At 66.5% G+C, this 47,090-nt stretch carries 40 protein-coding genes and 1 pseudogene; 14 read left to right on the forward strand and 27 right to left on the reverse strand.

Features of this window, described 5'->3' with window-relative positions:
* From EBB59_RS12200 to EBB59_RS12215, 3 genes and pseudogenes are all read right to left on the reverse strand, one after another.
* Positions 1-495: pseudogene (locus EBB59_RS12200) on the reverse strand (XVIPCD domain-containing protein); the annotation flags it as partial.
* Positions 495-1,379, reverse strand: a complete 885-nt coding sequence (locus EBB59_RS12205) for a hypothetical protein (protein WP_158601801.1) — start codon at positions 1,377-1,379, stop codon at positions 495-497. The gene EBB59_RS12205 and the pseudogene EBB59_RS12200, both read right to left, overlap by 1 nt.
* A gap of 495 nt (positions 1,380-1,874) precedes the next feature.
* Positions 1,875-3,518 (reverse strand): site-specific DNA-methyltransferase, encoded by a 1,644-nt coding sequence (locus EBB59_RS12215; protein WP_147455589.1) that lies wholly within the window; start codon positions 3,516-3,518, stop codon positions 1,875-1,877.
* A gap of 209 nt (positions 3,519-3,727) precedes the next feature.
* Between EBB59_RS12215 and EBB59_RS12220 the strand changes: the two genes are divergently transcribed.
* The 4 genes from EBB59_RS12220 (at position 3,728) to EBB59_RS12240 (ending at position 7,945) form a co-directional block, all read left to right on the forward strand.
* The gene (locus tag EBB59_RS12220) at positions 3,728-4,117 is read left to right on the forward strand and encodes a transcriptional regulator (RefSeq protein ID WP_122102434.1); all 390 of its coding nucleotides are present in this window, start codon (positions 3,728-3,730) and stop codon (positions 4,115-4,117) included.
* Between the two features lie 41 nt (positions 4,118-4,158).
* Positions 4,159-4,914, forward strand: a complete 756-nt coding sequence (ubiE, locus tag EBB59_RS12225; protein ID WP_122102435.1) for a bifunctional demethylmenaquinone methyltransferase/2-methoxy-6-polyprenyl-1,4-benzoquinol methylase UbiE — start codon at positions 4,159-4,161, stop codon at positions 4,912-4,914.
* A 368-nt stretch (positions 4,915-5,282) separates the two neighbouring features.
* Positions 5,283-7,232 (forward strand): M1 family metallopeptidase, encoded by a 1,950-nt coding sequence (locus EBB59_RS12235; protein ID WP_122102437.1) that lies wholly within the window; start codon positions 5,283-5,285, stop codon positions 7,230-7,232.
* Entirely contained in the window at positions 7,229-7,945 is a 717-nt protein-coding gene (locus EBB59_RS12240; RefSeq protein ID WP_122102438.1) for a hypothetical protein, read from the forward strand. The genes EBB59_RS12235 and EBB59_RS12240 overlap by 4 nt, the downstream gene beginning before the upstream one ends.
* A 75-nt stretch (positions 7,946-8,020) precedes the next feature.
* Here the strand turns inward: EBB59_RS12240 and EBB59_RS12245 are convergent, their stop codons facing one another.
* Entirely contained in the window at positions 8,021-8,953 is a 933-nt protein-coding gene (locus EBB59_RS12245) for a carbohydrate kinase family protein (RefSeq protein ID WP_122102439.1), read from the reverse strand.
* A 158-nt stretch (positions 8,954-9,111) separates the two neighbouring features.
* Here EBB59_RS12245 and EBB59_RS12250 point away from each other — a divergent pair, with 158 nt between their 5' ends.
* The 5 genes from EBB59_RS12250 to rodA are packed head-to-tail and all read left to right on the forward strand — an operon-like array spanning position 9,112 to position 14,839.
* Positions 9,112-10,158, forward strand: coding sequence for a rod shape-determining protein (locus EBB59_RS12250; protein ID WP_122102440.1), 1,047 nt, complete (start codon positions 9,112-9,114; stop codon positions 10,156-10,158).
* A gap of 36 nt (positions 10,159-10,194) precedes the next feature.
* Entirely contained in the window at positions 10,195-11,271 is a 1,077-nt protein-coding gene (gene mreC / locus EBB59_RS12255) for a rod shape-determining protein MreC (protein WP_122102441.1), read from the forward strand.
* A complete protein-coding gene (gene mreD / locus EBB59_RS12260; RefSeq protein ID WP_122102442.1) occupies positions 11,268-11,753 on the forward strand; it encodes a rod shape-determining protein MreD in 486 nt (161 codons plus the stop codon). Before mreC ends, mreD begins: the two co-directional genes overlap by 4 nt.
* Before the next feature lie 3 nt (positions 11,754-11,756).
* The gene (gene mrdA / locus EBB59_RS12265) at positions 11,757-13,709 is read left to right on the forward strand and encodes a penicillin-binding protein 2 (protein WP_122102443.1); all 1,953 of its coding nucleotides are present in this window, start codon (positions 11,757-11,759) and stop codon (positions 13,707-13,709) included.
* The gene (rodA, locus tag EBB59_RS12270; protein ID WP_122102444.1) at positions 13,706-14,839 is read left to right on the forward strand and encodes a rod shape-determining protein RodA; all 1,134 of its coding nucleotides are present in this window, start codon (positions 13,706-13,708) and stop codon (positions 14,837-14,839) included. Before mrdA ends, rodA begins: the two co-directional genes overlap by 4 nt.
* Positions 14,840-14,922: 83 nt before the next feature.
* Here rodA and EBB59_RS12275 read toward each other — a convergent pair whose 3' ends face one another.
* Entirely contained in the window at positions 14,923-16,605 is a 1,683-nt protein-coding gene (locus EBB59_RS12275) for an XVIPCD domain-containing protein (protein ID WP_122102445.1), read from the reverse strand.
* Positions 16,605-17,486: a hypothetical protein gene (locus tag EBB59_RS12280; protein ID WP_122102446.1), complete on the reverse strand. Its 882-nt coding sequence runs from the start codon at positions 17,484-17,486 to the stop codon at positions 16,605-16,607. Before EBB59_RS12280 ends, EBB59_RS12275 begins: the two co-directional genes overlap by 1 nt.
* Positions 17,487-17,823: 337 nt before the next feature.
* On the opposite strand from EBB59_RS12280, the gene EBB59_RS12285 reads away from it, so the two are divergent.
* Positions 17,824-19,170 (forward strand): FAD/NAD(P)-binding protein, encoded by a 1,347-nt coding sequence (locus EBB59_RS12285; RefSeq protein ID WP_122102464.1) that lies wholly within the window; start codon positions 17,824-17,826, stop codon positions 19,168-19,170.
* Positions 19,171-19,173: 3 nt separating this feature from the next.
* On the opposite strand, the gene EBB59_RS12290 is transcribed toward EBB59_RS12285, so the two are convergent.
* Together EBB59_RS12290 and EBB59_RS12295 are read right to left on the reverse strand one after the other, a co-directional pair.
* The gene (locus EBB59_RS12290) at positions 19,174-19,803 is read right to left on the reverse strand and encodes an exonuclease domain-containing protein (protein WP_122102447.1); all 630 of its coding nucleotides are present in this window, start codon (positions 19,801-19,803) and stop codon (positions 19,174-19,176) included.
* The gene (locus EBB59_RS12295; protein WP_158601803.1) at positions 19,800-21,623 is read right to left on the reverse strand and encodes a DUF294 nucleotidyltransferase-like domain-containing protein; all 1,824 of its coding nucleotides are present in this window, start codon (positions 21,621-21,623) and stop codon (positions 19,800-19,802) included. Before EBB59_RS12295 ends, EBB59_RS12290 begins: the two co-directional genes overlap by 4 nt.
* Positions 21,624-21,743: 120 nt before the next feature.
* On the opposite strand from EBB59_RS12295, the gene EBB59_RS12300 reads away from it, so the two are divergent.
* On the forward strand, positions 21,744-25,181 hold the full coding sequence (locus EBB59_RS12300) for a hybrid sensor histidine kinase/response regulator (RefSeq protein WP_122102449.1): 3,438 nt from the start codon (positions 21,744-21,746) through the stop codon (positions 25,179-25,181).
* Positions 25,182-25,685: 504 nt separating this feature from the next.
* On the opposite strand, the gene EBB59_RS12305 is transcribed toward EBB59_RS12300, so the two are convergent.
* From EBB59_RS12305 to ttcA, 3 genes are all read right to left on the reverse strand, one after another.
* Entirely contained in the window at positions 25,686-26,471 is a 786-nt protein-coding gene (locus EBB59_RS12305) for a M48 family metallopeptidase (RefSeq protein ID WP_122102450.1), read from the reverse strand.
* A gap of 47 nt (positions 26,472-26,518) precedes the next feature.
* A complete protein-coding gene (locus EBB59_RS12310) occupies positions 26,519-27,430 on the reverse strand; it encodes a recombination-associated protein RdgC (protein WP_122102451.1) in 912 nt (303 codons plus the stop codon).
* A 150-nt stretch (positions 27,431-27,580) separates the two neighbouring features.
* On the reverse strand, positions 27,581-28,510 hold the full coding sequence (gene ttcA / locus EBB59_RS12315; protein WP_122102452.1) for a tRNA 2-thiocytidine(32) synthetase TtcA: 930 nt from the start codon (positions 28,508-28,510) through the stop codon (positions 27,581-27,583).
* 66 nt (positions 28,511-28,576) lie between these two features.
* On the opposite strand from ttcA, the gene EBB59_RS12320 reads away from it, so the two are divergent.
* Positions 28,577-28,783, forward strand: a complete 207-nt coding sequence (locus EBB59_RS12320; RefSeq protein ID WP_122102453.1) for a YdcH family protein — start codon at positions 28,577-28,579, stop codon at positions 28,781-28,783.
* A gap of 823 nt (positions 28,784-29,606) precedes the next feature.
* Here EBB59_RS12320 and plsB read toward each other — a convergent pair.
* The 4 genes from plsB to EBB59_RS12340 all read right to left on the reverse strand — a co-directional run bounded on the left by plsB (position 29,607) and on the right by EBB59_RS12340 (position 36,639).
* Complete coding sequence (gene plsB / locus EBB59_RS12325; protein WP_211327747.1) at positions 29,607-32,543, reverse strand: glycerol-3-phosphate 1-O-acyltransferase PlsB; 2,937 nt, start codon at positions 32,541-32,543, stop codon at positions 29,607-29,609.
* Positions 32,544-32,551: 8 nt separating this feature from the next.
* A complete protein-coding gene (locus EBB59_RS12330; protein WP_158601804.1) occupies positions 32,552-33,475 on the reverse strand; it encodes a hypothetical protein in 924 nt (307 codons plus the stop codon).
* Between the two features lie 218 nt (positions 33,476-33,693).
* The gene (locus EBB59_RS12335) at positions 33,694-34,602 is read right to left on the reverse strand and encodes a 5'-nucleotidase, lipoprotein e(P4) family (protein ID WP_122102455.1); all 909 of its coding nucleotides are present in this window, start codon (positions 34,600-34,602) and stop codon (positions 33,694-33,696) included.
* Between the two features lie 60 nt (positions 34,603-34,662).
* Entirely contained in the window at positions 34,663-36,639 is a 1,977-nt protein-coding gene (locus EBB59_RS12340) for a UvrD-helicase domain-containing protein (RefSeq protein ID WP_122102456.1), read from the reverse strand.
* 308 nt (positions 36,640-36,947) lie between these two features.
* On the opposite strand from EBB59_RS12340, the gene EBB59_RS12345 reads away from it, so the two are divergent.
* Positions 36,948-37,562, forward strand: coding sequence for a thymidine kinase (locus tag EBB59_RS12345; protein WP_122102457.1), 615 nt, complete (start codon positions 36,948-36,950; stop codon positions 37,560-37,562).
* A 4-nt stretch (positions 37,563-37,566) separates the two neighbouring features.
* On the opposite strand, the gene EBB59_RS12350 is transcribed toward EBB59_RS12345, so the two are convergent.
* The 4 genes from EBB59_RS12350 to EBB59_RS14610 form a co-directional block, all read right to left on the reverse strand.
* The gene (locus tag EBB59_RS12350; RefSeq protein ID WP_122102458.1) at positions 37,567-40,383 is read right to left on the reverse strand and encodes a serine/threonine-protein kinase; all 2,817 of its coding nucleotides are present in this window, start codon (positions 40,381-40,383) and stop codon (positions 37,567-37,569) included.
* Positions 40,383-40,955, reverse strand: a complete 573-nt coding sequence (locus EBB59_RS12355; protein ID WP_122102459.1) for an ECF-type sigma factor — start codon at positions 40,953-40,955, stop codon at positions 40,383-40,385. The genes EBB59_RS12350 and EBB59_RS12355 overlap by 1 nt, the downstream gene beginning before the upstream one ends.
* Positions 40,956-41,177: 222 nt before the next feature.
* Positions 41,178-41,300 (reverse strand): hypothetical protein, encoded by a 123-nt coding sequence (locus tag EBB59_RS14435; protein ID WP_281273249.1) that lies wholly within the window; start codon positions 41,298-41,300, stop codon positions 41,178-41,180.
* Positions 41,300-41,593, reverse strand: a complete 294-nt coding sequence (locus EBB59_RS14610; RefSeq protein WP_484385937.1) for a YbbD-related protein — start codon at positions 41,591-41,593, stop codon at positions 41,300-41,302. The genes EBB59_RS14435 and EBB59_RS14610 overlap by 1 nt, the downstream gene beginning before the upstream one ends.
* 178 nt (positions 41,594-41,771) lie before the next feature.
* On the opposite strand from EBB59_RS14610, the gene EBB59_RS13560 reads away from it, so the two are divergent.
* Positions 41,772-42,149 (forward strand): hypothetical protein, encoded by a 378-nt coding sequence (locus EBB59_RS13560; RefSeq protein ID WP_147455590.1) that lies wholly within the window; start codon positions 41,772-41,774, stop codon positions 42,147-42,149.
* Positions 42,150-42,973: 824 nt separating this feature from the next.
* Here EBB59_RS13560 and EBB59_RS12360 read toward each other — a convergent pair.
* From EBB59_RS12360 to EBB59_RS12385, 8 genes are all read right to left on the reverse strand, one after another.
* Complete coding sequence (locus tag EBB59_RS12360) at positions 42,974-43,228, reverse strand: Txe/YoeB family addiction module toxin (RefSeq protein WP_122102460.1); 255 nt, start codon at positions 43,226-43,228, stop codon at positions 42,974-42,976.
* Positions 43,225-43,476 (reverse strand): type II toxin-antitoxin system Phd/YefM family antitoxin, encoded by a 252-nt coding sequence (locus EBB59_RS12365; protein ID WP_122102461.1) that lies wholly within the window; start codon positions 43,474-43,476, stop codon positions 43,225-43,227. The genes EBB59_RS12360 and EBB59_RS12365 overlap by 4 nt, the downstream gene beginning before the upstream one ends.
* A 55-nt stretch (positions 43,477-43,531) precedes the next feature.
* On the reverse strand, positions 43,532-44,200 hold the full coding sequence (locus EBB59_RS12370) for a tyrosine-type recombinase/integrase (protein WP_158601805.1): 669 nt from the start codon (positions 44,198-44,200) through the stop codon (positions 43,532-43,534).
* 154 nt (positions 44,201-44,354) lie between these two features.
* Positions 44,355-44,777: a tyrosine-type recombinase/integrase gene (locus tag EBB59_RS12375; RefSeq protein ID WP_245979309.1), complete on the reverse strand. Its 423-nt coding sequence runs from the start codon at positions 44,775-44,777 to the stop codon at positions 44,355-44,357.
* A gap of 479 nt (positions 44,778-45,256) precedes the next feature.
* Entirely contained in the window at positions 45,257-45,646 is a 390-nt protein-coding gene (locus EBB59_RS14495) for an RHS repeat-associated core domain-containing protein (protein WP_342769041.1), read from the reverse strand.
* A complete protein-coding gene (locus EBB59_RS14320; protein WP_342769042.1) occupies positions 45,643-45,861 on the reverse strand; it encodes an RHS repeat-associated core domain-containing protein in 219 nt (72 codons plus the stop codon). The genes EBB59_RS14495 and EBB59_RS14320 overlap by 4 nt, the downstream gene beginning before the upstream one ends.
* 161 nt (positions 45,862-46,022) lie before the next feature.
* Positions 46,023-46,406 carry a hypothetical protein gene (locus EBB59_RS13565; protein ID WP_147455591.1) on the reverse strand — a complete coding sequence of 128 codons (384 nt, stop codon included), beginning with the start codon at positions 46,404-46,406 and terminating at the stop codon, positions 46,023-46,025.
* On the reverse strand, positions 46,403-47,090 hold a 688-nt coding region (locus EBB59_RS12385), incomplete at its 5' end, for an RHS repeat-associated core domain-containing protein (protein WP_245979311.1). The genes EBB59_RS13565 and EBB59_RS12385, both read right to left, overlap by 4 nt.

The raw sequence follows: 47,090 nt of genomic DNA on the forward strand, positions 1-47,090 counted from the left end.
CGTGCTATTGGCCCGGTGCAGGCCCAATGCCGAGTTGTCCAGCATGTTCGACCAGATGCGCTCGGCGGCTTGTTCCCCGTCCTGGCGACGGGCGGCTTCGAGTAGTTGGCGCGGGGTCCAGGCGTTGCGGGAAAGCTCGTGGTCGTCGAAGGTGTCGTCGTGGGCTTCCTGGACATCCTTGACCGGCAGGTTCAGGGCGGCTTGTGGGTCATGGTTCCTTTCAAACTGAATCCAACGCCTTTCGTAATCCTCCCGGATCAACTGCTGGCCGAAGTGCTCCCACTCGCGTTCGGTGAGCGCGCGGCCACCGTGTTGTTGAGCATAGGTATTGGCGACCTTGCCGGGCATGTTGTCGTTGCGCACCACGCCCAACGCCAACAGGCCGTAGCCATCGTTGCCAGGCAGATGCGCAAGATAATTCCAGTAAAGCTCGCGGTTTCCCTCCTTCGCATAGTGCTCGAGGATGTTCAGATCTTTCTGGGTCAGACCACTCATCATTGCTCCCCTTTCGTATCAATGCCGATATGGAACTTTGCCATCAGTTCGCGGTAGCGTGCTTCGATCCGCGCCCAGTCGCGCATCAGCACGCGGGGATAGTGCATATCCACCGCAGCTCCATACTCCGGCATGGAAAAGGTGTGGGAGCATTGCGGGACACGCGGATTACCGTCCTTGACCAACCGCGCTCCCTGGATGATCAAGCCATCCGGCCTTGCTCGAGGCGGGCATCGGATGAAGGTGAGGACATGTCCCTGCGTATCCCGGCGCACGAACCAATCCTCGATACTCAAAGGATCGACCGGCCAGGCATAACGATCACGCTGCCCTTCGATCAACTTGAGATAGCGCGCCTTGTCCGCTTCGCTCACGTACCAGCGCTCCAGGCCCAGCACGTCCTCGCCACGAGTACGATGGGAAATATTGTCGGTCGGGTCCTGCCGCTGGATCGGGTCATCCCCGGACCGCTTGATCATGCTGTCCATCGCCTCCTGCAACGGCCGTCTGTCGATGTAATCGAAGTTAGCCTGGATCAGATGATTCTGCTCGCTCCGGTTCATCTCCCGGATGCGGCCCGGGGGCGCGGCTTCCAGTTTCGGCCAGACCAGTTCCATCAACATTCCACCCTGGAAATCCGGGCCGATCTGGTCGGTGAAGTAATTGGCCGGGATCATGAAACGATGCGGCCCGAGCCGGGCCAGTTTTGGCGCGTTGGTATAAGTGTAGTCACCCACCGTGGGGCCGATGACCAAGGGTTCCTTCAGCGTGGACATGTCGATCTTCCTCTCGATTTTCTTTTCGGCCGGCGGGGCGGGTTCGGCGGCGCAGGCGGCACCAAGCAGGCCGGCCAAGGCCAGCGCCAAGGCGAGCAGGCCGGGCATGGCCCGGGGGCGGCCTGGCGATATCGGGCGTGCGGGAGGGCTTCTCGTCATGCGGGTACCCAGTGCGGGGATGGGGGGACATCGGGATCAGGCCACGGGTCCCGAACAAGGTCAAATCCGCTCGCCCCACCCGGCCCGGTGGCGATGACGAACCCGGCAAGCATTGCGGCGCATCACGCCAGGGGCGGCTTCCGGCGCCAGCGCGACGAAACAACGGGGGACGACGCCGTTGGCCCGCGCTCACCGTAGCGCCTCCACGCCCCGCTTCGTTTCCGGCCAGCTCCGTGCCCCGCACTTCCCCGCCACGGCACACGGCCCGCCCGGCGGGCGGCGGGCGGCGGGCGGCAGGTGACGGGTGACGGGTGACGGGTGACGGGTGACGGGTGACGGGTGACGGGTGACGGGTGACGGGTGACGGGTGACGGGTGACGGGTGACGGGTGACGGACATGCAAGCACCTCCACGCTGTCAAACGCGACCCGTGCGGTCGCGCGCTCATGGCCCGGGTTTCAGTGCGTGGGGTGTCGGCTTGAACACGATACCGTCGCGCCGCAGCCGTGGGGCGTCGACCCGGCAGGCGGCGGCGTAGATCACGCGCGGGCCGTCGTGCGGCGGCAGTGCCTTCAGCACGGTGGGGGTCAGCACATCGCCATGCAGCAATGAACAGGCCCGGAAGCCATCACCGTGAAGCAAGTGGATGGCCCGCCCCCGGTGTACGCCGAGCAGCGCCGAGTCCGCCCGGCCATGGAAGCCGGTGCCGGTCTCGCGGAACCAGACGAACCCGGCGAGGTCGGCGAAGCGCGCCGCGCCGTGGATACGGCCATCGGCAACGAACAGCGGCGCGCGGCTCAAGCCGCAGAACTGGAAGCCGCCCCCCAACCCCGGCATCCCGCCGCCGGCATCGGCGTGGCCCCGCGCCACGCGCCTGACCCGTTCGGCGGTGACATGGCGGGCGATGTCCGCGCCCATTTCGACCAGGATAAAGCGGCGATTGCCGCCATCCACGGCATTCTGCCTCAAGACCGCGTGCGCGGTGGTGCCGGCGCCGGCAAAGGCGTCGAGGATGAGGTCATCCTTGCCGGCGACCATGTTGAACAGGTAGCGGATCAACGATTCCGGCTTCGAATAGCGGAAATCCACGCCCAGCCGCAGCAGCTCGCCGGTCGCCGATTCGTTCGACGCCACGTTCTCGCCCGCGCCAATGAGGTTGGAAGGCGTTTCCGGCGCGTACGCGCGCTTCTCGTAGGAAGGAATCATCCTCGCGGTCCTGATGCGCACCTCGGTGCCGCGTTCGAGCTCGGCTGCCAGGTTCTTCTGCGTCCAGACGAAACAGCCGCGCATCCTGACCGGGGAGACGAACACGCCGTCTTGGTATTCGGCCGCTTCGAGCAGCGTGACGCGGTTGACGGCGGTGCCGTATTCGCCCGCCGGCATCATGCCCCGCCCGGGGATGCCGGTCGACACCCGGCCAGCGGGAAAGACCAGTGTCTTCAGCCGATTCTGGTTCTTCAGCAGCGGGTTGTCGCTGCGGCTCATGCGCGGCCGGCCCCTGAAGCGCCCGTGGAATCCGCCGCGCTGGTAGCACAGGACATATTCCGCTTTTTTCCGGGTCTTTCGCGAGAGGTTCGCCGGGCAGCCGGTCTTGATCCAACTGAACGTCTCGACGTAGTTGTGGCGGCCAAAGATTTCATCCATCAGAAGTTTCAGATGGGCCAGTTCGTGGTCGTCGATCGAGACGAAGATCACCCCGTCATCGCGCAGCAGCTCGCGTAGCAGCGCCAGCCGGGGATACATCATGCACAGCCAGCGGTCGTGGCGATCCATCACGTCGCTCGCCTGACCCGCCACCTGCGCGAGCCAGCGGCGGATTTCCGGACCATCGACGTTGTCGTTATAGGCCCAGCCGGTGTGGCCGGTGTTGTAGGGCGGGTCGATGTAGACGCATTTCACCCGGCCGGCGTAGTGCGGCTGCAACGCCTTCAGCACAGCCAGATTGTCGCCTTGTACGATGAGGTTGCCGGTTTCGCCGCCGTCCCCGGGCGGGCAGGAGTATTCGGCGAGCGGCTCCAGCAGGTGGAACGGCACCGTCTCGTGGTGTTTCTTCACCGCGCGCTTGCCGAGCCAGTTCAGCACAGGCATCGTGCCGGCCTCTTCCCGGCCGTTTCCCGCCCACCCACGCGATCGGCGCCGCCGCCAGGCAGGCCAGCGGCGCCGCCGCGCACGTTGGGAAAAGATGGGGACATGGAACCGGACGAAAGTGCTACCGGCGTCAATCAAAGCAAATCTTTCATGAAGATGAAAGCCCGACTTTCGAAGTGAAAGCACCGCGTGCCTACCGTCTCTTTCCCATGGATAGGGAGAAAGCCGAATTCGCGGAAAGGCTGCGCGCCGCGTTGAAAGACGCCGGCATCGAGCCCAGCGCGTCGTTGCTGGAGAAGCGCTTCAACTCGCGCTACGAAGGCGCGCCAGTCACCGCGCAGGCGATCTCCGGCTGGCTGTCCGGCCGCTATCTGCCCAAACAGGACAAGATTCGCGTGCTGGCGGCGATCGTCGGCATGGAACCGCACGTCCTGCAATACGGCGGCGCGCTCCGCGTCGCCGAGCCGAAACTCGACTGGCAGGCCCTTTCGCCAGCCGATTCGGCCATGTTCGACACCTTCCTCAGCCTGCCCGCCACGCAACGCCGCCTGGTGCGGGAGCTGGTCGCGGAACTGGCGGCCAAAGATCCCGGCCGCTGACGGGACACACGCCGGTTTCGCCCCGGTGCGATAATCCCCGCATGAGCGAACACGACCAGCCCACCACCCACTTCGGTTTCCGCGACGTTCCCACCGGGCAGAAACAGAAGCTCGTCGGCGAGGTGTTCACCTCGGTGGCCGCCAACTACGACTTGATGAACGACCTGATGTCGCTCGGCATCCACCGGGTCTGGAAGCGTTATTTCGTCGCCACCGCCCAGGTCAAGCCGGGCGACCGCGTGCTGGACCTGGCCGGCGGCACCGGCGACATCGCCGCGCTGCTGAAAGGCCGCGTGGGCGAGCGGGGTGAACTGGTCCTGGGCGACATCAACGTATCGATGCTGAAAGTCGGCCGCGACCGCCTGACCGACCGCGGCCACGTGCGTGGCTTCGAATACGTGCAGTGCAATGCCGAGAAACTGCCCTTTCCCGATGCCAGCTTCGACTTGGTGACGATCGCCTTCGGTCTGCGCAACGTCACCGACAAGGCCGCGGCGCTGGCCGAGATGCACCGGGTGCTGAAGGTGGGCGGGCAGGCGCGGGTGCTGGAGTTCTCCGAAGTCACCGCCGACTGGTTCAAGCCGATCTACGATTTCCACTCCTTCAAAGTGCTGCCCCGGCTCGGCCAACTCTTCGCCAAGGATGCCGCCAGCTACCGGTACCTGGCCGAATCGATCCGCAAGCATCCGCCGCAGGAAGCATTGAAGGCGATGATGCAGGCGGCCGGCTTCGCCCACGTCGGCTATCGCAACCTGAGCGCCGGGATCGTCGCCATCCACACCGGCTACAAGGTGTAGCCCCCGGCACCGGGCCGGCGCGCACGGCGTCGCGCGCGAATTCCGCGGCATCTTCCGGCCGACGTTTGGCCCGGTGTTCCGCTTGGCGCGGGCGTCAATCATCGGTCCGTTTGACCTGTCTGGTTCGTCTGGTTCGTCTGGTTCGTCTGGTTCGTCTGGCCCGTCTGGCCCGTCTGGCCCGTCTGGCCCGTCTGGCCCGTCTGGCCCGTCTGGCCCGTCTGGCCCGTCTGGCCCGTCTGGCCCGTCTGGCCCGTCTGGCCCGTCTGGCCCGTCTGGTTCGTCTGGCCCGTCTGGTTCGTCTGACTCGCCACGGCCACCGTGACCGCGCGCGTTACACTCGCCGCTTTCCCGATCCGCAAGGTCCTCCGATGCGCCATTCCGTGCTGATGCTCTCGATCGCCACCGCCCTGCTCGCCGCGGGCTGCAAGAAGGAGGAAGCCACCGCGCCCGCCGCACCCGACACACCCGCCGCCCCGGCCAAGGCCGCGCCAGCCGCCGCCGTGGTCAAGATCGTCGATGAGCACTCCTACGCCGAGCCGGACAAAGTACGCACCCGGGATCTCGCGCTCGATCTCGCCATCGATTTCGACAAGAAACAATTGGCCGGCACCGCCACCTACACTCTGGAATGGCTGGACAAGACCGCCACCCGCGTGCTGCTCGACACACGCGAGCTGACCATCGAAAAAGCCGAGGGCGAAACCACCGGCGGCCAGTGGCAGCCGTTGAAATTCGCGCTGGCGCCCGAGGCCGACAAGGTGCTCGGCACCCGGCTGACCATCGAGACGCCGGAGCGCCCGGCCAAGGTGCGCGTGACCTACCGCACCTCGCCCGCCGCCTCCGGCCTGCAATGGCTGACCCCGGCGATGACCGAGGGCAAGAAGACGCCCTTCATGTTCAGCCAGTCGCAGCAGATCCACGCCCGCTCGTGGGTGCCGCTGCAAGACACGCCACAGGTGCGCTTCACCTATTCCGCCCGCGTCGCCAGCCCGAAGGACGTGATGGTGCTGATGAGCGCCGACAACGACCCCAAGGCCGCGCGCGACGGTGATTACACCTTCAAGATGCCGCAGCCGATCCCCTCCTACCTGCTCGCCATCGCCGCCGGCGACCTGGTGTTCAAGCCGATTTCGGCGCGCAGCGGCGTCTGGGCGGAACCGGCCATGGTGGACAAGGCCACCCAGGAATTCGAAGACACCGAGAAGATGATCGATGTCACCGAGAAACTCTACGGCCCCTACCGCTGGGACCGCTACGACATGCTGGTGCTGCCGCCCTCCTTCCCCTACGGCGGCATGGAAAACCCGCGACTGACCTTCGCCACGCCCACGGTGATCGTCGGCGACAAATCGCTGGTCTCGCTGATCGCCCACGAACTGGCGCACAGTTGGTCGGGCAATCTCGTCACGTTCGCCACCGACCGCGATGCCTGGCTGAACGAAGGCTTCACCACCTACGTGCAGGGCCGCATCACCGAGGCGATGTACGGCCAGGACATGGCCGACATGGAACACGTCATCGACCGCGACGAGCTGAAGAAGGAATACCGCACGCTCGATTCCAAATTGCAGGTGATGGCGCTCAAGCCCGGCGACTTGTCCGACCCCGACGGCGCCTCCTCCGTCACCGTCTACACCAAGGGCGCGTGGATGCTGCAATGGCTGGAGCAGGTCTACGGCCGCGAGGTGTTCGACCCGTTCCTGAAGGGCTATTTCGACCACTTCGCCTTCCAGTCGATCACCACCCAGCAATTCCTCGACTACCTCAAGACCCACCTGCTCGACAAACACCCGGGCAAGGCGACGATGGAACAGGTCGAACAGTGGATCTATCAGCCCGGCATCCCCGAATCCGCCCCGCGGGTGAACGCCAAGCCGTTCGGCGTGGTCGACACCGCGCGCATCGCCTTCAACAGCGCCGGCACCCTGCCCGCGCCCCAGCTGACCGGCGAATGGTCCACCCAGGAATGGGTGCACTTCCTCGAAGGCATGCCCGAAACGCTGCCGGCCGAGAAGCTCAAGCAGCTCGACGCCGCCTACCACTTCACCGGCACCGCCAATGGCGAAGTGGCCATGCGCTGGTATCCGCTCACCGCGCGCAGCGGCTACGCCGAGGCACGCCCGGAGATGGCGAAGTTCCTTGAACGCGTCGGCCGCCGCAAGCTGGTGATGCCGATCTACAACACGCTGGTGAAGACCCCCGACGGCCTGAAATTCGCCAAGGACGTGTTCGCCAAGGCCCGGCCCGCCTACCACCCGATCACCACCGCGTCGGTGGAGGAAGTCATCGCCAAGGCGGAAGCCGGCGCGGGTCAATGAGCCGCCGCGCGCCACTCGCGCTCGTCGCCCTGGCGCTGGCGCTGGCCGCCTGCGGCCAGGGCGAAGACCCAGCCGTGGCCGCCGCGCGCCTGGCCGAGGCCCGCGAAACCGCCGCCGCCCCGGCGAAAAAGACGCTGGACGAAGCCATCGGCGCGGAACGATGGGAGCTGGCCTACGCTCAGGCCGATCTTCTCAAACGCGACCACGCCGGCACCCGGGCCGCCACCGAGGCGGCGGCCCGCTTCGCCGAGATCGAAGGCAAGGCCAAGGCCGCGCGCGCCGAGCGCCGGCTGAAGGCGCTCTGGGATTACCAGGACAACTCCGCCGGCCAAGGCCGCCAGCTCACCGCCGCGATCGACGCCCGCGAGCGCATCGAGATCGACAATGGCCGCTCGCCGGTCAAGCTGATCTTCCGCGACCACCCCGAATGGGGCCGCTCAAGCTACCTCGTGCTGACGCGCGGCGATTTCGACTGCTACCGCGGCTGCGCGCTGAAGCTGACGGTCGATGGCCGGCCACGCACACTGCGCGGCACGCGCCCGCGGACCGACGAGGCCATCGCCATGTTCGTCACCGACCACCGCACGCTCTGGCGCCTGTTCAAATCCGCCAGGCAGGTGACGATCGAATTCCCGGTCAAACCCGGCGGCAGGCGCAGCGCCACCTTCGAAACCGGCGGCCTCGACCCGGCGCGGATGCCCGGGTGGAATTGAAAGGCCAGCGGCGGCCCTGACGAAAAGCGCCGGTCAATGCCGGCGCTTTCTTCCTTCACGGCACCGCGCGAGGGGTTACAGCGAATAGCCGAACTGCCGGGTGAACTCGGTGTTGAACTCGTCGAAACCGAAGCGCTGGTTCTGGGTGCCGTGGTGGCTCACCTTCAACGCGCCCATCAGGTTGCCGACGCGGCCGATGCTCGGCCAGTCCAGCCCGCGCTCCAGGCCAAAGAGGAGACCGGCGCGGAAGGCGTCGCCGCAGCCGGTCGGATCGACCACCGCCGTCTCCTGCGCCGGCGGCACGTTGACGCTGATGCCATCGTGGAAGATGTCGCAGCCCTTTGGCCCCCGGGTGACGATGAAGGCCCGGACCTGGCGGGCGATCTCGCGCTCGCTCCAGCCGGTGCGCTCCTGCAACACGCTGGATTCGTAATCGTTGGTGATGACGTAATCGGCCAACCGCACGAACTCGCGGAACTCCTCGCCATTGAACAGCGGCATCGCCTGGCCGGGGTCGAAGATGAAGGGAATGCCCGCCTCGTGGAACTCGCGCGCGTTCTGCAACATGCCCTCGCGCCCGTCCGGCGCGACGATGCCGAGCGTCACCCCCTCGGTATCGTGCACATGGTTCTCGGCGCTGTGCATCATCGCGCCGGGATGGAAGGCGGTGATCTGGTTGTTGTCGTGATCGGTGGTGATGAACGCCTGCGGGGTATAGCTGTCCGCCAGTTCCTTCACGTAGGTCAGCGGGATGCCCAGCGCCTCGAAGTGGGCGCGGTAGGGCGCGAAGTCCTGCCCGACGGTCGCCATCGGCAACGGCCGGCCGCCCAGGAGGTGCAGGTTGTAGGCGATGTTGCCGGCGCATCCGCCAAACTCCCGGCGCATGCGCGGCACCAGGAACGAAACGTTCAGGATGTGTACCTTGTCCGGCAGGATGTGGTTCTTGAACTGGTCGGGGAAGACCATGATGGTGTCGTAGGCCAGGGAGCCACAGATCAGGGCGGACATCGGCGATGCTCATGGAAAGAACCCGCATAGGGTAGCCGGAGCGCGCGGCCGGGGCCAGGAACGGGCCGACGCGTAACGAATACGGAACGCCGCTGGGCAAGGATTTCGCTAGACTGGCGCGTCTGTCCCGACCCTCCCGACACGAGCCCCCGACCCGAATGTTCAAGAAGCTGCGCGGCATGTTTTCCAACGACCTGTCCATCGACCTGGGCACGGCCAACACCCTGATCTACGTCCGCGGGCAGGGCATCGTGCTGAACGAGCCTTCGGTCGTGGCCGTGCGCCAGGACCGCATCTCCGGCGCGGCGCGCTCGGTGGCGGCGGTCGGCGCCGAAGCCAAGCAGATGCTGGGCCGCACCCCGGGCAACATCAACACCATCCGGCCGATGAAGGACGGCGTGATCGCCGACTTCACCTACACCGAGGAAATGCTCAAGTACTTCATCAAGAAGGTGCACAAGAGCCGCTTCCTGAAGCCCAGCCCGCGCGTGCTGATCTGCGTGCCGTCGGGTTCCACCCAGGTGGAACAGCGCGCGATTCGCGAATCGGCGCAGGAAGCCGGCGCGCGCGACGTCTCGCTGATCGAGGAGCCGATGGCCGCGGCGATCGGCGCCGGCATGCCCGTGACCGAAGCGACCGGCTCGATGGTCATCGACATCGGCGGCGGCACCACCGAGGTGGCGGTGATCGCGTTGAACGGCATCGTCTATTCACAGTCGGTGCGGGTGGGCGGCGACCGCTTCGACGAATCCATCATCAACTACGTGCGCCGCCACCACGGCATGCTGATCGGCGAGGCCACCGCCGAGCGGATCAAGCTGGAAATCGGCTGCGCCTTCCCGCAGCAGGAAGTACGCGAGATGGAAGTCTCCGGGCGCAACCTGGCCGAGGGCGTGCCCAAGGTGATCAAGATCAATTCCAACGAGGTGTTGGAAGCGCTGCGCGAGCCGCTTTCCACCATCGTCGCCGGGGTCAAGCAGGCGCTGGAGCAGACACCGCCCGAGTTGTGCGCGGACGTGGCCGAGCGCGGCATCGTGCTGACCGGCGGCGGCGCGCTGCTGCGCGACTTCGACCGCCTGCTCAGCGAGGAAACCGGCCTGCACGTGATGGTCGCCGACGACCCGCTGACCTGCGTCGCCCGTGGCGGCGGCAAGGCGCTCGACCTATTGGACAAGCACGGCAACGAATTCTTCTCCCACAACTGAGCGCCGCACCCGGCGCGCGGCGGGTGATCCGCACCGATGCCGGCACCCCCGCCACCGCCTCCGCAGACCTTATCGACCGTGTCGTCCCATGCCGGCTACTCCGCCCCCCGTCCGCGGGACATCGCCGGCAGCCTGCGCCTGCTGGCCTATCTGGCGGCATCGGTGGCGCTGGTGTTCGCCGACCACCGCGGCGACTGGCTGACCCGCATCCGCCACCACGCCAACCTGCTGGCGCAGCCGCTGTGGCAGGTGGCGGGCCTGCCGGCCAAGCTCGGCCAGACCATGCGCGATGACGCCGTCACCCGCGCCCAGTTGACCCGCGACAACACCGTACTGCGCAACGCCCTGCTGATCTCCGGCGCCCGGATGGCGCGGCTGGAATCGGCCGCGGCCGAGAACGCCCGCCTGCGCGCGATGCTCGGCGTGGTGCAGCAGGGCCGGATGGACGTGCAGCTCGCGCCGATCCTCAACATCGACCTCGATCCGACCCGGCAACGGCTGGTGCTCGATGCCGGCAGCCGCCAAGGCGTGCGCCCGGGCCAGGCGGTGATCGACGCCGGCGGCCTACTCGGCCAGGTGATCGAGGTGCAGCCGGGAACGGCCACCGTACTGCTGCTGACCGACCCCGATCACGCGGTGCCGGTGGAAGTGGCGCGCAACGGGGTACGCCTGGTGGCCTACGGTCATGGCGATCACATCTCGCTCGGCCACATCCCGCGCACCGCCGACGTCCGCGTCGGCGACGTGGTGCAGACCTCCGGCATCGGCGGGCGTTTCCCGCCGGGCTTTCCGGTGGGCAGCATCGAGAAGCTGCGCCCGGACGACAGCCGCGCCTTTCTGGTGGGCGACCTCAAGCCCGCCGCCGCGCTCGACCGGGGCCGCGAAGTACTGCTGCTGCGGGAGGTGCGCGGCCGCCTCGACCCGCCCCCGGCGGCCAACAGCGTGCCGATCGCCACCGGGCGGCGGGTCACGGCCGGCGCCGCCGATGCGGCCACGGGCACGGACGCGCCGTCATCGCCCGTCGCCGGCGCACCGACCACCGCCATGCCCGCGCGCAATGCCGCCGCCGACGCCCGCCCCGCCGACGCCCCGCCCACGAGGCCCGCCCGATGAGCCGCGAGCGTTCGCCCCGCGTGCCGATGCTCGCTTCGGCGCTGGCCGCGATCCTGCTGGCGCTGGTGCCGCTGCCGCCCGAGCTGGCCGGCCTCAGGCCGTACTGGCTGGCGCTGGTCGTCGCCTATTGGGTGCTGGAGGCGCCGGAACGCGCCGGGCTCGGCTTCGCCTTCCTCGCCGGGCTGGCGGCCGATCTCGCCCACGGCGCGCTGCTCGGCGAACAGGCGCTGCGGCTGGTGATCCTGGCCTTCATCCTCGACCGCTTCCGCTCCCGCCTGCGCTTCTTCCCGATCTGGCAGCAGGCGCTGGTGATCGGCGCCTTGCTGGTCAACGACCGCATCGTCGCCGCCGTCACCCATGCGCTGACCGGGGTGCCGCAATGGCCGGCCGGCTACTGGCTGTCGCCCTTGACCGGCGCGTTGCTGTGGGGGCCGCTGTTCCTGGTGCTGGACACGCTGCGGCACCGGCGCCGGCGGGATTGACCGATGTGGGACGAGGGCCGCCGGCTGGTGAAGAACCGCGCGCTCGAAGTGGAGCAGTTCCGCCGCCGCGCGCTGTTCGGCTTCGGGCTGGTGGCGCTGGCGCTGGCCGGGCTGCTGCTGTGGTATTTCCGCTTGCAGGTGGCGCAGCACGAGGCGTGGGCGGCGCAATCCGAGGCCAACCGGATCAAGCCGCGGCCGATCGTGCCGGGGCGCGGCATCATCTACGACCGCAAGGGCCGCATCCTGGCCGACAACATCCCCGCCTTCCGCCTGGACGTGATGCCCGACGAAGCCGGCGACCTCGATGCGATGCTCGCCGGCATCCAGCGCATCGTCGCGCTTACCCCGGAAGAGCTGGAAGCGTTCGCCGAGGCGCGGAAGACCACCCGCCGGCATCGCCCGGTCACGCTCAAGCTGCGTCTGTCCGAGGAGGAGATCGCCCGCTTCGCGGTGGACCGCTGGCGTTTTCCCGGCGTCGAGCTGGTGCCGTACTTCGGCCGCGTGTATCCGTATGGCGACCTGTTCGCACACGTCGTCGGCTACGTCGGGCGGATCGACGCCCGGGACCGCGAGCGGCTGCCGGAACGTGTCGCCGCCTTCAGCCACACCGGCAAGACCGGGCTGGAGCGCTATTACGAGGAACGGCTGCGCGGCGCGATCGGCCACGAGCGCATCGAGACCAGTTCCGACGGCCGGGCGATGCGCACGCTCGGCGTGGTACCGGCCACGCCCGGCACCGACCTTCGACTGTCGATCGACGTCGACCTGCAACGGGCGATGGTGGCCGCCTTCGGCGAGCTGGAGGGCACGGCGGTGGCGGTCGATCCGCGCAACGGCGAAATCCTGGCGATGGTCAGCCTGCCCAGCTACGACCCCAACCTGTTCGTCAACGGCATCTCGCACACCGACTACAAGGCGTTGAACGAAAACCCCTCGCGACCGCAATTCAACCGCGCGGTGCTGGGCGGCGTCGCCCCCGGCTCCACCATCAAGCCGATGATGGCGCTGGCCGGGCTCGACAGCGGCGCGCGCCGGCCCGGCGACAAGACGCTTTCCACCGGCATGTTCTATGTCGGCGGCCAGCGCCGCGGCTACGCCGATTCGCATCGCGGCGGCCACGGCTGGACCGACGTCTACAAATCGATCTACGCCTCGGTCAACACCTACTACTACAAGCTGGCGCTGGACATGGGGATCGACAAGGTCGATCACTACATGGCGCTCTACGGCTTCGGCAAGCCCACCGGGGTGGACCTGTCCGGCGAGATCGGCGGCATCCTGCCCTCGCCGGCATGGAAGGCGAAGAACGCGCCTAAACAAGGCCGCTGGTACCCCGGCGATACCGTCATCACCAGCATCGGCCAAGGCTTCTGGAAGGCGACCCCGCTGCAACTGGCGCAGGCCACCGCCGCGCTCGGCAACGGCGGCTGGCTGCGGCGGCCGCACCTGGCCAAGGAAACCCGGCACGGTTTCGACGGGCCGTGGATGAAGGTGGACGAAGGCGCGCCGGTGCGGATCAGCCCGAACCCGGCCCACCTGGAGGCGGTCCGCGAGGGCATGATCCTGACCGTGCACGGCCCCGGCACCGCCACCAACATCCGCTACGGGCTGGACTACGAGATCGCCAGCAAGACCGGCACCGCCCAGGTGGTGAGCCGGCGCGGCCACGCCGCGACCAACCCCAAGAACCTGCCGATGCACCTGCGCCACCGCGCGCTGTTCATCGCCTTCGCTCCGGCGCGTGCGCCCACCATCGCGGTGGCGGTGGCGGTGGAGGGCGGCGGCTACGGCGCGTCCACCGCGGCGCCGATCGCGCGCAAGATTCTCGACGCCTGGATTCGCGGCAAACTGCCGGAAGGCGTGACGCCGGAACCGGCCGGCGGTGCCGACACCATGAACACCGCGCCCCCGCCCGCCACCGGCGGAGCCACGCCCCCCGGGACGGCTTCGCCATGAATCCCCTGCTGCGCTGGCTTGGCGATGGCGTGCTGCGCGTACTGCGCAGCGTCGATCTGCCGCTGTTGGCCGCCTTGTGCGGGCTGATGGCGGCCAGCCTCGCGGTGCTCTCCAGCGCCGGCGGCGACAGCGCTCGGCTGGTGCTGTCGCAAGGCGTGCGCTTTTGCGTCGGCATCGGCGTGATGTGGGCGATCTCGCGGATTCGGCCGCAGACGCTGCGCGCGGCCTCGCCCTACGTCTACGCGGCCTCGCTGCTGCCCCTGGTGGCGGTGCTGTTCGTCGGCACCGGCCGCTACGGCGGCCACTGGCTCAATCTCGGCGTGTTCTATTTCCAGCCATCGGAATTGTTCAAGTTGTGCCTGCCGATGATGCTGGCCTGGCATCTCGACCGCTCGGTGCTGCCGCCACGGCTCGGCACGATGCTGGCCGCCGCCGCGATCATCGCCCTGCCGGTCGGCCTGATCCTGCTCCAGCGCGACCTGGGCACCGCGGTGCTGGTGGCGGCCAGCGGCGTGTTCGGGCTGTACCTGGGCGGCCTGGCCTGGGGCTGGTTCGCGGTGGCGGGCGCCGGCGCGGTGATCGGCTACGCGCTGGCGATGTTCGCCCCGATCCAGTGGTTCGAACCGTTCCTGCGGCCGTATCAGGTCGGCCGCATCCAGGCGTTCCGCGACCCCGGCACCGACCCGCTCGGCGAGGGCTGGAACATCATCCAATCGCAGATCGCCATCGGCTCCGGCGGCTGGTTCGGCAAGGGCTGGGGCGAAAGCAGCCAATCACAGCTCAACTACCTGCCCGAATACACCACCGACTTCGCCTTCTCGGTGCTGAGCGAGGAATTCGGTTGGATCGGGGTGGCGATCGTGATCGGCCTGTACCTGTTCGCGATCGGGCGCTGTCTGTGGATCGCGGCCGAAGCGCGCGATGGTTATTCGCGGATCGTCGCCGGCACCCTCGGCCTCTCGCTGTTCGTCTACGTGGCGGTCAACGGCGGCATGATCTCCGGCCTGCTGCCGGTGGTCGGCGTGCCGATGCCGCTGATTTCCTACGGCGGCACCTCGGCGGTGACGCTGCTGGCGGGCATGGGCTTGGTGATGTCGGCCGGCGCACACGGCCGCCGGCGCGGCGGATGACGCGCGCCGGTCGGCGGGCCAGTTGCCAGTTGCCGCGCGACTCGACCCTGATACGGCATCGAGCGCCTCGGGCCTTGGATGGCTCAACCCAGCGACAGCGCCCTGGCCTGCGTCTGTTGCTGCACCTGCTGCTGGTTCTGCGCCGCCAGTTGCTCCTCGCGTTGCTGGTTGGCTTGCAGCGTCTGTTGGATGCTCTCTTGCAGCGGCGGCGCTTCGGCGGTCACGTTCAGCCAGATGCGTTGGCCCGGCGTCGTGCCGATCACGTGTAATTGGTCGCCCAGCATCGTCACACCGGCCACGCGCTCGGCATCGTGGATGCCGCTTCGCTTGGCTTCCAGCAACGCCTGCGCGACCACTGCGTCGCCAACGTGGGCGGGCGTTTGGCCGCGCAGTGCGCTGAACATCGCCCGATCGTCGGGGGGCAGCATCCGCAAGCTGAATTCGTGGGTTTCGGTACGTTCGGCCGGCGGTTGTGTCGAGACGTAGTGTGCCGACTTCGCCGCCAGCCAGCGCGCCCCCGAGGTTTCCACCGGGATCGATGTGGCCTCGGCCGCGGGCAGGCCAAAGCGCCTGCCTTCGTCCTCGGCGTAGTGGCGCTCGATGGCGTGAATCCGGCCGTCCTTGTCCATCTCCACCCGGGTGATGCCCTGCCTGCGCTCGGCGGCTTCCGCGGCGAGGCGGGCGGCCAGCCATTCGGTATGCGGGCCGGGGGCGATGCCTTGTTCGGCCTCCATGCGTCGCACGGCTTTCAGGGTGTGGGTGTAGGCGTCGTGGCCGGGGTGGTCGGGTTGGCGGATGTCCGGGCCATGCCACAGCGCCGGGGCGAAGCCGGGCGGCAGCGGCGGATGGGCGGGGGCGGATTCGGCTTGCTGGGTAGCTTGCCGAGCATCCGGCGGCTGGGCGTCCGGCGGCGGCTCGCCCTGCGCCAAGGTCTTGGGGCTGGGCAACAACTGGCGGTGCGGGTCGTCGGCGTGGAACTGACTCGACTTCTGCTGGCGTTCGAGGCGGAGTTGGCGGATGTCGTTCAACGCCTCCAATTGCTTGGCATCGCTGACCTCCTGGAACAGCGGCGCCGCACCCGCGCCATTGTTCGAAACCACCGACCAGGTGTCGTCCCGGGCGTCGTAGCGATAGTAGAAATTATTCGCGCCGATGGTGTCGGGGTCGACGTCGTCGCGGGCATTGGCGGCCAACGCCGAGGCCAGGCCCAGATGGCCGAGATAGCGTGTGCCCTCGCCCCATGGCAGGTAGCGGCGGATGTCACTCAGCGTGCTATTGGCCCGGTGCAGACCCAATGCCGAGTTGTCCAGCATGTTCGACCAGATGCGCTCGGCGGCTCGCTCGCCGTCCTGGCGACGGGCGGCTTCGAGTAGTTGGCGCGGGGTCCAGGCGTTGGGGTCGAGGCGGTAAAGGTCGAAGGTGATGTCGTGGGCGCGTTGTACGTCCCAGACCGGCAGGTTGAGTGCGCTTTGCGGATTGTCGTTCTTTTCGAACTGTATTTGACGGCGTTTGTAATCCTCCTGGATCAGTTGCTGGCCGAAGGCTTCCCACTCGCGTTCGGTCAGTGTGCGGCCACCGTGTTGCTGGGCATAAGCGTTGGCGACCTTGCCGGGCATGTTGTCGTTGCGCACCACGCCCAACGCCAACAGGCCGTAGCCATCGTTGCCAGGCAGATGCGCAAGATAATTCCAGTAAAGCTCGCGATTCTTCGTTTCCTTGGCGTAATGCTCAAGAATGTTCAGGTCTTGCCGGGTCAGGCCACTCATCATTGCTCCCCTTGCGTATCAATGCCGATGTGGAACTTTGCCATCAGTTCACGGTAGCGTGCTTCGATCCGTGCCCAGTCACGCATCAGTACCCGTGGATAGTCCACTTCCACGGACAAACCATACTCCGGTATCGCGAAGCTGTGCGAGCACTGGGCAACGCGCGGGTTGTCGTCCTCGATCACCGTATCGCCCTGGATGATCAAGCCATCCGGCATCTCCCGGTGGGAGCAACGGATGAAGGTCAAGTTATGCCCTTGCGCATCCCGGCGCACGAACCAGTCTTCGATATCCCAAGGGCCATCGGGCCAACCATAACGGTCGCGCTGCCCTTCGATCAGCTTGAGATAGCGCGCCTTGTCCGCTTCGCTCACGTACCAATGCTCCAGGCCCCGCACGTCCTCGCCACGGGTGCGGTGGGAAATGTTTGACATGGGATTCTGCTGTCGGATCGGGTCGTCCGAGAAACTTCTGCCGTCGCTGTCCATCGCCTCCTGCAATGGCCGCCTGTCGATATAGGTGAAACCCGCGCGAATCTGCCGGTTGAACTCGTTCATACTCATCTCGCGCCGCCGGCCGGGGGGGAGTGGCTCCAGTTTCGGCCAGACGAGCTCCATACTCACGCTGCCCTGGAAATCCGGGCCGATCTGGTCGGTGAAGTAGTTGGCCGGGATCATGAAACGATGCGGCCCGAGCCGGGCCAGTTTTGGCGCGTTGGTATAAGTGTAGTCACCCACCGTGGGGCCGATGACCAAGGGTTCCTTCAGCGTGGACATGTCGATCTTCCTCTCGGTTTTCTTGTCGGCCGGCGGGGTGGCGGGTTCAGCGGCGCAGGCGGCGCCGAACAGGCCGGCCAAGGCCAAGGCGAGCAGGCCGGGCATAGCCCGGGGGCGGCCTGGCGATATCGGGCGTGCGGGAGGGCTTCTCGTCATGCGGGCACCCGGTGCGCGGATGGGGGGACATCGGGATCAGGCCACGGGTCTCGAACAAGGTCAAATCCGCTCGCCCCACCCGCCCGGTGGTGTGGATCACGCACGGGCCGTCGCGTGGCGGCCTGTCTTCAGCACGGCCGGCCTACCCAACCGGGCCGAGGGTGGAAACACGGCCAGTTCAAGACGGTGGCATGGCATCACATTGCCCGCCAGCGCCCCAAGCCCGCGCACAAGCCCGCGTATCGGCGCTGCGCTAGGATGCGGGCTTCACCGTATGCGGCGCGGCATGGACACTTTTCACGATTTCGATTTCGCCATCATCGGCGGCGGCGCCACCGGCGTGCTGCTGGCGCTGGCGCTGCTGCCGCGCGCGGCCGCCGGCCAGCGCGTCGCGCTGATCGAGCCGGGCACGCCGGGACAGGGCGTGGCCTATGCCACCGGCGATGCGGCGCATCTGCTGAACGTGCCGGCCGGCAACATGAGCGCATTCGCCGCGCGGCCGGACGATTTCACCGACTATCTGACCACGCGCGACGGCAAGGCCGATGCGGCCGCCTTCATGCCGCGCCGCGATTACGCCGCCTATCTCGGCCAGCGTCTGGCCGAAGCGCGCGCGGCCAGCGCTGCCGAGCTGACGCACCTCGCCGCATCGGCCACGGCCATCCAACCGGAGAGCGGTCGCTTCCACATTCTGCTCGACGACGGCGGCCGCCTTGCCGCCGGCCGCGTCGCGCTGGCCACCGGCAACCATCCGCGCATGTTGCCGTTCCCGGCCGAGCCGGCGCGGGTGCTGGCGGCCTGGGACGAAGCCGCGATCGCTCGCATCGGCGCGGAGGACGACCTCGCCATCCTCGGCAGCGGGCTCAGCATGGTCGACGTGGTGCTGTCGCTGGATGCGCGCGGCCATCGCGGGCGGATAAGCGTGGTGTCACGCCACGGTCTGTTGCCCTTGCCGCACCCGCCGCGCAGGCAGACGCTCGATATCGACATCCACGCATTGGAGGCGTTGTCGCTCCGCCAGCGCCTTGGCGCATTGCGCGCCGCCGCGCGTGAAGCCGCGCGCCAGGGCATCGGCTGGCAGGCGCTGATGGACGCGCTGCGCCACCACGTGCGCCCGCTGTGGCGGTCGCTGGACGCGGCGGGGCAGCGGCGCTTCCTGCGCCATGCGGCGCGCCATTGGGACGTGCATCGCCACCGCATCGCGCCAGTGGTGGCGGCGCGCCTGCAAGCGCGTATCGACGATGGCCGGTTGCGGGTGTGGGCGGCGCGCATCGCCGACGTGGCGACGCGCGATGACGGCCTGGCGCTCGATCTCCGCCTCCGTGGTGGTGGGCGGCAAAGGCTTTCGACGGCCTGGCTGGTCAACGCCAGCGGCATCGAGACTCGCGCCGAGGGCTTCGACGACGCGTTGCTGGGCGGCTTGCTCGCCAGCGGTCTCGCCCGGCCCGGCCCGCACGGGCTTGGCTTCGATACCGATGAGGATGGCGCGCTGATCGATGCGGCGGGGCGCGCGCATCCGCGTCTCCACGCCATCGGCAGCCCGCGGCTCGGCACCCTGTGGGAATCCACCGCCATTCCCGATCTGCGCATCGACGCGGCGGCGCTGGCCGAACGCTGGCTTGCCTCGCCCTGAGCCTCAACCCACGGGCGGCTGCCAGCCCTTGGCGCGCAACGCCAGCCAGCATGCCGCCACGGTGAGCGCATCGCCCAGCGCACTGTGGCGGCCAAGCACCGGCACCCCGAGGGTATCGGCGATGAAGCGGAAATCAAGGTTGGGCGGCGCATCGGGACGACAGCGGCGCTGCGCCGCCAACACTTCGTCGGCCAAATCATGCCGCGCGTTGGGCAGAGCGAAGCCGGTGATCGCGCGCACGTGCGGGGCCAGCATCCGCAGGTCGAAGGCGAGGTAATAGCCGAGCAGCGCGCGCGGCCCCAGCCAGTGCAGGAATTCGCGCACCGCCCGCGTCACCGGAAGGCCGGCGGCGGCTTCCTCCGGGGTGATGTGGTGGTGGCGGATCGATTCGATATCGAAGCCACGGTCGGGGCGGATGCGGCGGGTGAAGCGTTCCGAAAGCATCGCCCGGCCATCGCGGACCGGCACCGCGGCCAGGCTCAGGATGTGATCGCTGGCCGTGTCCATGCCGGTGGTTTCCAGGTCGAGGCTGACCCATTCCTCGCGCGGCGGCGGCGCGAACAGCGCGCCCCATTCGCCCTCGCCGTGCCGGCGGCGCGTCCACCATCGTTGCAGGGGGCCGGGCGCGCTCATTCGGTGAGGTGGAACTCGGCCCTGACCAGTTGCCGGAAGCGCTTGACCACCCGCAGCGCGTCGCGCAGCAATTCGCGGTCGAGCCGGCGCAGGCGCTCGGCATGCAGGAAGTCGTCCGTCGCTTTGCCGGTATCGAGCGCGTCCAGTTGCGCGTCCAGGCGTAGGCGTTGGAACACCGCCAACGCCTGCGGCAGATCGCGCCCCATCTCCTCCGGCAGCCGCCCGGCTTCGACCAGTGCGGCGCAACGCGCGAAGCTGTTGCGCTCGCCGATGCCGTGCTTCAGCGACAGGCAGCGCAAGCCGTGCACCACCGGGAAGATGCCGCCCTTCTTGATGTCGGTGCCGCGTTCGTCGCCTTTGAGCTGGCCGAGCAGACTCAGCGGAGTCTCGAATTGCACCACGGCGGCGGCGAGCGAATGCAGCAGGCGCTCATCGCCGCCAAGCGCCATCAGGGCTTCATCGACCGGCGCGTACAACGCGCGCTGGCCGGCGATGGCCCGCGAATCGAGCGCGATGGCGAGCTCAAGCGCGGCCTCGGGCGCGTGCAGCAGGCGCCAGTCGTCGATGCGCCGCCGCCAGTCATGCTGGCGCAGGCGCCAATGCGGGTTGTTCACCATCACCCCGCCGGGACAGGGCGGATAGCCGACTTCGCCCAGCGCCGCGCTGAAATCCCGCATCGCCGCATCCAGGCCGTCCCAGAGGTAGCCGTCCTCGATCACCAGCGCGTTGTCCTGGTCGGTCTTCAGCAATTGCTCGCGCCGGCCTTCGCTGCCCAGCGCCAGCAGGCATAGGTGCGGGTGATGCCGGCGCGGCACCACGATTTCGAAGATGCGCTGCATGACCCGGCTGTTGAGCGCGCTGACCAGTTCCATCAGGTAAGCGACACGAGCGCCCTGCGCGTGCAGCGTGCGCACCAGCCGGGTCATGCCGCGCGCCGCTTCGGATATCTCTTCCAACGTTTCCGCGCGCGCCAGCCGCAAGCTGATGAGATGCGAATGGCTGGCGTAATGCGAGAGCACTTCGGCCATGCCGAGGGTGCCGGTGAAATCCTCGCCATCGCGCACCGCCACGCGCTCGATGTGGCGCTCGGCCATGACGATCAGCGCCTGGAACAGCACGTCCCCGGTGCGCACGCAGATCAGCGGGCGCTTGGCCAGCGCGCCGACCGGCGAATCGAGCGCGGCGTCTTTCAACGCCACCGCCTCCAGCAAGTCGGTGCGGGTGACGATGCCGGGCGCATCGAAGGCGGCGTCATCGACCAGCAGGCAATCCACGCGCCGTTCCCTGAGCCGCGCGGTAGCCTGGCGGATGCTGGCGGCCGCGACGATGCGCTCGGCCGGCGCGGGATGGGCATCGCCGACTCGCGTGACCATCAGCTCGGCCAGCTCGGAATCGTGGCCGCGATTGCGGTTCGCCAACCGCCCCTTGGCGGACAGGCCCTCGTTGAAATAAGCGCGGAAGGTCGGGTAGTCCTCCACCAATTGGCGAAACACCCGAGCCGGAATTTCGAACAGCAGGCAATCGCTTTCCGCGCGATAACCGTGGCGGGCGCGGCCGGCCATCACCGCCCAGGCGCCGAACACGTCGCCGGCGCCGTAATCGCCGAAGCGCTGCTCGTGGCCGGCGGCATCGGTGTCGAAGGCGTAGAGGCGGCCCTTCATCACCACCACCACGCACGGCGAGGGCCTGCCGCCCTCGATCAGCAGATCGCCGGCGCGGTGGAAGGCCAGATCGACGCTGGCCGCCAGACGGGCGCGACCGACCTCGTCCAGGAGGTCGAACGGTGGCAGTGAGAGGTCGAGACCGGGGACGGGTTCCATCGTCATCACTCGCGGTGGATCGCCCCATTCTGGCATCGCCGCCCCACCATTCGGCCTTCGACTTTGGGCGATGCCGGCGCGGCGCTACACTCGCTTCCCCCTTCGCCATACCGGCCACGGATGATTTCAAGCTGGACACTGCTGCTGATTTCAGCCGCCTACGTCGGCTTGCTGTTCGCGGTGGCGAGCTGGGGCGAGCGCAACTCGACGCCGGCGCGTTTCGCGCGCCTGCGGCCGCTGGTCTACGCGCTGGCGCTGGCGGTGTACTGCTCGTCGTGGACGTTCTACGGCGCGGTCGGCACCGCCGCGCGCACCGGCCTGGGCTTCCTGCCGATCTACCTCGGGCCCATCCTCCTGCTCATCTTCGGCTGGCGCATTCTCGAACGGCTGATCCTGACCAGCGACGAACAGCGCATCGTCTCGATCGCCGACTTTCTTTCCTCCCGCTACGGCCGTGTGCCGGGCCTGGCCGCGCTGGTGACGTTGCTGGCGCTGGTGGCGGCGGTGCCCTACGTCAGCCTCCAGTACAAAGCGGTGGCGATGAGCGTGGGCGTGCTGACCGGCCTGCCGGAGAAGGATGGCGAAGTGCTGGCCGATCCGGCGTTGTACGTGGCGCTGTCCCTGGCGTTGTTCGCCATCCTGTTCGGCACCCGCCGCACCGACGCCACCGAGCACCACCGCGGCATGATGCTGGCGGTGGCGATGGAGTCGCTGCTGAAGCTGGTGGCCTTCATCGCGATCGGCCTGTTCGCGCTCTGGCACCTGCCGGGCGAGGACGCGCTGCCGGCGCGGATACTCGCCGCCACGCGCGAAGTCGCGGCGCAACCGCTGCCGGGCAGCATCCTGGCGCAGACCGTGCTGGCCTTTCTCGCCATCGTCTGCCTGCCGCGGCAATTCCACGTCGCGGTGGTGGAGTGCGAGGACGTGCGCCACCTGCGCCCCGCGCGCTGGCTGTTCGGCGCCTACCTCGCGCTCTTCTCCCTATTGGTGGTGCCGCCGGCGCTGACCGGCCGCGCGCTGTTTGGCGGCGGCGAAGTCTCGCCCGACAGCTACGTGCTGGCCATACCGATGTACTTCGGCCAGGACTGGCTGACGCTGGCGGCCTATCTCGGCGGTTTTTCCGCCGCCACCGGCATGGTGATCATGGCCAGCATCGCGCTGGCGACCATGGTCAGCAACGATCTGGTGATGCCGGTGCTGTTGCGCCTGCGCGGCAGCAGCGCCGCGCGCACCGCCATCGACCGGCAGGTGCTGTGGGTGCGCCGCGCCACCATTCTCGCCCTGGCGCTGTTCGCCTTCGCCTACCACCGCGCGGTGCGCGGCCACGGCAATCTGGCCGAATACGGCCTGCTGACGTTCGCCGCGGTGGCGCAATTCGCGCCGGCGCTGATCGGCGGGCTGTACTGGCGCGGCGCCAGCCGCGACGGCGCGCTGGCCGGCACCCTGACCGGCGCCGTGCTGTGGACCTACACCCTGTTCCTACCCTCGCTGGTGCATGCGGGCTGGCTGGATTGGCGGGACTGGCTGGCCGAAGGCCCGTTCGGCCTCGGCTGGCTGCGGCCCGAAGCCCTGTTCGGCATGCACGGCTGGGACGCGCTGACCCACGGCATGTTCTGGTCGCTGCTCGGCAACGGCCTGGCGTTCCTGCTGGTGTCGATGCGCTGGCGGCCGCGCCTGCGCGAACACCTCATGGCGACCGCCTTCCTCGACCCCTACGGCCAGCGCGAACCCCGGACCGCCGGCGGCTGGGCCGGCAACCTGCGCGGCAACGACCTGTTGGCCCTGGCCGAACGGATCGTCGGCGAGCACACCGCGCGCCGCGCGTTCGCCGAGTACCGCGACGCCCAACGCCGCCCGTGGCAGCCCGACGCCATCGCCGACCGCGCCCTGATGCAGTTCACCGAGCGCCTGCTGGCCTCGGCCATCGGCGCCGACTCCGCCCGCCTGACACTGACCAGCGCGCTGCGCGGCTCCGGCATGGAGCTGGGCGAAGTGGTCAACCTGCTCGACCAGGCCGGGCAGGACATGCGCTTCAACCGCGAAATGCTGACCACCACGCTCGAGAACATCTCGCAGGCGGTGAGCGTGGTCGACGCCGACCTGCGCCTGGTCACATGGAACCGGCAGTACCAGGAAATGTTCGGCTACCCCGATTCGATACTCTACGTCGGCCGCCCGATCGCCGACCTGATCCGCTGGAACGCCGAGCACGGCGAGATGGGCGAAGGCGATGCCGATACCTTCATCGAACGGCGCATCACCCATCTCAATGCCGGCACCCCGCACGTATTCGAGCGCGTGCGCGCCAGCGGCCAGGTGATCGAAATGCGCGGCCGCCCGCTGCCCGGCGGCGGCTACGTCACCACCTTCAGCGACATCACCGCCTACAAGCAGGTCGAGCAAGCACTGCGCGAAGCCAACGAGACGCTGGAGCAGCGGGTCGAACTGCGCACCCGCGAGGCCGAATCCGCCCAGCAATCCAAGACCCGCTTCCTGGCCGCGGTCAGCCACGACCTGCTGCAACCGCTGAACGCGGCCCGGCTGTTCACCAGCGCGCTGCGCGAAAGCCACGACGCCGCCGAACAACGCCGGCTGGGCGAGCGCGTCGATGCCTCGCTGCGCGCGGCCGAGGACCTGCTCGACGGCCTGCTCGACATCTCCCGGCTGGACGCCAACGAACTCAAACCGGACATCCAATCCCTCGATGCCGGCGAGCTGCTGCGCGAACTGGCCGCGCAATACGCCCCCATCGCGCAGAAGCGCGGACTCGGCCTGCGCGTGCATGCCAGCTCCGGGCTTGCGGTGCGCAGCGACCACCGACTGCTGCGCCGCGCGCTACAGAACTTCATCGCCAACGCCATGCGCTACACCCGCAACGGCGGCGTATTGCTGGCCGCCCGACGGCGCGGCAAGACGGTGGAACTGCAAGTCTGGGACACCGGCGCCGGCATCCACGCGCATCACCTCGGGCAGATATTCGAGGAATTCCGCCGCTTCGCCCAACCCGGACAGGGCGAACGCGGGCTGGGCCTGGGCCTGTCGATCTGCCAGCGCATCGCCCGCACCCTGGATCACCGCTTGCAGGTGCATTCGCGGATCGGCCGCGGCAGCGTATTCTCGATCTCGGTACCGCATGCCCACGGCACCGTAGCGGCCGGCGAAGCCCCCAACCCGATTCGCGCCGACAGCGGCGTGGCCGGCCTGCGCGTACTCTCGATCGACAACGATCCCGACATCCTCGACGGCATGCGCGCCCTGCTCTCACGCTGGCAGGTGGAAGTGCGGACCGCCTCCGACGTGGAAGGCGCGCTGGCGACGCTGGCGGTTTTTTCGCCACAGGTGCTGGTGGTGGATTTCCATCTGCACGACCGCCTGGACGGCCTGCAACTGATCGACGCCCTGCGCGAGGCCGCCGGCCGCCGCCTGCCCGCCGCGCTCCTGACCGGCGACGGCAGCGCGGAAGTGAAGGAGGCCGCCAGGATGCGCGGCGTGGTGGTGCTGACCAAGCCGGTCAAGCCGGCCTCGCTGCGCGCCTTCCTGGCCGCGCGGCACGATTGACCACCCGGCCCGGCACCCGCGCGCCGTATCTGGTCGGCTACATCACCGATAGCCTGACCGGCTGCCACCCACACGCCCGCGCGTCTTATCCGGGTGTGACTTGGCCGTTGCCGCGATCCTCAATCACCAAGCGCCCGCTCGCCCGTGCGTCGTGTCTGGCGCCGATGCACTTCTTCCCGCGCATCGGCATGCACGGATCCGGAGATATGCGGACGCACGAATACGCCCCCTCCCCACCTGCCCGAAGACCCATGCCGGACCACCGGCGCCCTGGCGCGCCATAACACGGGCGGCCCGCGCCAAATCGTGGCCGTCCCGCGGTGGCGCGGCCTGGCGCCGACGCCCATCGCCCATCGCCCGTCGCCCGTCACCCGTCACCCATCGCCCATCGCCCGTTGCCGTCGCCCAACGCCCAACGCCCAACGCCCGATGCCCGATGCCCGATGCCCGTCACCCGCAGCCCGCAGCCCGCAGCCCGCAGCCGGGATCATCCCCGGCTGGATTTCATCCCGTCAGCGTGCGCATCGTCGCCTTCAGGCGCGGGCCTTCGGCGCGCAGGTAATCGCGCGCCACGCGCCAGTCCGGGCAACGCGACGCCACCTCGCGCCAGAACGCGCGCGAATGATCGTGGTGAAGCAGGTGGCAGAGTTCATGCACCAGCACGTATTCGAACGCCTGGGGCCTGGCGATCACCAGCGACAGGTCGAGCGTCATCGCCCCGGCCACGCTCAACGAACCCCATTGCGAAGACGGGCGCTTCAGCACGATGCGGGCGGGCGGCCGCGGCAGACCGGCGGCATATTCCGGCAGCCAACGGGCGATGTCGGCGCGCGCCTCGGCCTCGAAGAAATCGCGCAGCGCGCGGCGGACGGCAGGCGTCGGCATCGCGCCCGCGAGCGTCTCCAGACCGCGCACGTCGAAGCGCAAGCCGTCGTGCTCCGGCACGATCCGGGTCAGCCGCGCCGGTTGCCAACGCAATGCCGCCTGCCCGTCACGCAACGGGAGACGGGCGGCTTCGCCGATGCGGAAATCGAAGGCGGTCGCTTGCGCCAGCGCCGCCAGTTGCCGGGCCAGCCAGTCCCGTTGCGCGTGCAGGAATTCCAGGCCCGCGCCTTCACTGGCGCGTGGCGGCAGGGTCAGGCGTACACCGCGTTCGTCGACCGAGAGCTTGATGCGCCGCGCGCGCGGGTGGCGATGCAGCGCCACCGCGATTTCGCGGCCGTCCGCCAGCGTCATCACGACATTCTGGCGCTCGACGACCCGCCGCTTGCGGACGAACAGGCGCAGCATGCGCGGCTACCGTCGCGCCACTGCCGCGTGGCGGGCGGCCGCGCCGGTCACTCGGCCTTGCTGATCTTCAACGCCGGCGCCAGCACCGCGAACAGGCGCTTGAACTCGCCCGCCATCAACACGAAGCGGGCATCGAGCTCGGCGCGAAGGTCGTCGTTGTCGGTATTTTCCAGTTGATCCACCGCGCCATCGAGCAGCTTGAACTTACGGATCACCAGATCTTCGCCCAGCACGAAGCCGATGTGGTCGTCCAGATTCAGCGCCAGCCGCGTCACCTGCTTGCCGGCCTGTAGATGGGTCTCGATTTCCTCGCCAGCCAGTTCCATGCGCTGGATCTTCACCACCGCGCCGGTATCGGCGGGATCGCGCAGTTCGCATTCATCGCCGAGCGAGAGTCCCTCGGGCAAGGCGTCGCCGGCGATCCAGCCGGTCATCACCGCGCGCGGCGCGATCTCGGCATTGACCGGCAGCGCCGGAAAGCTGCCCAGCGCCTCGCGGATTTGCGAAACCACGGCCTCGGCGGTCTTACGCGAGGCGCTGTCGACCACCAGCACGCCATCGCTCAGGTCGATCAGCGCATCGGTGCGACTCGGGCGCACGAAGGCGCGCGGCAGCAGTTCGGTGACGAGGTCGTCCTTCATCTGCCGGCGCATCTTGCCGCCGGGCCGGCGCGCGTTCTTCTCCTCGAACTCGGCGATCTTCTTTTGCAGCAGGTCGTTGACCACCGCGCCCGGCAGCAGTCTATCCTCGCCACCGACGGTGAGCCAGATCGCGTCCTCGATGCGGTGCATCAGCGCGACTTCCTCGCCCTCGTGGCGGCCGAACGGCGAGACGAATCCGCGCGAGGACAGCTCCATCGGCCCGACCGGCTTCAGCGCGGCTTCGGGCAGGTGGCTTTCCAACGCATCGAGGTTGAGCGCGGTGGGGAAACGGAACAGGGTGAGGTTGCGAAAGAACATGCGGGTTTCCGTTTGAATCTGAAGAGACGGGAAAGGGTCGAATCGCGGAGGAAAGGCGGCTGGCGCGACGGTTCATAGCATGGATGCCGCGGCCGGGCCCGCCTGGGCGTGTTCACGGCGTGTCGCGCCGGCCACCTTCCCTCCGCAAGGTCATGATGCGCTGTCGCCGGCCACTGTCTCGCTACCCGCCAGCCACGCATGCGCGTCCGCCACGGCCGCGTCGCCGCGCCGGCCGAGGGCGAGGAAATCGAACAGCGTCGGATCGGACAACTGCGAGGGCCGGATGTCGCCAAGCGCGCGCGCCATCGTCTCGACGCGGCCGGGGCTTTCCTTCTCCCACTGTTGCAGCATCTTCTTGACCTGCGCGCGTTGCAGGTTTTCCTGGCTACCGCACAGGTTGCAGGGGATGATCGGGAAATCCTTCAGCGTCGCGTAACGCTCGATGTCGGCCTCGCGCACGTAGGCCAGCGGGCGGATCACCACATGCCTGCCGTCATCCGAGAGCAGCTTGGGCGGCATACCGCTGAGCTTGGCGTGGAAGAACAGGTTGAGGAAGAAAGTGTTGACCAGATCGTCGCGGTGGTGGCCGAGGGCGATCCGGGTAAAACCGTTTTCCTCGGCATAGGTGTAGAGCGCGCCGCGCCTGAGCCGCGAGCACAGCGAACACATCGTCTTGCCCTCGGGGATGACCCGCGAAACGACCGAATAGGTGTCCTGTTCGAGGATGCGGTAATCGACGCCGATCGATTTGAGGTAATCCGGCAGCACGTGCGCGGGAAAGCCCGGCTGCTTCTGGTCGAGGTTGACGGCGGTGATGGAGAACGAGACCGGCGCCTTCTTCCGCAGTTGCAGCAGCACGTCCAGCATCGTGTAGCTGTCCTTGCCGCCGGAGAGGCAGACCATCACCTTGTCGCCGTCCTCGATCATGCCGAAATCGGCGATGGCGCGGCCCACCTGGTGACGCAGGCGCTTGGCCAGCTTGTCGGCCTCGCGCTTGGCCTGCTTCGCGGGCGCGGCGCCGGCCACGGCGGGCGCGGCGGGCGCGGCGGCTTCGAGCAAGGTGAGCGGAATGGCGTTCATGAGCCGGGCATTTTACCCCGCGCGCCTCGTCTGGCCGCTGCCGCCGGGCCGCGCTAAGCTCGCGCCATGCACGAGCGCGCGCCTACCGAAGTCACCCACCGCCTGGCCAAGTTGCGCCAGGAACACCGCGCCCTCGACTCGGCGATCATCCGGTTGCAGGCCAACATCCACGCCGACGAACTGGTGCTCAAGCGGATGAAGAAGCGCAAGCTGCAACTGAAGGACTGGATCGCCCGGCTGGAAAGCGCTCTGATCCCGGACCAGCCGGCCTGACACGCTACCCGCCGGACGGGCGTGGGAATTGAAGCTGCTCCAACTCGCCAGACATCACGCAGATCGGATGTCACGCCCTCGCGGGCGTGGGAATTGAAACAGAAGTCGGTGTTGGCCCAAGAACCACGGGGGAAGTCGCGCCCCCGCGGCGTGGGAATTGAAACAAGCGGCGCAGGATGGCCGCCTTGCCCACCACATATCACGCCCTCGCGGGCGCGGAAATTGACACGTGCCACGGCATTAATTGCTTGACTGGCAGTGTCGGTCACGCCCTCGCGAGGGCGTGGCCTGATCGTGCCGCCGGAGCTGGAAGAGGTCGTGCTGTTTCAATTCCCACCACGCCCGCGAGGGCGTGACCACCGCCGGCGTTTCTTGTGCGTCATCACCTTCGTCGTTTCAATTCCCACGCCCGCGAGGGCGTGACTGCGTGAATACTCGGATATCCATCGGCGTTCGTTTGTTTCAATGCCCGCGCCCGCAAGGACGTGACGAGGTGCAGCGAACCCTGGGCGAAGCGCAGATGGTTTCAATTCACACGCCCGAGAGGGCGTGGCGCCAGACCACGGTCCGAGGCGCGCATGGTGGGACACGTTTCAATTCCCATGCCCGTGAAGGCGTGACCAGGCAACTGCGGTGGAACGCATGTCACCCCGTTCTTGCTTGTTTCAATTCATGCACCTGGGAGGGGTGGTCTCGATCGCGGCATCCGCCTTGTCGGCCAAGCCGTTTCAATTCCCACGCCCGCGGGCGCGGGCATTGAAACCAGACGCCAATACCAGTGGACCGGTTATAGCCACCTCACGCCCTCGCGGCGCGCGGTACCTCAGCCGGCGGTTTCCGCCACGCCCTCGCCTTTCGCCGCCTCCGGGCTCACCTTCTCGATGCTGTGGCGCAATTCGCGGCCCAGGATCACCTTGGCATCGCGCGCCCACTGGTTGAGGCGCTCGTCGTAGACCAGACGGGCATTGCCGTCGGCCCAGACCAGGCGCATCTCGCGCAGCTTCTGGATGAACACACGGAACAGCGATTTATCGAAGAACTCCGGTGCGGTCTGCGCGTACAGCAGCGACAGCCGCTGCGCCGCCAGCTGGCACAGGCTTTCAAGCTCGGCCGCGGTGAGTGTGCCGGGGCCGTTCTTGGCCAACACCGAGATGGCGATGTAATAGCGCTCGAACGCCTGCTGCAACGGATGACCCAGGCCACGCAAACGGAACACCTCGTCGCTCTGCCCGGCATTGCGGGCGAGGATGCCGCCCTCGTCGTCGTTGACGCGCTCCAGCAGCCCCTCGCGCACGAACACTTCGCTGGTGAGGCGGATGCGCTCGGCGAACTCCGCCGCCGTCCACGGCAGGAACAGTTCGGCCTCCAGGAAGGGGTAGACGTTCTCGCCCAGGCGCATCAGCGTGGCGAGCGACATCCGCCGGTTGTGCAGGAAGCAGACCGCGATCCACGCCGAGGCGGTGAACAAGTGCAGCACGTTGTTGCGGAAGTAGGTCAGCAGCACCGCCTTGTCGTCGTCGACATCGAGCACGTCGCCGAGCGGATGCTTGATCCGGGTGAGCACGCTGATCTCCTCGCCGTGGGCGACGATCTGCTCGGGCGTGTGCGGGGTGACGGTGACGCGACCGGAATACGGCACCTCGGCCAGCAGCGTCTTCGACAGCGCGATCTGCGCCAGCAGGTCGGCCTCGCCCATCGCGTTCTTCGGCGTGGACAGGAGCGCCAGCGCCAGCAGGTTGATCGGATTGACGTCGGCGGCGCGGTTGATGTTGACCTGGATGTGCTGGGCCAGCGCGTTGACCGTGTCCGAGAGCCATTCCGGCTTTTCGTCCTCGCTCACCGGCCGGCCATCCCACGCGCCCGCCTGTCGCGCGAGCGTGGCGGAAAGCTCGATGGGTTCGCCGAAGTTCACCACCACCTGGCCGTAATTGCTGCCGAGCACCTTGGGGATGCCGGTGAGCAGCCGCCAGATCGATTCCTTTTTCTTTGGCTTGCCCGACAGCTCGTCGAGATAGCTGTTGCCTTCCATCAGCTTCTCGTAGCCGATGTAGATCGGCTGGAACAGCACCGGGCGGCTCGGCTGGCGCAGGTAGGCGCGCACGGTCATCGCCAGGGTGCCGCCCTTGGGCTGCAACAGCCGGCCGGTGCGCGAGCGCCCGCCTTCGATGAAGTATTCGATGGAATAACCGCCGGAAACCAGCAGCGCCATGTATTCGCGGAACACGGCGGTGTAGAGCATGTTGCCGCGGAAACTACGGCGGGCGAAGAACGCCCCGCCCTTGCGCAGGATGGTGCCGATCACCGGCAGGTTGAGGTTGATGCCGGCGAAGATGTGCGGCGGCACGATGCCGCGCGCGTACAGCATGTACGACAGCAACAGGTAGTCCATGTGGCTGCGGTGGCTGGGCACGTAGACCACTTCGTGGCCCGGCGCGGCTTCCTTCAGCTTGTCGAGATGGTGCACCAGCACGCCGCGATAGATCCGGTTCCAGACCGGCTTCAGGATGAAGCTGAGCGAGCGCACCACCGGGTGCGAATAGTCGGCGGCGATTTCCCAGGCGTAGGCGTGGGCTTTCTTCCATGCCTCCTGAGGCTTGCCACCGTCGCGGCGGGCCTGGTCGGCGATCGCCTGCTTGACCGGCTCGGCGGCCAGCACGCGGTCGATCAGCAAGCGGCGGGTGGAAAGATCCGGCCCGATCACCGCCGAGCGGATGCGGCGGAAGTGGGTGCGCAGTACGCGCGAGAGCTTGCGCACCGTGCGCTCGGGCGGCAACCCTTCGTCGACGATCCCGCGCAGCGCCACCGGCGGCGAGAAACGCACCAACGTCCCCCGGCCGTTCAGCAGAATGGCCAGCAGGCGGCGAAAGCGGCCGACCAGGGTCCAGTTCTCCGAGAACAGCACCGAGAACCAGCCGCTGGCCTTGTCCGGCGCCCGGCCGACGAAGATCGACACCGGCACCAGTTGCACATCGAGCGTGGGATCGACGCGGTGCGCCCGCAACAGGCGGGCCAGCGAGCCGGAATGGGTCTTTTGCTCGGCGCCGGGGGCCAGGCCCAGCGCATTGGCGTGGCGGCGCGAGAGCGCGACGTAGGCGCGCTTGCGGCCCAGCGGGTCGCCGGGCAATGGGGTGAGCGGCGAAGGCAGACCGGCTTCCTGGCAGGCGCGGTCGAGGATCAGTGCGTTGCTGAGACCGTAATCCTCCAGCACGTAACAGATCGGCCGGTCGTCGGCATGCTGGCCGGGATTGTCGGGTTCGATCTTCAGGCTGATCCACGGTTCCAGCAGTTTGCCGAGCCATTTGGCCCAGAGCGGCCGCGAGACGATCAGCGGCGTGCGCGGCCGGCCCGGGCGCAGGTTGTCCGGCGGCAACGGCGCGGCGGCCGGGGCCTCGGCGGCGATGTCGAAACCGGCCTGGCGCGGCGCGGCGAGCGATGACGCATCCGACGCGGGCGGGGCCGGCGGGGCGGCCGGCGCGGCAGCGGGCGCGGACGGCGATGCGACTTCGGCCGGGTGATCGAGCGTGGTGGGTGGTGACGCATCCGGCGCGGGCGCGGACGGCGGGGCGACCGGCGCGGACGGCGATGCGACTTCGGCCGGGCGATCGAGCGTGGCGGGTGGTGACGCATCCGGCGCGGGCGGAGCCGGCGTGGCGGCGGGGGCGGTATCGGCATCCTCCCGGCATGGCGCATCGGCCTTCCGCGCGGTGGCGTCGGCGGGCTTGTCCGGCTCGGGAAACGGCAAAGGGGTCTGGTTCGACATCGGCGGCATTATCGCCCAGTCGGAGTGACCGCTTCCGAAAGGGCCGCCGCCGGCGCCAGCGAGGCGCGCGCGGCCTCCACGTAATCGGTCAGGTACCAGCGGCCGTCGATCCGCACCGCGTCCATCACCGTGCGCACCTCGCGGCCGGCCAGTTCGTAGCGCACCCGCACCTCGGCGCGGTCGCCCTCGGTCTCGACCGTCTCCACCTCCACGCCGGCCAGCGTGGCATCCACGCCCAGCCCGTACAGGCCGAGGAACTGCTTGCTGGCGATGTAGAGCGGCACCAGCGCCTTCAGGCTGGCTTCCATGCCGAGCCGGCTGAAGTCCGCGTCGCCGGTGATACCGCTGCGCTCGGCTCCCTTCACCAGCAGGGCGACGCCCTGGCGGCCGCGCTCGGGCTCGCCCAGCGGCGCCTGGCTCGCCCAGCTCGCCAGCGCGTCGATCAACTGGGTGTAATGCTGGCGCTGCCGGGTGTTGTAGCGGCCCTCGCGCCCCAGGTATTCCTTGCCGAACACGCCCAAACCGCGCGCGGCCTCCTGCAAGGCGGGAGTCTGCCCGGAGATCTGGCCGCGGAAGACGGCATGGAGCTGGCGTTCGGCCTGGGGCCGGGTCAGCGCGGCAAGCAGCTTGGGCAGGTTGTCGTCCAGCGGCAATTCGGTCAGCGGCCAGCGGCTCTCGCCCCGCCGCCAGGCGGCCGCCACCTCGTCATGCAGCGCCGGCGGCAGGCCGATCCTCGGGATCGCCGCCAGATCGTTGTAGCGCAGGTGCTCGATCAGTTCGCCGACCGCCGCGTCGGGCGTCGCCGCGCCCGCTTGCACGGGCGCGCGCAGGTCGCCGGCGGCCGGCGTGGGGGATGGCGAGCAGGCCGCCAGGATGCCGGCCAGGATCATGAGCGCGGCGTCCTGCCAGCCGCGGCGGAATCGCGTCTGCATGGTGAAAGCGGTCTGAAAGCCCCAGGGAAGGTCCATCTTGGCCGCGCCGGGAGGTGCTCGGCAAGGACAGAAGTCATGGATCGGGCAAAAAAAAGGAGACCGAAGTCTCCTCTGCAAATCCGGCAACGCCGGAGGACGTGTTGTGGCGAAAGCAGATTAACCGCCACTACAACTTTATGCAATGCTTGAATAAATACAATATAACAAATTGATTTTATTCACTTTCCCTGAAGAAGCGCGCTACGTTTGGCGGCGCGGCGGGCTTCCCGCGGCTGCTTCCATTCGTTGTTGAACAGGGCCGGTTCCCAACTGCCGTAGCTCGGGTTGGGCAGCATGAACCAACGCCGGCCCCACCAGTCGGCATGCCTGGCCGACAACTCGGCGCGCCCTTCCGGCGTGTTGGTGAGAATCTGCACGAAATCGCCCAACTGGTCGCCGAACTGCATCAGCACGCGGTACTTCTGCCCGGCCAGTTTGCGGCGGCAGCGCTTTTCACTGCCGATCTGCTCGCAATCCGGCACGAAGGTGCCGAGGCCGAGGAAGACTTCGTCGTTCTTCACCGGCAAGCCTTCCGCCTTGAGATTGGCGAGGGTCGCGGCCTTCAGGTGGGTCGCGCGGTTGGAGACGTAGAGCACGGTGATGCCCTTGGCTGCGGCGGCCTGGGCGAAAGCGACCACGCCCGGCACCGGCCGGGCTTTCTTTTCCGCCACCCACTGGTCCCAGCCGAGGTCGTCGAACTCGCCTCCACCGACCACCAGCCGCGCCTGGTAGGGCGAGTTGTCGAGCACGGTTTCGTCCACGTCCATGATGATCGCCGGCGGCAGTCCCCGGCTGGCGTTGCCGCGCTCCTCGGGCGCCAGCGCGTCCTCGTCGGATTTCAACGCGGCATCCAGTCGAGCGGCGGCGGCGCGGTAGAGGGTTTCGGTGACGGCGGCGTATTCGGCCGAACGCTGCATCCAGACCACGGCGTTCAGGTTGTCGTCGGCGCTGGCGGGGGCGGGCCGGGCGGGGTTGACGGCTTTCGCTTCGTCGCCGGCGACCGGCTTTGTCGTTTCCGGCGCGGTCTGCTTGCAGGCGGCCAACATCAATGCGGCGGCAAGCACGCTGGTCTTGAGGATCGGGGACATGATCGGGCCTGGGCGGGAAAGGCGCCGAAGTCTAGCGGCTCCGCCCGGCAAGCGCCCGCCTCACTTGTCGAACAGGGCGGCGATGCCAGCAAGCTCGGCGCGCCCGCGCGCTTGTTTGCGCACGGCATCGGCCACCGGGTCGGCGCCGTCACGCTGCAATTCGCCGGCCGGCAGTTCCTCGAAGAAACGCGATGGTGAAAGTTTCACCACGCTGCCCCAGCGCGTCGCGCGCAGCGAATGCGAGAGCCAGAGCTGCTCCTTGGCGCGGGTGATGCCGACATAGAGCAGGCGGCGCTCCTCTTCCAGCCGGCCTTCGTCCAGGCTGGCTTCGTGCGGCAGGTTGCCGTCCTCCATGCCGACGATGAAGACGTAGCGAAACTCCAGCCCCTTCGAGGCGTGCAGGCTCATCAGCCGGACTTGATTGCCGGCATCGTCCTTGTCGCTGCGCGATACCAGGGCCAGTTGCGCGGCCAGATCGCCGACGCCTGAACCTTTCGCGCCTTCGAACCACTGCGCCAGTTCCTCCAGGTTGCCGCGACGGATCTGGTAGAGCTGCTCGGTCTTGCATTGCGCCTTCAGCGCGGCATCGAGGCCGGAACGCACGGCCAGATCGCGCACCAGATCGGCGGCGCTGTGTTCCCGCGCTTGGCGGCGCAGGGCATGAACGACATCGGTGAAGCCATGCAGCGCATTGGCCGCGCGCGGCGGCAACTGCTTGAGCAAGCCCACCGATTCGGCTGCGCGCGAGAGCGGCAGATGCGCTTCGCGCGCCAGTTCGGAGAGTTTCGCCAACGTGGTTTGGCCGACCTCGCGCTTGGGGTTTTGCACCGCGCGCAAGAAGGCCGCGTCGTCCTCCGGGTTGACCAGCAGACGCAGCCACGAAAGCGCATCCTTCACCTCGGCGCGTTCGAGAAACGCGGTGCCGCCGGACAGGTGATAAGGGATGCGAAGGAGTTGCAGCGCCTTCTCCAGCACTCGCGATTGGTGGTTGCCGCGGAACAGGAGGCAGAAATCGCTCCACGGCGCGGCGCGCGATTTGGCGATGAAATCGATCTCGGCGGCGATCTTCTCGGCCTCGTGTTCGCTGTCGCGGCACTCCCAGACGCGGATGCGCTCGCCATCGGCGGAGTCGCTCCACAGCGTCTTCAGGTGCGCGTGGGGATTGTGGGCGATGAGATGGTTGGCGGTGCGCAGGACGCGGTTGGAGCAGCGGTAGTTCTGTTCCAGCTTGACGATGCCGAGCGCGGGGTAGTCCTGGCCCATCTGCATCAGGTTTTCGGGATTGGCCCCGCGCCAGGCGTAGATGGATTGGTCGTCGTCGCCCACGCAGGTGAACTGCCCCGCCTCGCCGGCCAGCGCCTTCAGCAGCCGGTATTGCGCATCGTTGGTGTCCTGGCATTCGTCCACCAGCAGATAGCCGATGCGCTCACGCCAGGCATCGCGGGCGTCGGCGTCGGCTTCGAGCAGTTGCACCGGAAGGCGGATCAGGTCGTCGAAATCCACCGCGTTGAAACTCTCCAGCCGCGACTGGTAGCGGGCGTAGAGCTGCGCAGCCTCCAGTTCGCGGGTGGAGCGCGCGGCGGTCAGCGCTTCATCGGGCGAGAGTCCGGCGTTCTTCGCCCGGGAAATCAAGCCAAGCGAAGCCTGCACGGCATCGGGCTTGGCACCGGGCATCAGGTCCTTCACCAACCCCAGCGCGTCATCGGCATCGAACACCGAAAAGCCGCGTTTCAGGCCGAGCCTGGCGCATTCGATCTGCACGATCCTCAAGCCCAGGGCGTGGAAGGTGCAGATGGTCAGCCCGTCCGTCGCATCGCCTTTCAGGCGCTTGCCGACGCGCTCGCGCATCTCCTTGGCCGACTTGTTGGTGAAGGTGATCGCGGCGATGCGCCGCGCCGGATAACGCTGGCTGCCGATCAGGTACGCGATCTTCTCCACGATCACCCGCGTCTTGCCGCTGCCGGCGCCGGCCAGCACCAGCAACGGGCCTTCGGTATGCAGGACGGCTTGCCGCTGCGGGGGGTTGAGGCCGTGCATGGGCGCTCGCAAGACGGCGGGCCATTGTGGTGTCGCTCGCCAGCGGTGTCGAGATTGACAGGCCGTGGGCAAGCCGGGAACGAGCACGGCGGCGGTTGGCGAGGCTGCTCGCCACTCGGTGATTTATCGCCGGTATCACGGCCACGGTTGGCCGGCCGGATACGCCGCCGGCATCCGAACCGGGTCCGCCCCACCGGGTTGGAACGCGGCCGCTGGCGATGCGCTTTTCGTTTGCGGAGCCGGCTGTTCCGAATTTCGGAAAATTGCAAAAATACCCAGCCGGGATCAGCCGATCGAACATCCTTCCAGTGGCCAAGCTCTATTTCTACTACTCGGCGATGAACGCCGGAAAGACCACCACGCTGCTGCAATCGGCGCACAACTATCGGGAGCGCGGGATGCGCGTGGCGATTCTGGCGCCGCGGCTGGACGACCGCGCCGGCGGCAAGGTGGCTTCGCGCATCGGGCTGGAATCGGACGCCCTGCGTTTCGAGCACGAGCACGACCTGCAACGCTTGATCGAGGCCGACATCGCCGCGCACGGTCGTTTGAATTGCGTGCTGGTGGACGAGGCGCAATTCCTCTCCAAGGCGCAGGTCTGGCAATTGTCCGAGGTGGTGGATGCGCTCGGCATCCCGGTGCTCTGTTATGGGCTGCGCACCGATTTCCGGGGCGAGTTGTTCGAGGGCAGCGCAGCACTCCTGGCATGGGCCGACGAGTTGCAGGAGATCAAGACCATCTGCCATTCCGGCAGCAAGGCGACGATGACGGTGCGGGTGGACGAGGCCGGGCGCGCGCTGGCCGACGGGCCGCAGGTGGAGATTGGCGGCAACGAGCGTTACGTCTCGGTGAGCCGCAAGGAATTCAAGAAGGTGATGCGCGGCGAGGGCGAAATCGCTCCCTTGCAGCCGCCATTGCTATGACGCTTCATGACGCGGGCGGGCGGGCGGCCGCGCGCGCTTCGCCAGCCGTCGCTTCTTCCCTGGCACGGGCCGCGCATGCCCGGCCGGCGGCCCGCACGCGGCGGTTGAGGACGCCGCCTTCCGGGCGCAGGCTGGCAAGGGTCGCCTGCAACCGTTGGTAGGCTTCGTGGCCGGCGGCGGCATCGCGCCGGCAGGCGGCTTCGGCCAAGCCCATCTGCGCCAGCAGGTGTTGCCGCAACAAACGGGCATCGCCCACTTGCTTGTTCGCAATCGCCTGCAATTCCGCCTCGGCACTCGCGGCGGTCGACGCATCGTCGAGCCGCAGGATGGCGCGGACGATACGGGCCTCGGCGTCGTCGCCGGCGGATTCCAGCACCGCCAGCGCGGCGCCGCGCGCGCCCAGTTGCGCGTGCGCCTCGGCCCGCAGCAGGCGCAAGCCGCGAGTCGGGCCGTCGCCACGCAGGCCGGCGATGTCGTCGAGCACCTTCAACGCCGCCTGCGCGCGCCCGGCCTCGATCAACACCGCGGCATCGCGCTGCAAGGTATCGGCCAGCGCGGCATTGGCCTTGAGGTCGCGTTGCAGACGGGCGGCGCGCAGGAATTCGTCGTGCGCGCGGTCGAGTTCACCCAGCGCGTGCGCGGCCTGGCCCAACGCATCCCAGGACTGCGCCGCCTCGTGGCCGGCTGTGCCGTAGCGTTGCAGCACACGCGGGTGGTTGGCCAGCAGTTCGCGCTGGCCTTGCTTCAGCCGGCCCTCGCCGACCAGCAGCACGGCGTACTGGCGGCGCAACGCCAGCGTGGCCGGGTGCGCGGGGCCGAGCAAATCGTCGGAGAGCGCCAGGGCTTCCTTCCAGGAGCGGATCGCCGCGCTTGCCTGCCCCATCTGCTGCTGGGTGGTGCCGATCGAGCGCAGGATGTCGATAGCCAGTGGATGCCGTGGCCCGGCCACCTTGTGCAACTGGGCCAGCGCGCCCTGGAAACCGCTCAGGGCCTGGACGGTATCGCCGGCATCGACCGACAGCGCGGCCAGGTCGGTGAGATTCTCGACCACGCCGCTGTCGTCGCCAAGCACGCCGCGACGGAGCGAGAGCGATTGCTCGAACAGCCGACGCGCCGGTTCGCGCTCGCCGATGCCGCGCTGGCAGCGGGCCAGCTGCGAGTAGTAATCGGCCACCAGCGCCGGCAGTTGCGTCTGCACCGCGCGCGCATTGACCAGGAGCGGTTGCAGGATGGCGACGCAGCCGGCCGCGTCGCCCTGCAAGCGTCGCAGGCGGCCGCGCTGGGTGGCGGCATCCAGGTGCAGCGCCGGCGGCTTGCCCGGCAGCAGCGTCAGCAGGCGTTGCTGGCGTTGCAGCAGCGCCCGCGCTTCTTCGTACTGGCCCAACGCGATGCGGATGCGCGCGATCACTCCCAGCAATTCGGCATGCGCGCGCGGCTGCCGCGCCAGTTCACGCTCGCCGCGCAATTCGCCGGCATCGACCAGCGTCTCGACATCGACCGGCTTGCCGGTGGTCGCCACGCCTGCGTTTTCGAACAGGCCGATGACGAAATCCTGCAACGCCTGGGCGCGTGCGGTTTCGCGCACCGCCTGCTGGCGTTGGTACCAGGTCAGCCCCAGTAGCCCAAGCAGGCTGATCAGCACCGTGCTGGTGACGAAAATCGGCCAGCGGTGACGGCGGATGAACTTGCGCGCGCGGTACGCCAGGCTTTGCGGCCGCGCCAGCACCGGCATGCCATCGAGATGCCGCTGCACATCCAGCGACATCGCCTCGGCCGAAGGGTAGCGTTGCGCCGGCCCCTTCGAGAGCGCTTTCAGCACGATGTTATCGAGATCGCCGGCCAGCATCCGCGACCAGCGCCGACGGTCGATGCCCGGCAATGTTTCGTCCGTACCGGCGCGCACCGACTGCGACGGCCGCTGCGGGTCGGCGGCGAGGATCGCTTCCTCCCACTGCGCGTTGGATTCGCGCTTCAGCCGGTATGGGCGTTCGCCGGTCAAGAGTTGGTAGAGGATGACGCCGAGCGAATAGACGTCGGTCTGGGTGGTGACCGGCTCGCCGCGGATCTGCTCGGGCGCGGCGTAATGCAGGGTGAAGCTGCGCACGCCGGTACGGGTGGCTTCAGGCGGGTCGGCCTCGTTGCCGTCGAGCAGCTTGGCGATGCCGAAATCGAGTAAGCGCACCTCGCCCTGCGCCGTGACCAGGATGTTCGAAGGTTTGAGATCGCGATGCACCACGAGGTTGGCATGCGCGTGCGTGACCGCCGCGCAGACCTGACGGAACAGTTGCAGACGCTGGCGCAGGCCAAGCCCGCGCCGGCGGCAGTATTCGAGAATGCCTTCGCCTTCGACATGCTCCAGCGCCAGATACGGCTGGCCGCCGGCGCTGATGCCGGCATCGAGCAGGCGAGCGATGTGCGGATGGGCGAGGCGGGCGAGGATCTGCCGCTCGCGGGTGAAGCGCAGGCGCAGGTTGGGATCGGCCAAGCCCGGGCGCAGCAGCTTCAACGCGACCCGGCGTTCGTACAGACCATCCGCGCGTTCGGCTAGCCACACCTGGCCCATGCCGCCTTCGCCCAGCAATTTTTCCAACCGGTACGGCCCGACCTGCTCGCCTTCGCGCGGGCCGGGCGGCGCGGTGATCAGCGGCGTGTCGAGAAAGCTGTCCTCGGTGGCTTCCTGCGCCAGCAATTCGCCAAGGTCGCGGGCGAAGGCGGGATCCTCGCGCGCGATCACCGCCAGCCGCACGGCGCGCGCGTCGGTTTCGAGGTCGAGCAAGGCGTCCAGCTCGATCGAAAGCCGCAGCCAGCGCGCGGGATCCATCACTCGCCTTGCAACTGGCGCAGCAGGAACATCCGCGCTTTCTGCCAATCGCGGCGCACGCTGCGCTCGCCGCGCTGAAGCAGTTCGGCGATCTGCGGCTCCGACAAACCGGCGAAGTAACGCAGCTCGACCACCCGCGCCAGTTGCGGGTCGAGTTCGTTCAATTGGGTGAGCGCGCTATCGAGCGAGAGCAGGTCTTCGTCGAGGCGGATGCCGTCATTGACGTTGTCGGGCAGGTCGGCGACGCGCTGCACGGTATCGCCGCCACCACGCTTCAACGCCACCCGGGCGCGCGCGTGATCGACCACCACGCTGCGCATCGCCGAGGCGGCGTAGGAGAAGAACGCGGCGCGGTCGGCGAACTGGGCGTCCTCCTGGCCGATCAATTTCAGATACGCCTCGTGCACCAGCGCGGTGGCATCGAGCGTCTCGTCGCGCTCGCCGCCCAGTTGTCGCTTCGCCATCGCGTGCAACTCGTGGTAGAGCGCCTGAAGCACCCGATCGAGCGCCGCGCGGTCGCCGCCGCGCGCTTCGTCGAGCCACTGGGTGATGCCGTCGGAGGGCGTTTGCATGGCGGGGAGTTTAGAGCCTGTCATGCACTTTTGACTTAATCGCACGCCCCGACCCCGGTTGCCTGCGGAACCCGATGATCTGCTTGGCGGTGAAACCGCGTTTCTTCATGCCCGCCTTCATGGTTAACGGACTTTACAGGTTCGGGGGTACGGCGCTGGCGGGAGGGGAGCAGAAGTACGAGATGGCGACACCAATAGTAAGTTCCAAGGGCCAACCCAATATCAGGCCGCCGCTTTCTCCAGCTCTAAAATTAAGCCTGCATCAACCAAGGTTTCAGCATGGGGAATTTTAGAACAATGATATCCCCGCATGGCATTTGGCAACTCATTGCTCTTTCTATCCATCAGCATTCCCGGCCACCACCACACCATTTTTTAGTCCGCCTGGAAAGCGGCAGTGAAAGATCCGAGATTTCAGCACACCGCCGAATAAAATTATCAACATCAGGTTTTTTATATTGAAGATTAACCCACATATCGTTCGCATCCATGTTATGCGTCCCTATAATATTAAAAGCGCTCTCGGGCAAATCACTAGGCAACCAGCTTCTCTGAAAAGCCCCATCCCCCATAGCCTCTTTGTAATTCGAATATTGACTCGTCGTCGTTTTAGAAAACCCACTACAGCCGCCAACAATGCAGCAATCAACAAAACAGAATGAATTATCTTCATTTTATTCGTCGAAATCATGGACAAGGCATCCCTGGCGGCTTACATCCTCCACAGGCTATAGAGCAAACCCGACCTGTCCGTCCTGCATTGAGCCCAATGTTGTTGGCTACCCTATCAGCATCACATTATTCCTTCTTATCCTCATGCCGGTATTGCTGATTGAACTCTCGCAATTCACCCACCGCACCCGCACCCGCACCCGCAATCGCAATCGCAATCGCAATCGCAATCGCAATCGCAATCGCAGCTTATTCCTCACAAAAACCAGCTTCTTCGCACATAGCCATGCAGTGGTAAAACTTATCAGCGCCAATCCAATTCTTAGCCTGCATCTCACTGGCATATCGATACAAAATATCCTTCACCGTACCCACCCGTATACGTTGCGCCCTACCTGGTGGTTTGAACCCTCCCAAACGATCCTGCAACCTCAAGGGATCGGCGAACATCACTGGATTCCCCCCGACATAGACATACGTATTGACACTCCCACCAATCCAATCGGCTTCGACTCGGCATAAGTACCCAGGCGGTTGTCACAGTAACGGAAGCCGTTGTACCACAGCCCTGATCCCTTGTCGCAATACTGACCGGGCGGGGCTTCGGTCATGGAGTGGGAGCTGATTTTGAATAATCTATTACCTTAACCACATTTCCCTCCCTGTCATACCACCGCCAAAGACCAATCTCTTGACCAGCTTCGTACTGTCCCCGCAGATGTATGTAGCCATTTTCAGCAGCGACAAAGGGGCCACTTATAATCTTGCAGCTCTTTGACGAGCCGCCTCTCCCCCAAGGTTGTATCTCCAAGCGGGCAGGCGGAACACACTCAACATTTTCCTTGTCGAGAAGCCTCCCGACAGAATCCCCATCGGGGTTAGCGCACGCAGAAATAAGAAGACCAACCAACACAAGAAAACCGGTTCTTGTCATACTCATCTCAACCCCGGCACCATTGAATTCAACAAACGTTGATTTTGTACTGTCTGTCGATCGACAGCACTCGCATTCCAAAGCGTTCTAGCAACAAAAGACTGACATTGATTTGTTGGCCCCCATCGACCAAGTGGCCGCCCAATTTTTAGCTGGGCTCGGTGTGCCCAGGTGGTCCGGTTCGACGTAGCCGACCCTCGCGGCTCTGCCTTGTCATGGCAAATGGGCAAGAAAATAGATTTGGAATTCGCCCTTGGAGGCATTCCAGCAAATACAGTCGCGAGGAAGTTGATGGCTTGCACACAAAGTTAGTTGACATGCAAAGTGCGATGGAAAAAATTAACGAAAAAGTGGCGCGATTGACTGCTTCAGGTGACAAAGAAAAACCCCGCAAATAGTGGGGTTTATGCCGTCAGTAGTGGTATCGAGCCTGTGCGATCATCAGTACGTCGCCTTCGATCTTGTAGACGATTCGATGCTCGTCGTTGATGCGTCTGGACCAGTAGCCTGCGAGCGCGTGGCGCAACGGCTCGGGCTTTCCGATGCCTTGGAACGGATCGCGCTGGATAGCCTTGATCAACTCGTTGATGCGCTTCAGCAGCTTCCGGTCAGCCCGCTGCCAGTAGAGGTAATCCTCCCAAGCGTCATCCGAGAATTGCAGGATCACTCGGCCAGCTCCCGCGCCTGGCCGTTGCCGGATTCAAGCTGCGCAATCGAACGCAGTAAGCGCTGCGCGTTCTTGGGGCTGCGCAGCAGATAGGCTGTTTCCTCCATGGCCTTGTAGTCGTCCAGCGACATCATGACCACGGATTGCTCCCGGCTACGGGTGATGATGACCGGTTCGTGATCGTTGACCACGCGATCCATGGTGTCGGCCAGCGAAGCACGCGCGGCGGTGTAAGTGATGGTGTTCATGGCAGGCGTCCAAATATGTACGGGATAACGTACAGAAATGCAGATGAACATTCAACTAACCCAGCTCGGCGACGGCCTCGGCCAGCTTGTCCGGCGCGAGGTGCGCATAGCACAGCGCCATGCGGATATCGCTGCGCCCCAACAGCTCGCGCACGGTGTTCAAGTCCACGCCGGTCATGACCAGGCGCAATGCGAACGAGTGGCGCAAGTCGTGGAAGCGGAAATCGGCCAGCTCGGCCGACGCGCACAGTTCCTCCCAACTGCTATTGATGTTGTCCATTCGCCCGCCCGTCTTGGGGGATGGGAACACAAGCCGCGTGCCCTTTCCTGCCTGCACCTTCCAGCGGGTCAGCACGTCCAGCGCCTTGGTGTTTAACGGCAGGTGCCGCGCCTTGCGTGACTTCGCGTTGCTTGCGGTGATGGTCAGCAGCTTGCCGGGCAGGTTCACGCTGGCCCATTCCAGCCCCAGCAGTTCGCCACGTCGCATGCCGGTATTGAGGGCCAGCAACGTCATCGGCATCAGGTGATCGGTGTAGCTGTCCCGCGGCCACTGCCGGTGGCTCTCAGCGCCCCTCTGCGCGTGCCATGCGTTGTGGCGCTCCCTGCTTGCCCTGCGTGTGCGCTCACGCTCTACCAGCGCCTTCCTGAGCCGCTTTTCCTCGGAGGCCGTCAGGTAGCGCACACGGCTATCGTCGGCGCCCTTGGCTTGTTTCACGGTGCGCATGGGATGCTCGGACAGCATTCCCCAGTCCACCACGCGGGACAGCGCCCCACGGATTGCGGGCCAAGTCGCAGTTGACCGTGGAGGGCTTCAGGCCTTCCTTCAGCCGCTTGGACTTCACGCGCTCAATGTCGAACGCGGACAGCTTGCCTAGCTCTCAGTCGTACAGGTCACCGAACACGGCATCGATGGCGTTCACGGTTGCCTGGCCGGCCTTTTGGTTCACGTTGGCCCACGGAGCATAGTTGTCGTGGATGAACTCACCCAGCGTCTGCAGCTTGGGCTTGGCTGCCTCGATGACAACGAGCGGGGCGCGGTGCTGGTCTGCCTCTGCAAGGATGGCACGCGCCTTTGTTCGGGCAGATTCCACGGTGACCGCCGGCAGCTCCATCCGCCGCAAGCCGGTGGCATATAGCAGTTCCAACATCGCCCGATCGCGCAGGCCGGCCGGCGTCGCCGGCTCGGCCTCGTGCAGGATCGCGTCGATATCAGCGACCGCCAGCAACGTGTGCGGCAGGCGCTTCGGCTGTAGTCCGAGCAGCGCGTCATCGCCAAAGTGCTCGACCCCATGCTCGCGCAAAGCAGCGGCTAAACAAAAAACCCGCCGGTCAAGGCGGGGCTTTGATGGTGCGCTGCGTTTGATTTACACGGCTGGCCTAATTGCCTTGACTCGACCAGCCCTTTGCAGCAGGAAAACAGCGGCTTCAAAAGCCAAATAAACAACACCTAGCATCGCAAGGTAAGTCCATCCGCTCGCAACACCAGGACCGCAATAGGTCTGCGTAAGGCACCTAAAAATTCGGATTGTGATTTACAAGTCGCTCCATAGAGCCGCTGCCACTACCAGTACTGCAATCACAACCAGTAGCTTTCCAGGCAGTTGTGCCGCCACGTTCCTAACGCCTTTCAACACTTGCCAGGATCGGAATGGAAGCAAACCGATGGAAGCAAGACCTATGAAGCCAAAGAGGCAAACCAACGCAGTCACAGCCCTCTCCTGAATTGCCGCAGCAGATTACCGGGGAAGAACGTTCCCGCCTCTACATGCGGGAATGAAGGCTATCCGCTTAGCGCTGTCGAAGACATCACTGCACATTGGAATGGCACCGCCGAAGGAAGATTCATGGCCGCATTGATGATGCTCTGTTCTTCCTTTTGAGAAGTGTCCTTGCAGGTGGACTCCACCTTTTGGCCTTTATGAAAGGCCTTGAACTTGGCGATGTTTGCAGCATCGCCCGTCACAAGGCCGCTACTACCGCCGCCGTTCACAGCACCATATGACCCGGCGGGATCGTAAAGCACCGGCCCGCCGACGTCTCCTCGCGTCGTATACACCGCAGAATGATCCCGGACTCCACCAGGACCGACCGTCGTCAGCAAACAGGCCTGAAGGCCGAGGGAATCCACCGCATTGACCGGATTTCCCCCGACATAGGTGTACGTATTCACCCCCCCTTAAGCCCAATCGGGTCGCTCTGCACGTACCGCCCTGTCTGTGGTTCGTAATCCCGGAAGTAGTTGTAGTGCAGCCCCGTGTGTCGGTCGTAGCGTTGGCCAGGAAAGCGTAGGTCGAACTCGTAGCGTTCGCCGTCGCCGTCCGGGTCTTCTTCCGGTGCGTCCGCGCCGAACGCTTCCCCCGTCAGCGGCCATCTCCATGTCGCCACGTTGCGCTTCGCATCGATGATCACTCTCGCGTGCCCAGGTGGTCCGGTTCAATGTAGCCGATACCTGCTGGAAGGGCTGGTGCTCAAGCACGGTGCAAGGTGATGGGAGCAAGACGGCTAAAGAAAAAACCTCGCAGTGTGGGGCTTGGCAATCACTCAAGTCACACTGAAGTGTTAATGCCTTCCGCCAAAAGCTTACCTGCAGCATTTCGGACAGGTAGCCAAGAGGAGTTGCGCAAATCCTCTATACCCAATCCCCCAAAAGCTTTGACAGGCATCTCCTCTACTTTATTAACGATATCTTCAATTAGCTTGCGTTCGCAATTTGGAAGCTGACCCCACACAACAAGTGGCTTTCCTAAAAGAAGCTCCTGCCTTAATTCCCAAGCAGCCCCAGCATACGCCCCAAACTCTTCGAAAATGTCTTCGGGAGACATTAACATTAATTGAACTGCGCTTTTGAAATAAATTAGGCACTTCCTCATGGATTCTTCGAGCGAAATTTCATTAAGCACTTGGTTTTCTCCATGGCCAATCACGATCACGACCCCCCTTCTTCTCGCATAATTTCGAGCGTTTGATCTTCAGACTCATTTAGCGGGGAAGAGTAAGTCATCAAGAATATAAACCAAGCAGCACGTGACCAAGGAGATACCGTCGGACGGTTGTTCGGATGTGCTTGGCCAGGGGTAATAGGATTTCCTCGCAGATTGTAGCGCTGCCAGCGCGTGCTCGGAGTCTTCGTTTTCCAATATGCCTTTGGTGCTGTTCTAGGACCGCCATTCTTGCCATCAGACACATATCTGCAAGTAGTTCTATCCGAACCGTTAGGTGGGCCTAAGAAGGTGCCAGGCGGTTGGCCAGGAATATTGGGTGGAGGGGTCAAACCTGGCGTATAGGCTTGTAAACCTAAAGGATCAATGAAGCTAACTGGATCACCTTTGACATACCCATACGTATTCAATCCCCCCGCCAGCCCGATCGGGTCTTCCGCAATGAATCGCCCCATGTCAGGACGGTAGTAGCGGGCGCGGTAGTACATCAGGCCCGTCTGGTCGCGTTCACGGCCCGTGTATTGGTACGGGTTGCTGAAGCCTGTTTTGCTCTGACGCGCGTTGCCGTACGGGTCGTAGTCGTAGCGGTTCACCACTTGGCCCGCGGCGTTGGTCAACGCTCGCGTGCTGTTCTGGTGGTCGCTCAGGAAGTAGGTGCGGCCGATGGCTTCGTTT

It is taken from the genome of Solilutibacter pythonis, assembly GCF_003697345.1.
GTDB classification, from domain to species: Bacteria; Pseudomonadota; Gammaproteobacteria; order Xanthomonadales; family Xanthomonadaceae; genus Solilutibacter; species Solilutibacter pythonis.

Bases quoted from the DNA above. Each gene is read 5' to 3' on its own strand.
- EBB59_RS12370 (WP_158601805.1), bottom strand. From the start codon at position 44,200: ATGCGCACCGTGAAACAAGCCAAGGGCGCCGACGATAGCCGTGTGCGC.
- mreC (WP_122102441.1), top strand. From the start codon at position 10,195: ATGCCGGCACCCCCGCCACCGCCTCCGCAGACCTTATCGACCGTGTCG.
- EBB59_RS12350 (WP_122102458.1), bottom strand. From the start codon at position 40,383: ATGGATCCCGCGCGCTGGCTGCGGCTTTCGATCGAGCTGGACGCCTTG.
- mreD (WP_122102442.1), top strand. From the start codon at position 11,268: ATGAGCCGCGAGCGTTCGCCCCGCGTGCCGATGCTCGCTTCGGCGCTG.
- EBB59_RS12235 (WP_122102437.1), top strand. From the start codon at position 5,283: ATGCGCCATTCCGTGCTGATGCTCTCGATCGCCACCGCCCTGCTCGCC.
- EBB59_RS12215 (WP_147455589.1), bottom strand. From the start codon at position 3,518: ATGCCTGTGCTGAACTGGCTCGGCAAGCGCGCGGTGAAGAAACACCAC.
- EBB59_RS12295 (WP_158601803.1), bottom strand. From the start codon at position 21,623: ATGGAACCCGTCCCCGGTCTCGACCTCTCACTGCCACCGTTCGACCTC.
- plsB (WP_211327747.1), bottom strand. From the start codon at position 32,543: ATGTCGAACCAGACCCCTTTGCCGTTTCCCGAGCCGGACAAGCCCGCC.
- EBB59_RS12280 (WP_122102446.1), bottom strand. From the start codon at position 17,486: ATGCCCGGCCTGCTCGCCTTGGCCTTGGCCGGCCTGTTCGGCGCCGCC.
- EBB59_RS12340 (WP_122102456.1), bottom strand. From the start codon at position 36,639: ATGCACGGCCTCAACCCCCCGCAGCGGCAAGCCGTCCTGCATACCGAA.
- EBB59_RS12285 (WP_122102464.1), top strand. From the start codon at position 17,824: ATGGACACTTTTCACGATTTCGATTTCGCCATCATCGGCGGCGGCGCC.
- EBB59_RS12250 (WP_122102440.1), top strand. From the start codon at position 9,112: ATGTTCAAGAAGCTGCGCGGCATGTTTTCCAACGACCTGTCCATCGAC.
- EBB59_RS12310 (WP_122102451.1), bottom strand. From the start codon at position 27,430: ATGTTCTTTCGCAACCTCACCCTGTTCCGTTTCCCCACCGCGCTCAAC.
- ttcA (WP_122102452.1), bottom strand. From the start codon at position 28,510: ATGAACGCCATTCCGCTCACCTTGCTCGAAGCCGCCGCGCCCGCCGCG.
- EBB59_RS12240 (WP_122102438.1), top strand. From the start codon at position 7,229: ATGAGCCGCCGCGCGCCACTCGCGCTCGTCGCCCTGGCGCTGGCGCTG.
- EBB59_RS12245 (WP_122102439.1), bottom strand. From the start codon at position 8,953: ATGTCCGCCCTGATCTGTGGCTCCCTGGCCTACGACACCATCATGGTC.
- EBB59_RS12275 (WP_122102445.1), bottom strand. From the start codon at position 16,605: ATGAGTGGCCTGACCCGGCAAGACCTGAACATTCTTGAGCATTACGCC.
- EBB59_RS12300 (WP_122102449.1), top strand. From the start codon at position 21,744: ATGATTTCAAGCTGGACACTGCTGCTGATTTCAGCCGCCTACGTCGGC.
- EBB59_RS14435 (WP_281273249.1), bottom strand. From the start codon at position 41,300: ATGGATAGAAAGAGCAATGAGTTGCCAAATGCCATGCGGGGATATCAT.
- EBB59_RS12205 (WP_158601801.1), bottom strand. From the start codon at position 1,379: ATGCCCGGCCTGCTCGCCTTGGCGCTGGCCTTGGCCGGCCTGCTTGGT.
- EBB59_RS12320 (WP_122102453.1), top strand. From the start codon at position 28,577: ATGCACGAGCGCGCGCCTACCGAAGTCACCCACCGCCTGGCCAAGTTG.
- EBB59_RS12305 (WP_122102450.1), bottom strand. From the start codon at position 26,471: ATGCTGCGCCTGTTCGTCCGCAAGCGGCGGGTCGTCGAGCGCCAGAAT.
- EBB59_RS12335 (WP_122102455.1), bottom strand. From the start codon at position 34,602: ATGTCCCCGATCCTCAAGACCAGCGTGCTTGCCGCCGCATTGATGTTG.
- EBB59_RS12355 (WP_122102459.1), bottom strand. From the start codon at position 40,955: ATGCAAACGCCCTCCGACGGCATCACCCAGTGGCTCGACGAAGCGCGC.
- EBB59_RS12365 (WP_122102461.1), bottom strand. From the start codon at position 43,476: ATGAACACCATCACTTACACCGCCGCGCGTGCTTCGCTGGCCGACACC.
- ubiE (WP_122102435.1), top strand. From the start codon at position 4,159: ATGAGCGAACACGACCAGCCCACCACCCACTTCGGTTTCCGCGACGTT.
- rodA (WP_122102444.1), top strand. From the start codon at position 13,706: ATGAATCCCCTGCTGCGCTGGCTTGGCGATGGCGTGCTGCGCGTACTG.
- mrdA (WP_122102443.1), top strand. From the start codon at position 11,757: ATGTGGGACGAGGGCCGCCGGCTGGTGAAGAACCGCGCGCTCGAAGTG.
- EBB59_RS12330 (WP_158601804.1), bottom strand. From the start codon at position 33,475: ATGCAGACGCGATTCCGCCGCGGCTGGCAGGACGCCGCGCTCATGATC.
- EBB59_RS12220 (WP_122102434.1), top strand. From the start codon at position 3,728: ATGGATAGGGAGAAAGCCGAATTCGCGGAAAGGCTGCGCGCCGCGTTG.
- EBB59_RS12290 (WP_122102447.1), bottom strand. From the start codon at position 19,803: ATGAGCGCGCCCGGCCCCCTGCAACGATGGTGGACGCGCCGCCGGCAC.
- EBB59_RS13560 (WP_147455590.1), top strand. From the start codon at position 41,772: ATGCCGGTATTGCTGATTGAACTCTCGCAATTCACCCACCGCACCCGC.